The organism is Gemmobacter lanyuensis (assembly GCF_014652355.1).
GTDB classification, from domain to species: Bacteria; Pseudomonadota; Alphaproteobacteria; order Rhodobacterales; family Rhodobacteraceae; genus Gemmobacter; species Gemmobacter lanyuensis.
Genome location: NZ_BMYQ01000016.1, coordinates 1 through 55,062, shown reverse-complemented (window position 1 = coordinate 55,062; position 55,062 = coordinate 1). Strand labels below are relative to the sequence as shown.

The 55,062-nt window shown below is 64.5% G+C and carries 56 protein-coding genes and 1 pseudogene (1 of these 57 only partly in view); 31 read left to right on the top strand and 26 right to left on the bottom strand.

Going from position 1 to position 55,062, the window contains the following annotated elements; genetic code table 11:
* The 4 genes in view from IE101_RS17785 to IE101_RS17770 are tightly spaced (at most 23 nt apart) and all read left to right on the top strand, a layout consistent with a single transcriptional unit that may run on beyond the window.
* Positions 1-572 carry the 3' portion of an iron-siderophore ABC transporter substrate-binding protein gene (locus IE101_RS17785; RefSeq protein ID WP_189635198.1) on the top strand. Its footprint begins 295 nt before the window's first position, so only the last 572 of its 867 coding nucleotides appear in the window; its start codon lies off the left edge, out of view; its stop codon occupies positions 570-572.
* On the top strand, positions 572-1,477 hold the full coding sequence (locus IE101_RS17780; RefSeq protein WP_189635197.1) for an ABC transporter substrate-binding protein: 906 nt from the start codon (positions 572-574) through the stop codon (positions 1,475-1,477). The genes IE101_RS17785 and IE101_RS17780 overlap by 1 nt, the downstream gene beginning before the upstream one ends.
* A complete protein-coding gene (fhuB, locus tag IE101_RS17775) occupies positions 1,474-3,462 on the top strand; it encodes a Fe(3+)-hydroxamate ABC transporter permease FhuB (protein ID WP_189635196.1) in 1,989 nt (662 codons plus the stop codon). The genes IE101_RS17780 and fhuB overlap by 4 nt, the downstream gene beginning before the upstream one ends.
* A gap of 23 nt (positions 3,463-3,485) precedes the next feature.
* Positions 3,486-5,186: an ABC transporter ATP-binding protein gene (locus IE101_RS17770; protein ID WP_189635195.1), complete on the top strand. Its 1,701-nt coding sequence runs from the start codon at positions 3,486-3,488 to the stop codon at positions 5,184-5,186.
* Here the strand turns inward: IE101_RS17770 and IE101_RS17765 are convergent, their stop codons facing one another.
* The 5 genes from IE101_RS17765 to trpS form a co-directional block, all read right to left on the bottom strand.
* The gene (locus tag IE101_RS17765) at positions 5,187-5,876 is read right to left on the bottom strand and encodes a site-2 protease family protein (protein WP_189635194.1); all 690 of its coding nucleotides are present in this window, start codon (positions 5,874-5,876) and stop codon (positions 5,187-5,189) included.
* A gap of 2 nt (positions 5,877-5,878) precedes the next feature.
* Complete coding sequence (locus IE101_RS17760; protein ID WP_189635193.1) at positions 5,879-6,745, bottom strand: branched-chain amino acid aminotransferase; 867 nt, start codon at positions 6,743-6,745, stop codon at positions 5,879-5,881.
* 90 nt (positions 6,746-6,835) lie between these two features.
* On the bottom strand, positions 6,836-7,321 hold the full coding sequence (locus IE101_RS17755; protein ID WP_189635192.1) for a VOC family protein: 486 nt from the start codon (positions 7,319-7,321) through the stop codon (positions 6,836-6,838).
* A 223-nt stretch (positions 7,322-7,544) separates the two neighbouring features.
* A complete protein-coding gene (locus IE101_RS17750; protein WP_189635191.1) occupies positions 7,545-8,618 on the bottom strand; it encodes a hypothetical protein in 1,074 nt (357 codons plus the stop codon).
* Positions 8,619-8,678: 60 nt separating this feature from the next.
* Positions 8,679-9,722, bottom strand: coding sequence for a tryptophan--tRNA ligase (gene trpS / locus IE101_RS17745; protein WP_189635190.1), 1,044 nt, complete (start codon positions 9,720-9,722; stop codon positions 8,679-8,681).
* An 86-nt stretch (positions 9,723-9,808) separates the two neighbouring features.
* Between trpS and IE101_RS17740 the strand changes: the two genes are divergently transcribed.
* Positions 9,809-10,495 (top strand): rhomboid family intramembrane serine protease, encoded by a 687-nt coding sequence (locus IE101_RS17740; RefSeq protein WP_189635189.1) that lies wholly within the window; start codon positions 9,809-9,811, stop codon positions 10,493-10,495.
* Between the two features lie 33 nt (positions 10,496-10,528).
* Here IE101_RS17740 and murJ read toward each other — a convergent pair whose 3' ends face one another.
* The 3 genes from murJ to IE101_RS17725 are packed head-to-tail and all read right to left on the bottom strand — an operon-like array spanning position 10,529 to position 16,076.
* The gene (gene murJ, locus IE101_RS17735; RefSeq protein WP_189635188.1) at positions 10,529-12,073 is read right to left on the bottom strand and encodes a murein biosynthesis integral membrane protein MurJ; all 1,545 of its coding nucleotides are present in this window, start codon (positions 12,071-12,073) and stop codon (positions 10,529-10,531) included.
* Between the two features lie 35 nt (positions 12,074-12,108).
* Entirely contained in the window at positions 12,109-14,847 is a 2,739-nt protein-coding gene (locus IE101_RS17730) for a [protein-PII] uridylyltransferase (protein WP_189635235.1), read from the bottom strand.
* A gap of 47 nt (positions 14,848-14,894) precedes the next feature.
* Complete coding sequence (locus IE101_RS17725; protein WP_189635187.1) at positions 14,895-16,076, bottom strand: penicillin-binding protein activator; 1,182 nt, start codon at positions 16,074-16,076, stop codon at positions 14,895-14,897.
* Between the two features lie 37 nt (positions 16,077-16,113).
* On the opposite strand from IE101_RS17725, the gene rsmI reads away from it, so the two are divergent.
* From rsmI to gshB, 3 genes are read left to right on the top strand one after another with little or no spacing between them, the layout of a single operon-like run.
* Entirely contained in the window at positions 16,114-17,037 is a 924-nt protein-coding gene (rsmI, locus tag IE101_RS17720; RefSeq protein ID WP_373296136.1) for a 16S rRNA (cytidine(1402)-2'-O)-methyltransferase, read from the top strand.
* Positions 17,037-17,399: a YraN family protein gene (locus IE101_RS17715; protein ID WP_189635185.1), complete on the top strand. Its 363-nt coding sequence runs from the start codon at positions 17,037-17,039 to the stop codon at positions 17,397-17,399. Before rsmI ends, IE101_RS17715 begins: the two co-directional genes overlap by 1 nt.
* Before the next feature lie 56 nt (positions 17,400-17,455).
* Entirely contained in the window at positions 17,456-18,400 is a 945-nt protein-coding gene (gshB, locus tag IE101_RS17710; protein WP_189635184.1) for a glutathione synthase, read from the top strand.
* Here the strand turns inward: gshB and IE101_RS17705 are convergent.
* The 4 genes from IE101_RS17705 to cobU all read right to left on the bottom strand — a co-directional run bounded on the left by IE101_RS17705 (position 18,375) and on the right by cobU (position 21,944).
* Positions 18,375-19,898, bottom strand: a complete 1,524-nt coding sequence (locus IE101_RS17705) for a YifB family Mg chelatase-like AAA ATPase (RefSeq protein WP_189635183.1) — start codon at positions 19,896-19,898, stop codon at positions 18,375-18,377. The two genes, gshB and IE101_RS17705, sit on opposite strands and share 26 nt — an antisense overlap.
* A 47-nt stretch (positions 19,899-19,945) precedes the next feature.
* Positions 19,946-20,812 (bottom strand): glutathione S-transferase, encoded by an 867-nt coding sequence (locus IE101_RS17700; protein ID WP_189635182.1) that lies wholly within the window; start codon positions 20,810-20,812, stop codon positions 19,946-19,948.
* 71 nt (positions 20,813-20,883) lie between these two features.
* Positions 20,884-21,444, bottom strand: a complete 561-nt coding sequence (locus IE101_RS17695) for a histidine phosphatase family protein (protein WP_189635181.1) — start codon at positions 21,442-21,444, stop codon at positions 20,884-20,886.
* A complete protein-coding gene (gene cobU, locus IE101_RS17690; RefSeq protein ID WP_229804286.1) occupies positions 21,441-21,944 on the bottom strand; it encodes a bifunctional adenosylcobinamide kinase/adenosylcobinamide-phosphate guanylyltransferase in 504 nt (167 codons plus the stop codon). The genes IE101_RS17695 and cobU overlap by 4 nt, the downstream gene beginning before the upstream one ends.
* A gap of 103 nt (positions 21,945-22,047) precedes the next feature.
* Here cobU and IE101_RS17685 point away from each other — a divergent pair, with 103 nt between their 5' ends.
* Positions 22,048-22,923, top strand: coding sequence for an RNA polymerase factor sigma-32 (locus tag IE101_RS17685; RefSeq protein WP_189635179.1), 876 nt, complete (start codon positions 22,048-22,050; stop codon positions 22,921-22,923).
* 75 nt (positions 22,924-22,998) lie between these two features.
* On the top strand, positions 22,999-24,219 hold the full coding sequence (coaBC, locus tag IE101_RS17680; RefSeq protein WP_189635178.1) for a bifunctional phosphopantothenoylcysteine decarboxylase/phosphopantothenate--cysteine ligase CoaBC: 1,221 nt from the start codon (positions 22,999-23,001) through the stop codon (positions 24,217-24,219).
* Here coaBC and IE101_RS17675 read toward each other — a convergent pair.
* Complete coding sequence (locus tag IE101_RS17675) at positions 24,183-24,977, bottom strand: protein-disulfide reductase DsbD domain-containing protein (RefSeq protein ID WP_189635177.1); 795 nt, start codon at positions 24,975-24,977, stop codon at positions 24,183-24,185. The two genes, coaBC and IE101_RS17675, sit on opposite strands and share 37 nt — an antisense overlap.
* Positions 24,978-25,096: 119 nt before the next feature.
* On the opposite strand from IE101_RS17675, the gene IE101_RS17670 reads away from it, so the two are divergent.
* On the top strand, positions 25,097-25,651 hold the full coding sequence (locus IE101_RS17670; protein WP_189635176.1) for a YqgE/AlgH family protein: 555 nt from the start codon (positions 25,097-25,099) through the stop codon (positions 25,649-25,651).
* A 4-nt stretch (positions 25,652-25,655) separates the two neighbouring features.
* On the opposite strand, the gene IE101_RS17665 is transcribed toward IE101_RS17670, so the two are convergent.
* Positions 25,656-26,717: a quinone-dependent dihydroorotate dehydrogenase gene (locus IE101_RS17665; protein ID WP_189635175.1), complete on the bottom strand. Its 1,062-nt coding sequence runs from the start codon at positions 26,715-26,717 to the stop codon at positions 25,656-25,658.
* Positions 26,714-27,052: a DUF952 domain-containing protein gene (locus IE101_RS17660; protein ID WP_189635174.1), complete on the bottom strand. Its 339-nt coding sequence runs from the start codon at positions 27,050-27,052 to the stop codon at positions 26,714-26,716. The genes IE101_RS17665 and IE101_RS17660 overlap by 4 nt, the downstream gene beginning before the upstream one ends.
* Positions 27,053-27,227: 175 nt before the next feature.
* Between IE101_RS17660 and IE101_RS17655 the strand changes: the two genes are divergently transcribed.
* Positions 27,228-28,823 (top strand): bifunctional metallophosphatase/5'-nucleotidase, encoded by a 1,596-nt coding sequence (locus tag IE101_RS17655; protein ID WP_189635173.1) that lies wholly within the window; start codon positions 27,228-27,230, stop codon positions 28,821-28,823.
* Between the two features lie 50 nt (positions 28,824-28,873).
* On the opposite strand, the gene IE101_RS17650 is transcribed toward IE101_RS17655, so the two are convergent.
* Together IE101_RS17650 and IE101_RS17645 are read right to left on the bottom strand one after the other, a co-directional pair.
* Positions 28,874-29,041: a hypothetical protein gene (locus tag IE101_RS17650; RefSeq protein ID WP_189635172.1), complete on the bottom strand. Its 168-nt coding sequence runs from the start codon at positions 29,039-29,041 to the stop codon at positions 28,874-28,876.
* Positions 29,042-29,043: 2 nt separating this feature from the next.
* The gene (locus IE101_RS17645) at positions 29,044-29,769 is read right to left on the bottom strand and encodes a DUF3108 domain-containing protein (RefSeq protein WP_229804285.1); all 726 of its coding nucleotides are present in this window, start codon (positions 29,767-29,769) and stop codon (positions 29,044-29,046) included.
* Between the two features lie 165 nt (positions 29,770-29,934).
* On the opposite strand from IE101_RS17645, the gene meaB reads away from it, so the two are divergent.
* The 4 genes from meaB (at position 29,935) to IE101_RS17625 (ending at position 32,431) form a co-directional block, all read left to right on the top strand.
* The gene (meaB, locus tag IE101_RS17640; RefSeq protein ID WP_189635170.1) at positions 29,935-30,909 is read left to right on the top strand and encodes a methylmalonyl Co-A mutase-associated GTPase MeaB; all 975 of its coding nucleotides are present in this window, start codon (positions 29,935-29,937) and stop codon (positions 30,907-30,909) included.
* Between the two features lie 231 nt (positions 30,910-31,140).
* On the top strand, positions 31,141-31,428 hold the full coding sequence (gene rpmB, locus IE101_RS17635) for a 50S ribosomal protein L28 (RefSeq protein ID WP_189635169.1): 288 nt from the start codon (positions 31,141-31,143) through the stop codon (positions 31,426-31,428).
* A gap of 107 nt (positions 31,429-31,535) precedes the next feature.
* Positions 31,536-31,892: a hypothetical protein gene (locus IE101_RS17630; RefSeq protein WP_189635168.1), complete on the top strand. Its 357-nt coding sequence runs from the start codon at positions 31,536-31,538 to the stop codon at positions 31,890-31,892.
* A gap of 38 nt (positions 31,893-31,930) precedes the next feature.
* Positions 31,931-32,431 carry a copper chaperone PCu(A)C gene (locus IE101_RS17625; RefSeq protein WP_189635167.1) on the top strand — a complete coding sequence of 167 codons (501 nt, stop codon included), beginning with the start codon at positions 31,931-31,933 and terminating at the stop codon, positions 32,429-32,431.
* 48 nt (positions 32,432-32,479) lie between these two features.
* Here the strand turns inward: IE101_RS17625 and IE101_RS17620 are convergent, their stop codons facing one another.
* Genes IE101_RS17620 through IE101_RS17610 form a run of 3 tightly spaced genes read right to left on the bottom strand, consistent with a single transcriptional unit; the run spans position 32,480 to position 33,436 of the window.
* A complete protein-coding gene (locus tag IE101_RS17620) occupies positions 32,480-32,821 on the bottom strand; it encodes an SIR2 family protein (RefSeq protein ID WP_373296135.1) in 342 nt (113 codons plus the stop codon).
* 47 nt (positions 32,822-32,868) lie between these two features.
* Entirely contained in the window at positions 32,869-33,114 is a 246-nt protein-coding gene (locus tag IE101_RS20085) for a Sir2 family NAD-dependent protein deacetylase (protein ID WP_189635165.1), read from the bottom strand.
* A 13-nt stretch (positions 33,115-33,127) separates the two neighbouring features.
* Positions 33,128-33,436: a hypothetical protein gene (locus IE101_RS17610; RefSeq protein WP_189635164.1), complete on the bottom strand. Its 309-nt coding sequence runs from the start codon at positions 33,434-33,436 to the stop codon at positions 33,128-33,130.
* Positions 33,437-33,790: 354 nt separating this feature from the next.
* Between IE101_RS17610 and lepA the strand changes: the two genes are divergently transcribed.
* Positions 33,791-35,590: a translation elongation factor 4 gene (gene lepA, locus IE101_RS17605; protein WP_189635163.1), complete on the top strand. Its 1,800-nt coding sequence runs from the start codon at positions 33,791-33,793 to the stop codon at positions 35,588-35,590.
* Positions 35,591-36,049: 459 nt separating this feature from the next.
* Here lepA and IE101_RS17600 read toward each other — a convergent pair whose 3' ends face one another.
* The gene (locus tag IE101_RS17600) at positions 36,050-36,238 is read right to left on the bottom strand and encodes a DUF3329 domain-containing protein (protein ID WP_189635162.1); all 189 of its coding nucleotides are present in this window, start codon (positions 36,236-36,238) and stop codon (positions 36,050-36,052) included.
* Positions 36,239-36,288: 50 nt separating this feature from the next.
* Here IE101_RS17600 and IE101_RS17595 point away from each other — a divergent pair, with 50 nt between their 5' ends.
* Positions 36,289-36,606, top strand: coding sequence for an antibiotic biosynthesis monooxygenase family protein (locus IE101_RS17595; protein WP_189635161.1), 318 nt, complete (start codon positions 36,289-36,291; stop codon positions 36,604-36,606).
* A gap of 5 nt (positions 36,607-36,611) precedes the next feature.
* Here the strand turns inward: IE101_RS17595 and uvrB are convergent, their stop codons facing one another.
* Positions 36,612-38,792 carry an excinuclease ABC subunit UvrB gene (gene uvrB / locus IE101_RS17590; protein WP_189635160.1) on the bottom strand — a complete coding sequence of 727 codons (2,181 nt, stop codon included), beginning with the start codon at positions 38,790-38,792 and terminating at the stop codon, positions 36,612-36,614.
* Between the two features lie 355 nt (positions 38,793-39,147).
* Between uvrB and IE101_RS17585 the strand changes: the two genes are divergently transcribed.
* Together IE101_RS17585 and IE101_RS17580 are read left to right on the top strand one after the other, a co-directional pair.
* Positions 39,148-39,459 carry an ETC complex I subunit gene (locus IE101_RS17585; RefSeq protein ID WP_189635159.1) on the top strand — a complete coding sequence of 104 codons (312 nt, stop codon included), beginning with the start codon at positions 39,148-39,150 and terminating at the stop codon, positions 39,457-39,459.
* Positions 39,460-39,654: 195 nt separating this feature from the next.
* Positions 39,655-40,590 carry an MYG1 family protein gene (locus IE101_RS17580; protein WP_189635158.1) on the top strand — a complete coding sequence of 312 codons (936 nt, stop codon included), beginning with the start codon at positions 39,655-39,657 and terminating at the stop codon, positions 40,588-40,590.
* 379 nt (positions 40,591-40,969) lie between these two features.
* Here IE101_RS17580 and IE101_RS17575 read toward each other — a convergent pair whose 3' ends face one another.
* Genes IE101_RS17575 through IE101_RS17560 form a run of 4 tightly spaced genes read right to left on the bottom strand, consistent with a single transcriptional unit; the run spans position 40,970 to position 44,919 of the window.
* The gene (locus IE101_RS17575) at positions 40,970-41,665 is read right to left on the bottom strand and encodes a GntR family transcriptional regulator (protein ID WP_189635157.1); all 696 of its coding nucleotides are present in this window, start codon (positions 41,663-41,665) and stop codon (positions 40,970-40,972) included.
* 5 nt (positions 41,666-41,670) lie between these two features.
* Positions 41,671-42,564, bottom strand: a complete 894-nt coding sequence (locus IE101_RS17570) for a DMT family transporter (RefSeq protein ID WP_189635156.1) — start codon at positions 42,562-42,564, stop codon at positions 41,671-41,673.
* 4 nt (positions 42,565-42,568) lie between these two features.
* On the bottom strand, positions 42,569-43,729 hold the full coding sequence (gene argE, locus IE101_RS17565) for an acetylornithine deacetylase (RefSeq protein WP_373296134.1): 1,161 nt from the start codon (positions 43,727-43,729) through the stop codon (positions 42,569-42,571).
* Positions 43,730-43,734: 5 nt separating this feature from the next.
* Positions 43,735-44,919, bottom strand: a complete 1,185-nt coding sequence (locus IE101_RS17560; RefSeq protein ID WP_189635155.1) for a M24 family metallopeptidase — start codon at positions 44,917-44,919, stop codon at positions 43,735-43,737.
* Between the two features lie 185 nt (positions 44,920-45,104).
* Between IE101_RS17560 and ehuB the strand changes: the two genes are divergently transcribed.
* From ehuB to IE101_RS17505, 11 genes and pseudogenes are all read left to right on the top strand, one after another.
* Complete coding sequence (ehuB, locus tag IE101_RS17555; RefSeq protein ID WP_189635154.1) at positions 45,105-45,950, top strand: ectoine/hydroxyectoine ABC transporter substrate-binding protein EhuB; 846 nt, start codon at positions 45,105-45,107, stop codon at positions 45,948-45,950.
* 88 nt (positions 45,951-46,038) lie between these two features.
* Positions 46,039-46,686, top strand: a complete 648-nt coding sequence (ehuC, locus tag IE101_RS17550; protein WP_229804284.1) for an ectoine/hydroxyectoine ABC transporter permease subunit EhuC — start codon at positions 46,039-46,041, stop codon at positions 46,684-46,686.
* On the top strand, positions 46,683-47,351 hold the full coding sequence (ehuD, locus tag IE101_RS17545) for an ectoine/hydroxyectoine ABC transporter permease subunit EhuD (RefSeq protein ID WP_189635152.1): 669 nt from the start codon (positions 46,683-46,685) through the stop codon (positions 47,349-47,351). Before ehuC ends, ehuD begins: the two co-directional genes overlap by 4 nt.
* Positions 47,352-47,354: 3 nt before the next feature.
* On the top strand, positions 47,355-48,167 hold the full coding sequence (gene ehuA / locus IE101_RS17540; RefSeq protein WP_023665861.1) for an ectoine/hydroxyectoine ABC transporter ATP-binding protein EhuA: 813 nt from the start codon (positions 47,355-47,357) through the stop codon (positions 48,165-48,167).
* Positions 48,157-49,173, top strand: coding sequence for a hydroxyectoine utilization dehydratase EutB (gene eutB / locus IE101_RS17535; RefSeq protein WP_189635151.1), 1,017 nt, complete (start codon positions 48,157-48,159; stop codon positions 49,171-49,173). Before ehuA ends, eutB begins: the two co-directional genes overlap by 11 nt.
* Entirely contained in the window at positions 49,163-50,149 is a 987-nt protein-coding gene (locus tag IE101_RS17530) for a cyclodeaminase (protein WP_189635150.1), read from the top strand. Before eutB ends, IE101_RS17530 begins: the two co-directional genes overlap by 11 nt.
* 7 nt (positions 50,150-50,156) lie before the next feature.
* Positions 50,157-50,636, top strand: a complete 480-nt coding sequence (locus IE101_RS17525; RefSeq protein ID WP_023665864.1) for an Lrp/AsnC family transcriptional regulator — start codon at positions 50,157-50,159, stop codon at positions 50,634-50,636.
* Positions 50,637-50,750: 114 nt separating this feature from the next.
* Positions 50,751-52,226 (top strand): NAD-dependent succinate-semialdehyde dehydrogenase, encoded by a 1,476-nt coding sequence (locus IE101_RS17520; RefSeq protein ID WP_189635149.1) that lies wholly within the window; start codon positions 50,751-50,753, stop codon positions 52,224-52,226.
* 11 nt (positions 52,227-52,237) lie between these two features.
* The gene (locus IE101_RS17515; RefSeq protein ID WP_189635148.1) at positions 52,238-53,611 is read left to right on the top strand and encodes an aspartate aminotransferase family protein; all 1,374 of its coding nucleotides are present in this window, start codon (positions 52,238-52,240) and stop codon (positions 53,609-53,611) included.
* Between the two features lie 305 nt (positions 53,612-53,916).
* Positions 53,917-54,326 (top strand): annotated as a pseudogene (locus IE101_RS17510) (IS21 family transposase); the annotation flags it as partial.
* A 65-nt stretch (positions 54,327-54,391) separates the two neighbouring features.
* On the top strand, positions 54,392-55,062 hold a 671-nt coding region (locus IE101_RS17505; RefSeq protein WP_189635147.1), incomplete at its 3' end, for an IS5 family transposase.

The following is a 55,062-nucleotide window of genomic DNA, read 5'->3' as shown; positions in this document are numbered from 1 at the left end:
AACAGGCGGGGCCGGTGGTGATCTATGATTTCTTCGATGCGGGCCATGATAACCCCGCCGCCCTGCGCGCAGGCTTTCGCGATCTGGCGGCGCGTCTCGGGCGCGCCGACCGGGCCGAGGCTGTGCTGGCCGAGGTGGACGCCCGCGTGGCCGCAGCGGGCGAACGCGTGCGCGCGCATTTCGGCGGGCAGGTGCCGCCGGTGGTGGTGACGCGGCTCCTCAGCCCCACGTCGGTGCGGGTTTATGGTGCCAATTCCATGCCCCATGCCGCGCTGGAGGGGATGGGTCTGACGGATGCCACCTCCGGCCCCGCCAGCGAATGGGGCTTTGCGCTGGAACCGCCTGAAGGGCTGGCCCGCTTTGGCAGCGCCATTCTTCTGAACATCGAACCCTTTGCCGAGGGGGCGGCCCTGTTTGACAGCCCGCTTTGGCAGGCGATGCCCTTTGTGCAGGCGGGTCGCTTCGGGCAGGTGCGCCCGGTCTGGACCTATGGGGGGCCATCCTCGGTCGCCCATCTGGCCGAGGCAATTGCCGAGGCGCTGGTCGCCCTGCCGCCCGTCGGGGCGCCGTGATGCGCGCGGCCCTTGCCCTAGCCGCGCTGCTGACCCTGCTGCCGGTGGCCCTGCACGCCGATCCCGTCACGGTGACCGACCGCAATGGAAGCCATAGCTTTGCCGCCCCGCCTGCGCGGATCGTGGTGCTGGACTGGACGTTGGCCGAGGCGGTGCTGGATCTGGGGCATGTCCCCGTCGGGGCCCCGGAAATCGCGCTTTACGGGGAATGGGTGGTCAACCCGCCAGTCCCTGAAGCCGTCACCGATATCGGCCTGCGGACGGAACCCGATCTGGAAACGCTGGCCGCGCTGCAGCCCGATGTCATCCTCGCCGTCGATCTTGATCCGGCACAAGAGGCCCAGCTGGCCCAAATCGCCCCCGTGCTGGTCTGGACCCATTGGGACGCCGGGCATGACAATGTCGCGGCCACCTTGGCGGTCTTCCGGCAGGTCGCAGCCCTGCTGCGGGAAGAGGCGCGGGCAGAGGCGCTGCTGGCCGCGCAAGAGGCGCGGATCACGGCTCTGCGGGAGGAGTTCGCCGCCCGTTTTGGCCCCGCCCCGCCGCCGCTGACCCTGATCCGGCTGAACGATGCGCGTTCCGTCTGGATCTATGGCGCGAATTCCGTGCCGCAATATGTGGCCACCCGGCTGGGCTTTGCCCCCGAACTGCCGCAACCCGCCAGCCGCTGGGGCGTGGCGCAGCACCCGGTTGAGGCGCTGGGCGGGGCCACCCGGGGCCTGTTGTTGGCCATCCAGCCGCATATGACCGGGGCCGAGGTCTTGGAAAGCCCGGTCTGGCAGGCGTTGCCCGCCGTCGCGGGGCGCCGCTTTGCCGAGATGCGGGCCGTCTGGTCCTATGGCAGCGCCCTGTCGATCGGTCGCACGGCCGAGGCGATGGCCGCCGCCTTGCGGGCGTTGCCATGACGGCGCGCGGGCGTCTGTTCCGGGGGGCGCTGCCTGCCCTGCTGGCGGGGCTTGCGGTGCTGCATCTGTGGCTGGGCGCGGCGCCGGGCATGCGGGCTGATCGGCTTTGGCCGCTGCTGAGCGGGGCGATGCCGGACGGCTTTGCCGAGGTGCAGTTTCTGCAGGCCGCCCTGCCGCGTCTGGTGGTGGGGGCGCTGGTCGGGGCGGCGCTGGGGCTGGCCGGAAGTCTGATGCAGCAGGCGACGCGCAACCCGCTTGCCTCGCCCATGACGCTGGGGGCAGCCTCGGGCGCCTGGCTTGCGATGATCCTGGCCACGCTGCTGGCCCCCGGCCTTGCGGTGGCACAGGGAGAATGGGTCGCCATGGCGGGGGCGGCGGCGGCCACGGGCCTTGTGCTGGCGATTGCGGGGATGCGCGGGCTGATGGGCGTGGGGGCGGTGTTGGCAGGCATGGCGGTCACGCTGATGTGCGGGGCCTTTGCCTCGGTCCTGCTGCTGCTGAAAAGCCCTTACTTCGGGCATCTTTTCCTGTGGGGTGCGGGCGATCTGACCCAGACCGGATGGGCAAGCGCCGCGGCATTGGCCCCGCGGCTGGTGATCGGGGGGGCGCTGACGCTGGCCTTTGCACGGGTGCTGACGCTGATCCGGCTGGGCGCCGACGCGGCCGAGGGGCGGGGCTTGCGGCTTTGGCCCGCACTGGCTGGGGTGGCGACGGTGGCGCTGTGGCTGACGGGCCTGTCGGTCGCCCATGTCGGAATGATCGGCTTTGTCGGGCTGGTGGCGCCCAATCTGGCGCGGCTGCTGGGTGCGCGCCGCGCCGGGGCCGAACTGCCGGTTGCGGCGCTTTTGGGAAGCGGGATGCTGATCGGGGCGGATGCGCTCGTCCTCGCACTTCGGCCGGTGATGCGGGACATGGTGCCTACCGGGGCCGCGACCGCGCTGATCGGGGCCCCGGCGCTGATCTGGCTTCTGGCGCGGCCGCGGGCGCGCGAAGGGGCAGAGGTGCCGTTTCACCTGCCCGCCCCGGCGCATCGGCTGCGGCCCCTCGCGCTTATGGTGCTGCTGATCCTGCCGCTGCCGCTGGGGGGGCTGGCGCTGGCGCTTGGGAAGGGGCCGGGGGGATGGGCGTTGGTCTGGCCGCAGGACCTGATCCTTGCGCTGCGTTGGCCCCGTGTGGTGGCGGGCGCCGGGGCAGGCATGGCCATGGCGGTGGCGGGTGTTGTGCTGCAACGACTGGTCCGCAATCCGCTGGCGGGGCCGGATGTGCTGGGCCTGTCGTCGGGGGCGAGCTTTGCGCTGGTCATGGGGGTGATCCTGACGGGTGGGTCGATCCATCAGGGCACCTTGCCGATGGCCCTTGCGGGAAGCCTGTCGGTGCTGATCGCGCTGCATCTGCTGGGCCGCCGGATGGAGCATGACCCGGCGGTGCTGGCCTTGGTGGGGATCGCGCTGGGGGCCGGGCTGGATGCGGCGGTGAAGCTCGCCCTCGCCAGCGGCACGGCCGAGGCTTTTTCGATCATCGGCTGGTTGTCGGGGTCCACCTATCGCGTGAGGCCGGGGGCGGCGCTGGGGCTTTTGGCGCTGGGGATCGGTGGGATGGCGGTGGCCTTGTCGCTGTCGCGGCTGCTGACACTGGTCAGTGCGGGGGCGGGGCTTGCGGCGGGGCGGGGCGTTTCGCTTGCCTTTGCGCGGCCCGGTCTGATGTCGCTGGGGGGTGGGCTTGCGGCGGGGGTGACGGCGTTGATGGGGCCTGTCACCTTCGTCGGGCTGGTCGCGCCGCATCTGGCGGCGCTCTTGGGCGCACAGCGGGCGGGCGCACAGGTTGCGGTGGCGGGTGCATTGGGCGCTTCGCTGATGATCTTGTCCGATTGGGCGGGCCGGGTGCCGATGCAACCCTTCCAGCTGCCCGCCGGGGCCATCGCCGCCGCGTTGGGCGGCATCTACTTCATTGCCATGATCCGCCGCGGCAGCCGCCGCGCCGGATGATCCACTTGCAAAAGGACAGCAGGATGCTGCGTGATTTCTTTGCCTATTACCGGCCCTGGCGCTGGCTGTTCTGGGTGGATTTCGGCTGCGCCGTGGCCTCGGGCCTGCTGGAGCTTGCCTTTCCGCTGGCGGTGACGGGGTTCATTGACCACCTGCTGCCGCAGGGGGACTGGGGTCTGACCTTGCTGGCGGCGGCGGGTCTGCTGCTGATCTATGCACTGAACACCGGCCTCATGGCGGTCGTGATCTATTGGGGCCACCGGCTGGGCATCAATATCGAGACCGAGATGCGCCGCTGCGCCTTTGCACATCTGACGCGGCTGTCCTGGCGTTGGTATGACCGCGAACGGACCGGCAAGTTGGCGGCCCGCGTCATCCGCGACCTTGAGGAAATCGGCGAGGTCGCCCACCACGGCCCCGAAGACCTGTTCATCGCGGTGATGACCTTTGTCGGCGCCTTTGCGCTGATGGCGGCGATCCATCCGGGGCTTGCGCTGCTGACCGGCTTGATCGTGCCACTGACGGGGGTGCTGGTCATGGTCTATGGCGGTCGCATGACCCGCACCTGGCAAGAGATCTATGCCCGCGTGGGCGATTTCAACGTGCGGCTGGAAGAGGCGCTGGGTGGCATCCGCGTGGTGCAGGCCTTTGCCAATGAACGCCACGAACACCGGCTGTTTGACCGCGACAATCAGGCCTATCGCAGCACCAAGTTGCAGGCCTATCGCGTGATGGCGGCCTCGCATGCGATCCAGTATCTCGGCATGCGCTTCGTGCAGGTCGTCGTGATGGTGGCGGGGGCGGGGCTGGTGCTGCGGGGCGATCTGTCGGCGGGGGGATTTGTGGGTTTTCTGCTGCTGGTGGGGGTGTTCTTCCGCCCGCTCGACAAGATTGCCGCGGTGATTGAAACCTATCCGCGCGGCATTGCCGGTTTTCGCCGCTATCAGGCGCTGCTGGCGACCGAGCCTGACATTGCCGACGCGCCCGGCGCCGTGGCAGCCCCGGCGCTCCGGGGGGAGATCCGCTTTGAGGGGATCGATTTCGCCTATGATCCGACCCACCCGGTGCTGCGCGGCATCACCCTGACTGTCCGGCCCGGCGAGACGGTTGCCATCGTCGGCGCCTCGGGCGCGGGGAAGTCGAGCCTTCTGTCGCTGGTGCCGCGCTTTTATGCGCCCACCGCAGGCGTGATCCGCATCGACGGCCACCGGATCGACCGGCTGACGCTGGACAGCCTGCGCCGCCAGATCGGGCTGGTCAGTCAGGATGTGTTCCTGTTTGGCGGCACGCTGCGCGAAAACATCGCCTATGGGCGGCTGGGCGCGACCGAGGACGAAATCCGCGCCGCCGCCGACCGGGCGCAGCTGGGGGCGCTGATCGATGCGCTGCCGCTAGGGCTGGAGACCGTCGTGGGCGAACGCGGGGTGATGCTGTCGGGCGGGCAGAAGCAGCGCGTGGCCATCGCGCGGGTCTTTCTGCGCAACCCGCCGATCCTCTTGCTGGATGAGGCGACCTCGGCGCTGGATCGGGAAACCGAGCGCGAAATCCAGACCGCGCTGGAGGCGCTGTCGCAGGGCCGAACGACCCTCGTCATTGCCCACAGGCTGGGCACCATCCGCAATGCCGACCGGATCGTGGTGATGGAGGGCGGGCGCATCGTCGAGATCGGCACCCACCAAGACCTGATCGCGCGTGCGGGGGCCTATGCGCGGCTGGCCGCGTGATCAGCGCCGCCGTTCACCCCGCGCCATTGCCAGATGCAGCGCAAAGGAAGGCAGAAACAGCATCAGAAGCCCCGACTGGTAGAACACCCAGACCATCGCCGGAAACCACAGCACGCAGAACACGATACCGATGCCACCCGCCACCCGTGCAGCCTTGGGTGCGGGCATCCAGTGCCGCAGACCCAACAGCAAAAGCCGCCCCCCATCCAGCGGCTGGACCGGCACCATGTTGAAGGCAAAGAGAAAAAGGTTGATCAGGCTTGCAAAGCCGAGCCAGGGCACCAGCACCATCCCCAGCGGCACCCAGGCCGGGTCTGCCAGCGCCAGCTGATAGACGCCCCGCATCATCAACCCCAGCACCGCCCAAAGGCCAAGGCTGACCAGCGGCCCCATCAGGGTGATGAACTCTTTCTTCGAGGCACTGGTATTGGCGATCTTGGTTTGCCCCCCGGCCCCCGTCAGGATGATCCGCGTGACCTTGACGCCCTGCACATGCGCGGCCCAGGCATGGCCCAGCTCATGCAGGAAGATCGACACGAGCAGCACCCCGATCAGCCCGATCACCGTCAGCGGCCCCGCCCCCTGGAACAGCGCCAACACGAAGATGATCAGCGCGAGGAAGGCAAAGTTGTTACGGACCTCGACCGCGATGCCGAAGGGGCCGGGCAGTTCGAGGACGTTTCCCTGCATCGTCAGACCGCCGCGCCGCGCGCCCAGTCCATATAGAGGCTGCGGATATGATCGGTCATGCGGCGGCTGCGGTAGGTGACATCGTCGAACCGGGCGACCGAGGTAACCTTGGCAAAGTTACCCGACAGGAACACTTCATCCGCGGCTTCGACATCGGCGAAGGTCAACACGCATTCGCGCACCTCGATCCCGTCGGCGCGCATATTGGCGATATGGCGGGCGCGGGTGATGCCCGACAGGAAGGTGCCATTGGCGATGGGGGTCATCACCACGCCATCCTTGACGATGAAGACATTGGCGGTCGCGCTTTCCGCGACATTGCCCATCGCATCGGCCACCAGCGCATTGCCAAAGCCCTTGCGCTTGGCCTCGACCAGCATCCGGGCGTTGTTGGGGTAGAGGCACCCCGCCTTGGCGTTGCAGACCGCATCCTCCATCACCGGGCGGCGGAAACGGGTGCGGGTCAGCGTGGTCTGCCCGGCGGCGGGGGGCATCGGCACTTCCTCAAGGCAGAGGGCGAAGGCAGTCGAATTTTCGGCGGGGGCAATCCCCAGGTCCGAGCCGTCAATCGCCCAATACATCGGGCGGATATAGACAGACTTGCCCGGACCATAGGCGCGCAGTCCTTCGCGTGCGATCTCCAGCATCTCGTCCGCGGTCACGGTCGGGGTGATCATCATCGCCTCGGCGGAACGGTTCACACGCGCCAGATGCAGATCAAGGTCAGGCGCCACGCCTTCAAACAGCCGCGCCCCGTCAAAGACCGAGGAGCCCTGCCAGATCCCGTGATCGGCGGCGCGCATGACTGCCACGTCGCCCTCGTGCCATTTTCCTTCAAAGAAGGTGCGGATATTCTTGCCAAATGCCATGCTCGCCTCCGTCGCCGGGGCCGAGTAAACACCCGCGCGGGGGCAAGGTCCAGCCTTGCCCGGCGGGTGTGACAGCGTGGCGGGGCGGGGTCAGCCTGCCTCGGCCAGCAGGGCATGCAAGTCCAGCTGCGCGCTGATCATCGCAAGATTGCCCGCGGCATCGCGCGGCCATTCCGCCTCGGGGCGGTCACGGTAAAGCTCGACCCCGTTGTCGTCGGGGTCGCGCAGATAGATCGCCTCGCTCACCCCATGGTCAGAGGCACCCTCCAGCGGCCATCCGGCCTCGACGATGCGCTTCAGCGCGGCGCCAAGGCTTGCCCGGTCGGGGAAAAGGATCGCGGTATGGTAAAGCCCGGTCGTGCCCGGCGCCGGGGGGCGGCCCCTGCGCGATTCCCAGGTGTTCAGCCCGATGTGGTGGTGATAGCCGCCCGCCGACAGGAACACCGCCTGCGTGCCATAGCGCTGCGTGATCTCGAACCCGAGGATGCCCTGATAGAAGGCAAGCGCGCGGTCAATGTCGGCCACCTTGAGGTGGACATGCCCGATGCGGGTTTCGGGGGGCAGGATCTGGGTCATGGGGGGCTCCGTATCTGGCGGCTTGGGCAAATCTAGCCCAAAACGGGCCGCCCGATAAGGCAAAGCCCCGCACAGCCCCTGCGCGCAAAAAGAGAGGCCCGGCACACGGCCGGGCCGAAAGGGGCCGGCGTCAGAGATCCTGGGGGAAGAACGACCCCGGCCAGAGGTGGGCCCGACCTCCGCGCGTGACATTGCCCGCGCAATGCGACGCCCGCGTGACAGGTCAGCCCCGCCCGCGCAGCAGTGCCCGCGCGAGCCGCAGCCCCAGCGATTGTGCGAAACCCAGCAGCGCCGCGCCAAGGCCCGCCAGCCCCACCAGCAGATCGCGCGCGGTATCCGACAGGCGCAGCCCCAGCCGGAACAGCCGCGCTTTGCCCAGAACCTCGACCCGGCCCAGCGTGCCACGGCCAAAGACGGCGGCGGCATCGGCCATGCGGGTGGCATCGCGCGCGTCATCCAGATGTGGAAGCAGGCGCAGGGCGGTGCGGGTATCGGTCGCCTCTTGCAGGCGCGCCAGGCCCGTGGCGAGCTGCCCGATTTCGTCCAGCGCGCCGGGGCGGAGGAGGGTCGGCACATCCTCCAGCCGGGTGATGCGGCGCAGGGCGGTGGTGTCGATCGCCTCTTCGGCGACGCGAACCAGCCGTGCTGTCAGCCGCGCGTTCAACAGTCCCATCCCCCGCGCCAGCCGCAGCCCCGAGGCCCCGGCCTTGACCGTTGCGCTGCCGCCGCCGCTGACCACAACCGCCGCCGTCGCCCCGAGGCCCAGCGTGGACAGCGCCAGGTCAAGCCGGTCCACCTCGGCGCCCGTGGCCCAGTTCACGCCCTGCCGCCCCATGCCGATCACATCCCCCACGGGCGAAAGCGTCACCGGCGCATTGCAGATCAGTGCCTGAGACAGCCCGCAGGAGGCCATATCCACCGCACAGCGCCCGCAGGCGGTGGCAGTGGCCCAAAGGCCGGTATCTTCGGCCAAGGCCGTTTCGATGCGGGTGATGAGCGTCGGATGCAGCGCAAGGCCGCGTTCGGCGGCCACGTCCAGCACGGCCTCGGTCGCAACCCAGTCGCGCGGCGATTGCGCCATATAGCCCGACAGAAGCCCCGCCACCCGCCCCTCGGTCGCGGCTTCAGCAAGGGCGGCATTCACCGCGGCGCGGTATTCGGCGGCCGTGCGCTGGATCAGCGGCTGCACCCCCGGCGTGGCCCGCAGGTCCGATAGCCCCTGGAGCGTCAGCAGCAGTGAGGCCGCCACCACCCCCCACAACAGGATGCGCCGCAGCGCCGAAGCCTTGCCTGCCATCCGCTGCCCCCTTGCCACAAACGAAAAGGGGCGAAGGTTTCCCCCCGCCCCCTGACGATCTTACACCTGACGCGACCGGATCATCCCCACGATGTCATAGACATCGTTCAGGATCGGGCGGGCAATCGCCTCGGCCTGTTCGGCGCCGCGGCCCAGAATACGGTCGATCTCGGCCGGGTCGCGCATCAGGCGGTTCATCTCGGTGGTGATGGGCGAGAGTTTCGCCACGGCAAGCTCGGCCAAGCGCGGCTTGAAGGTGCCGAACTGCGCCCCGGCGAATTCCGCCACCACCGATTCCGCGCTTTGGCCGGAGAGGGCGGCATAGATGTTCACCAGATTGCGCGCCTCGGGGCGGTCCTTCAGACCGTCAAGCGTTTCGGGCAGCGGTTCAGGATCAGTCTTGGCCTTGCGGATCTTGGCCGAGATCGCATCGGCATCATCCGTCAGGTTGATGCGGCTTTGATCCGAGGGGTCGGATTTCGACATCTTCTTGCTGCCATCGCGCAGCGACATGACACGGGTCGCGGCCCCTTCGATCACCGGTTCGGTGACGGGGAAGAAGTTGACCTTGTAGTCATTGTTGAACTTGATCGCGATGTCGCGGGTCAGCTCCAGATGCTGTTTCTGGTCTTCGCCCACCGGAACATGCGTGGCCTTGTAGGCGAGAATGTCGGCCGCCATCAGCGCCGGATAGGCGAACAGCCCGAGCGAGACGTTTTCGCTGTTCTTGCCGGCCTTGTCCTTGAACTGGGTCATGCGGCTCATCCAGCCCATCCGCGCGACACAGTTGAAGATCCAGCCCAGCTCGGCATGGGCGGTCACTTGCGACTGGTTGAACAAGATCGACCGCGCGGGATCGATCCCGGCGGCGATGAAGGCGGCGGCGCCTTCGCGCGTCTGCTGGCGCAGCTTTTCCGGGTCTTGCCAGACGGTGATCGCGTGCATGTCCACGAGGCAATAGATCGTCTCGATCCCCTCATCCTGCTTTTCCACAAAGCGCTTCAGCGCCCCGAGGTAATTGCCGAGGGTCAGCCCGCCCGAGGGTTGAATCCCCGAGAAGATGCGCGGTGTGAAGGTCTGAGGCGTTTGGACCGGCTCGGACATGTGTTTGCTCCGTCTGGAAATGGCTGGGCCTTCCGCTTACCCTTGGGGGCGAGGGGCGTCAATGAAAGCCGCCCGCAGGAGAACCGATGCGCCAAGACCTGAATGCCCCGCCGCTGAACCCCTTGCCCCCCGTGGTCTGGATTCTGGCGCTGCCGATCATTGCGATGGAGGTGGTGCTGGCCGTGGGCGAGGGGGGGCTGGCCGGTGGCCCGGCCTCCGTGGGCTGGCGGCTGGATGCGCTGCAACGCTTTGCCGTGTCGCCCGAACTTGCGCGCTGGATGGTGGAAAATGCCGTCTGGCCGCCCGAGGCGCTGCTGCGTTTTCTGGCCTATCCCTTCGTGCAGGGCAGCACGACGCAGGCGATTTTCGTGGTGGTGATCCTGCTCGCGCTGGGAAAGATGGTGGGCGAGATCTTCCGCTGGTGGGCGGTGATGTTGGTCTTCTTCGCCTCCAGCATCGCGGGCGCGGTGGTCTATTGTGCGGTGCCCGCGATCGAGGCGCCGCTGTTTGGCGGCTATCCCGGCAATTACGGGCTGATCGGTGCCTTCACCTTCCTGCTTTGGGTGCGGCTGGCGGGCAGCGGTGCGACGCAATACCGCGCCTTCAGCATGATCGGCTTTCTGATGGGGGTGCAGCTGCTCTTCAGCCTGCTGTTCGGCACCGGGCCGCAGTGGTTCGCGGAACTGGTGGCCTTTTTCGTGGGCTTTGGCCTGAGCTTCGTGGTCAGCCCCGGCGGTTTCGCGCGGGTGCGCGCACGGCTGCGGGAACGTTGAAAAGGGGGGCTGCGCTGGTCAGCCCCCGCCGGTTCAGGCCTTCTTGCGGCGCAGGGCGGATTTGAACTCGGATATCCTGAAGGCGCCGACCAGTGTGCCCGCGGCAAAATAGCTGACGATGCCGCCCCCGACCAAGGCCCCCAGCGCGATCCAGCGCCATTTTGCTGCATCGAGCGCGGGGCCCAGCACCACCGCCAGCCCCCAAAGCACCACGCCCATGATGGCGCTGGCCAGCAGGATGCGGGGCAGGCGGCTTTTGAACCGGGCATCAAAGCGCGCGGCATCATCCATCCGGCGCGAACCGTGCCAAAGCTGCCAGACCATCGTCCAGCCCGAGACTGTGGTCGCCAGTGCCGCCGCGAGATAACCCATCACCGGCATCAACCCCACGGCAAAGCCCGCGTTGACCACCATCGACCAGATCGCAAAGCGGAAGGGGCTGCGCGTGTCTTCGCGCGCATAGTAAAGCGGCTGCAGCACCTTGTGCAGCACGAAGGCGGGCAGGCCAAGGCCATAGGCCGCCAGAACCATCGCCGTATTGGCCGTGTCATCCGGCCCGAAGGCGCCCCGCTGGAACAGCACCTGCACCAGCGGCATGGCGATCACCACCAGCGCGACCGCCGCAGGCAATGTCAGCGCCAGCGCGAATTCCGCCCCACGGTTGAACGAGGCCCGCCCGCCTTCCAAGTCGCCCGCCCGCAGGCGGCGGCTCAGATCCGGCAGCAGCGCGGTGCCGATGGCAATGCCCACCACCCCCAGCGGCAGCTGATAGAGCCGGTCAGCATAGGACATCCAGGCGACCGCCCCTTCGGTATGCGAGGCAACTTGCCGCCCGACCAGCAGGTTGATCTGCACCACCCCGCCGGCGAGGATTGCCGGCCCCGCGATCAGCGTCAGCCGCTTCAGCTCGGGCGTCCAGCGCGGCAGGCCCAGCGTGAAGGTATGTCCCGCCGCCCGGGCCGAAAACCAGGTGAAGCCGAATTGCAGCGCCCCGGTCACCGGCAGCGTCCAGGCCAGTGTCATCCCCATGTCCCAGCCGCGCCAATCGGCCATCCACATGGACCCGATAAAGGCGAGGTTCATCAGAATCGGCACAAAGCCCGCTTCGGTGAACCGGCCATTGGTGACCAGAACCCCCGACAGCAGCGCGACGAGGCTGATGAAAAGGATATAGGAAAAGCCGATCTCGCCATAGGTGACGGCCAGATCGAAGCGCCCATCCCCCACAAAGCCCGAGGCCATCGCCCAGACCAGCAGCGGCATGGCCAGCGTCCCCACCACGGTAAAGACCACCAGCAGCGCCGCCATGCCGTTGAAGGCATCCTGCGCAAAGGCCTGTGCATCCTCGCCCGCCTCGACCTTCTTGGCAAACATGGGCACAAAAGCCTGGTTGAAGGCGCCTTCGGCAAAGAAGCGGCGGAACATATTGGGCAGCGATTGCGCCACGAAGAACGCATCCGACACCGCGCCCGCGCCCAGATAATTCGCCATCATCACGTCACGGGCAAAGCCCGCCCCGCGCGACAAGAGCGTCCAGCCCCCCAGCGTGACGACGTTGCGGATCAGTCCCTTGCTCATCTTGCTTCCCTATCGCGGCCCGATGCCGGACGCGGTCAGGCCTGCGCCCGTTCCGCGCCCTCGGCAATTGCCTGGCGCAGCTTCTTTTCGAGCGCTTCCTGCCGATGTTTCTGGTGCAGCTTCAAGCCGAACATGTCCTTCACATAGAAGGCATCCACCACCTGTGCCCCGAAGGTCGCGATCACGGCCGAGGCGATGTAGATATTGTTCGCCGCCAGCGTGCGCGTCAGATCGTAGAGCAACCCCGGCCGGTCGCGCGTATCGACCTCGATGATCGTGTAGATCTCGGACCCTTCGTTGTCGAAGGTGATATGGGTGGGGAAGCGGAATTCGCGTTCGCGCTTTTTCACCTTGTCGCGGTCGGCCAGTGCCTGACGCGGGCGCACCTCGCCCTTGAGCGTCTTGTCGATCATCTGCGACAGGCGGGGCAGGCGGGCGACCTCATAGGGGTGGCCGTCGCTGTCCTGAATCCAGAAGACCGCGGTCGCATAGCCGTCTTTCGACGTATAGGTCCGCGCGTCCACCACATTGGCCCCGACCAGCGCCAGCGCCCCCGCCAGACGCGAGAAGATGCCCGGATGGTCGGCCAGCGCGAAACAGGCGCGCGTGGCATCGCGGGCGGGATCGGGGTGCAGGTCGATGCGGATCTCGTTTTCCGGCAGGCCACGCAACATGCGCGCGAAGGTCGCCTGCGTTTCGGTCATCAGACCCTGCCAATAGGGCGGGTAATGGCGGCCCAGTTCGACCCGCAGGTCCTTGGCCTCCCAATCCGACAGGGCCTCGCGCAGGTGGCGCTTGGCCTCATTCTCGCGCCGTTCGCGGTTGACGTTCTCCAGCCCGCCTTCCAGCGCCTCGGCGGTGTGCTGATAGAGCTGACGGATCAGCACGGCCTTCCAGTTGTTCCAGGTGTTCGGCCCGACGCCGCGGATGTCGCAGACCGTCAGCACCGTCAGCAGATCCAGCCGCTTGCGCGTCCGCACCGCCTTGGCAAAGTCGCGCACCGTGCGCGGATCGCCGATGTCGCGCTTTTGCGCCATGTCGGACATCAGCAGGTGATAGCGCACCAGCCATTCGACCGTCTCACATTCTTCATCATTCAGGCCAAGACGGGGGGCCACGCGGCGTGCGATCTGGGCGCCAAGGATCGAATGATCTTCGGGGCGGCCCTTGCCGATGTCATGCAGCAGCAACGCCACATAAAGCACCCGTCGGTTGACATGCCCGTCCTTCAGGATCGAGGAACAGAGCGGCAGCTCCTCGACCAGCTCGCCCCGTTCGATCTGCGCCAGCGTCGAGATGCATTGGATGATGTGTTCGTCCACCGTGTAGTGGTGGTAGACGTTGAACTGCATCATCGCCACGATGGGTTCGAATTCCGGGATGAAGGCGCCCAGCACCCCCAGCTCGTTCATGCGGCGCAGCGCCCGTTCGGGGTTGCCGTGTTTCAGCAGCAGATCAAGGAAGATCCGCAGCGCCTCGGGGTTTTCGCGCAGCTCGTCGTCGATCAGGTGCAGGTTGGCCGCGATGATCCGCATCACATTGGGATGGATCAGATAGCCGGTCCGCAGCGCCTCTTCAAAGACGCGCAGCATGTTCAGCTTGTCATTGAGAAATTTCTTCGGGTCGGCCGCATCGATCCGCCCCTGCACCGCCTTGAGCCCGGGATGCACCTTCTTGCGGCGGCGGAACATGCCGATCAGATTGGCCTCGGGCTTGGCATGGCGTGCCTCGAGCTGGGTCAGGAAGACGCGCGTCAGCTCGCCCACCCGGGTGGCATGGCGGAAGTAATCCTGCATGAAGACCTCGACCGCGCGGCGCCCGCCGCTGTCGTGATATCCCATGCGGGCTGCAACCTCGACCTGCAGGTCGAAGGTCAGCTGATCCATCGCGCGTTTGCAGATGTAATGCAGGTGGCAGCGCACCGCCCAGAGGAAGTTTTCCGCCCGGTTGAAGGTGGCGAATTCCTCTTGCGTGAAAAGCCCCGCAGACACCAGCCCGGCCGGATCGGATACCCGGTTGAGGTATTTGCCGATCCAGTAGAGCGTCTGTAGGTCGCGCAGGCCCCCCTTGCCCTCTTTCACATTGGGTTCCAGCACATAGCGCTGGCCGCCCTGCCGTTTGTGCCGCTCGGCCCGTTCCTTCAGCTTGGCATCGATGAATTCGGGGCCCGAGTTGCGGAACAGCTCGGCCCAGAGGGTGTCATCCAGCTCGCGCACCAGAAAATGGTCCCCCGCGATCATGCGCGATTCCAGCAGGGCGGTGCGGATGGTGATGTCCTCGCGCCCCAGCCGAACGCAATCGCGCACCGTGCGGGAACTGTGGCCGACCTTCAGCTTCAGATCCCACAGGATGTAAAGCATCGTCTCGATCACGCTTTCCGCCCAGGGGGTGATTTTCCAAGGCGTCAGGAACAGCAGATCGACATCGGAAAAGGGCGCCATCTCGGCGCGGCCATAGCCCCCCACGGCCAGCACGGCCAGACGCTCGGCCTCGGTCGGGGTGGGCAGCGGATGAAAGATCTGCCGCGCCAGATCGAAGGTCACGGTGACCAGCCCGTCGGTCAGATAGCTTTGCGCCCGGGTCAGGGCGCGCGCCTCAAGCGGCCGCAAGGAAAAGGCAGCGGCAAGGGCGGCATTGGCGGCCGTCTTGGCCTGCGCCAGATGCCGCACGGCCAGGGCGCGGCCATTTCGGGCATCGGGTTCGGCCGCGATCTCGGCCGAGATGGTGGCGAAAAGCGCGCGGGGGTCGATGATCTCGACCCCCGGCAGGAGCATGTCCTGATTGGAAATGGCAGCGCGGTGCAAGATGCGTGGATCCTGCCTCAGAACCCAGGGCCGGCAAAGCTGCGCGGCGCGGGGTCAAGGATCGTGACCTGATTGTTCTGAACGGCCGCCACCGCAAGCCCGCGTTCATTGGTCCCATCGGGGCGCAGGCGGAAAATGCCGTTCACGCCCACAAAGCCCGACCCCTGGGTCAGCGCCGTGGTGGACAGGGCACCATTGCCGCCCCGCTGCATCAGCGCGCCGATCGCGGCAATGCCGTCATAGGCCAGCCCCGAAATCGGCAGCGGCGGTTCGCCGTAAGCCGCCTGATAGCGGTTCTGGAACTGGTTGAACAAAGCCGGGTCCGGCATCGCGAACCACCCGCCCTGCACGCCCGGAATCGACAGTGTCGCCGCCGGGATGTCCCAGCGCGTCAGGCCGATGAAGGCCGTGCTGGGCGGCACGATCCCCTGATCACGGAGCATCTGCGTGATCAGCGGCAGCGCCCCGGCGGTATCGGCAGTCAGGAACACCGCCTGTGCATTGGCCGTGCGCGCCGTATTGGCGATGGCCGGCGCGGCCTGCACGATGCCGTTTTGCGAAAATTCGTAGGATTCGACGCCCACAACCTGCCCACCCGCGCTGGCCACGCCGCGCTGGATGGCAACCTTGCCGGCCTCACCTGCGATATTGCGGTCGGCGACAACAAGGATGCGACCCTTGCCTGACCGGACGGCATAGCGGCTCAGACGCTCGGCCGTGTTCTGAAAGGTCGGACCCAGCACAAAGACATTGCCACCCGCGATGTCGGTATTGTTCGAGAAAGACAGCACGCTGACCCCCCGACCCGCGACCGCCACGCCTGCGGCATTGGCCTCTTGCGCATAAACCGGGCCGAGAATGATCTTCGCCCCTTCATCGACCGCCTTCACGGCCTGCGCCTGTGCCTGTGCAGGCTGACCGGCCGTCGGATAGACCCGCAGGTCAATGCGCGCGCCGCCCAGATCGGAAATCGCCAGCCGCGCCGCATTCTGCAGGCTACGCGCGAGCAGCTCGTCACTGGCCTGCCCGGACCCCGACGGTACCAGAAGCGCCACCTGCACCGGGGCGTTGGGATCGATCTTGGGTCCGCCTCCGCCCGTCGGTCCCCCGGCAGGCACACAGGCGGCCAGCGTCGCGGCGGACAGGGCAACGGCAGCGCGGGCCAGCGACTTGCGGGCCTTTGCGAAAACAGAGAACATGCGGACTTCCTCACTCTCGGCGGCTGGTCAGACGATCTTGACGATAGCCGCCGCCGGGGGGGAAGTAAACTTTGGAGGAAGGACCCCTCGCGCGATGAGCGAAACGAAGCCAACCCTGACGCGACTCGCCCCGGGGCTCTATTTCGTTGCCACCCCGATCGGGGCCGCGCGCGATATCACCTTGCGCGCACTGGACATTCTCGCCAGCGCCGATGTGCTGGCCGCGGAAGACACCCGTACCCTGCGGCATTTGATGGAAATCCACGGAATCCCCGTCGGGGGGCGACCGCTGGTCCCCTATCACGACCATAACGGCGAAAGCGCGGGCGTGCGGCTCCTCGCCATGATGGCCGAGGGGAAGTCAGTCGCCTATGCCTCCGAGGCCGGAACGCCGCTGGTGTCAGACCCCGGCTATCAACTTGGCCGGGACGCGATTGCCGCGGGCCAGACCGTGCTCGCCGCGCCGGGGCCATCGGCCGTGCTGGCGGCGCTGACCGTTTCGGGCCTGCCCAGCGACCGATTCCTTTTTGCGGGCTTCCCCCCCGCTTCGGGCGGGTCACGGCAGAGCTTTCTGGAAACTGCCGCCGCCAGTGATGCGACCGTGATCCTGTATGAAAGCCCCAAACGTCTTCAGAAATTGTTAGGGGAATTGGGCCAATATCTGGAGGAAGACAGGCCGGTCGTGGTCTGCCGCGAACTGACCAAGCGATTCGAGGAAAGCGTGCGCGGGACTTTGGCCGAAGTCCGCGCCGCCTTTGAGGATCGCGACGTGAAGGGGGAAATCGTGGTGCTTTTCGGGCGGGCGCCGACGCGCGTCGCATCCGAAGGGGATGTCGATACGGCTCTGCGGCAGGCCCTGACCCAGCACCGGGTCAAGGATGCTGCGGCGCTGGTTTCCGAGGCTTTGGGGCTGCCACGGCGGGATGTCTATCAGAGGGCGTTGAAACTTTCGGGGGAATGATGCGGCAAGATCAGGGGCGGACGGCGTTTCACGCCGGGGTAGCTGCGGAAGGGTCGGTGGAACGGCTTTACGAGCGGGCGGGGCGACCGATCCTGGCCCGCCGCTGGCGCGGACAGTCCGGCGAGATTGATCTTGTGGCGCGCGATGGTGACGCCGTCGTGTTCATTGAGGTCAAGAAAAGCAGCACCCATGCCCGGGCAGCAGAACACCTGTGCCCCCGGCAGATGGCGCGGATTTATGCTGCCGCCTCGGAATATCTGGCCCGCGAACCCAAGGGCCAGCTGACCCCGGCCCGCTTCGATGTGGCGCTGGTCGATCAGGTCGGGCGGATCGAGATTCTTGAAAACGCCTTTGCCGCCTGATTGCATCCCGGTCTGGGCTGAGGCACACAAAAAGGCGAAAGCAGAAGGGAAATCCGATGCGCCTCAAAGTTGCCTTCCAGATGGACCCGATCGGGTCGGTCAATATCAACGCCGACAGCACGTTCCGCATTGCGCTTGAAGCGCAGGCGCGGGGGCATGAGCTGTTTTACTACACACCCGACAAGCTGGCCTTCGTCGAAGGCCGCGTCATCGCACGGGGCTTCCCGATCGAGCTGCGCCGCGAAGTCGGCAATCATGTCACCTATGGGCCGGAAGCCGAGGTTGATCTGGGCGAATTCGATGTGGTTTGGCTGCGCCAGGACCCGCCCTTCGACATGGGCTATATCACTACGACCCATCTGCTTGAGATGATCCACCCTGGAACTCTGGTGGTGAATGATCCGTTCTGGGTGCGAAACAGTCCCGAAAAGCTCTTGGTGCTGAATTTCCCGCAGTTGACTCCGCCGACCGCCATTGCCCGCGATCTTCAGACGATCCGCGATTTCAAAGCGCGGCACGGCGACATCATCCTCAAGCCGCTCTATGGCAACGGCGGGGCCGGTGTGTTCCGGTTGGATCCGAACGACCGCAACCTCGCCTCTCTGCATGAGCTTTTCACGTCGATGAGCCGTGAGCCGATGATCGTGCAGAAATTCCTGCCGGCCGTCGCGCAGGGGGACAAGCGGGTGATCCTGGTGGATGGAGAGCCTGTCGGGGCAATCAACCGGGTGCCGCAGGCTGGTGAGACACGGTCGAACATGCATGTCGGCGGTCGCCCCGAGCAGGTGGGTCTGACCCCCCGGGATCTTGAGATCTGCAGCATCATTGGCCCCGTTCTGCGCGAAAAGGGCCAGGTTTTCGTTGGGATCGACGTGATCGGCGATTGGCTGACCGAGATCAACGTGACCTCGCCCACCGGCATTCAAGAGCTGGAGCGGTTCGACGGCATCAACACCGCCGCCCGCATTTGGGAGGTCATCGAGGCAAAACGCGCTCGTTGATCGCAAGCCGGTAGCTGACGGCCTCGGCGATATGGGGCGTCCGCACGTCGGGCGACCCCGCCAGATCGGCAATCGTACGGGCCACGCGCAGGATTCGGTGATAGGCCCGTGCGGACAGGCCAAAACGTTCTGCCACGCGGGTCAGCAGGGCGCGCCCTTCGGCATCTGGGGCGGCGATCTCCTCCAGCACGTGGCCATCGGCATCGGCGTTCACGCGCACCCCCGGCGTCTTGGCAAAGCGTTGGTCCTGAAGCGCCCGCGCCGCAGCGACCCGCGCGGCCACAGTGGCCGAGCTTTCGCCGCCAGATGGCAGGTCGAGGTCGTGGAAGGCCACAGGCGGCACATCAACCCTGAGGTCGAAGCGATCCATCAGCGGCCCCGAAATTCGCCCGAGGTAGTCCGACCCGCAGCCCGGTGCGCGGCTGCAAGCCCGTCCGGGATCGCTGAGATAGCCGCAGCGGCAGGGGTTCGCGGCTGCCACGAGCAAGAATCGGCAGGGATAGCGCACATGGGCATTGGCCCGTGCAACCATCACATCGCCGGTTTCAATGGGCTGGCGCAGCGTTTCAAGAACGGTCCGTGCGAACTCGGGCAGTTCATCCAGAAACAGAACCCCGTTATGGGCCAACGAGATTTCCCCCGGCTTTGCCCCGCGCCCGCCCCCCACAATCGCGGCCATCGAGGCCGTGTGATGCGGCGCCCGAAAAGGACGTTCCCGTGAAACCCCACCTTCTGAGAGAAGGCCCGCAATCGATTGAACCATTGAGGTTTCCAGCGCCTCGCTGGGCGAAAGCGGAGGCAAAAGGCCGGGCAGGCGGGCGGCCAGCATGGATTTTCCCGATCCCGGTGTGCCGACAAGCAACAGATGGTGGCGCCCGGCGGCGGCAATCTCAAGCGCCCGCTTGGCGCGTTCTTGTCCCTTCACCTCGGCGAGGTCGGGCAGATGGCGCCGGGCTGCGACCTCACCGGCTTCGGCGGGGTGGATCGGGGATTGGCCGGTGAAATGGCGCACCACCTGATCGAGCGATCCGGCCGCGAGAACCTGTGTCGCACCGACCCAGGCGGCCTCGGCCCCGCAAGCCTGGGGGCAGAGCAAGGCGCGGTCGGCCTCGGCGGCGGCCATGGCTGCAGGCAGCGCCCCCGTCACAGGCAGGATGCGCCCGTCGAGCGATAGTTCCCCCAGTGAGACCAGCCCCTCGACTTCATCCCTCGGGAGGATGTCCAGCGCGGCCAGCAGCGCCATGGCGATGGGCAGGTCGAAATGCGACCCCTCTTTCGGCAGATCAGCGGGGGCGAGGTTAACCGTGATCCGTTTCGACGGCAGCGCGATCGACATGGCGCCAAGGGCGGCGCGTACACGCTCTTTCGCCTCGGACACTGCTTTGTCTGGCAGGCCCACCACGGAAAAACCGGGCAGGCCGGGGGCGAGGGCGCATTGCACCTCGACCAGCCGGGCCTCGATCCCTTCGAATGCGACCGTAAAACTGCGCGCGACCATGATCCGCCACCCCGTTAACCCTTATGAACGGGGTAGCGGGGAAAGCTTTACGATTGGTAAATGGCCATGAAGGCGGGCCAGGCTTCCGGGTCGGCAACCGTTTTGTCGCGGCAGAAGGCGTTGCAGAACCCAAAGCGCCGCCCGTCCAGTTCAAGGACATGCGTCACGGGTTTGCCGGAATAGGGGCAGGCGGCATTTTCCGCCTCGGTCCCTTCAACGGCACGGGCGGGCAGAGGGCGGGAGCCGGGCCAGTCGCGGCGGGCGTAATCACGCCAGTAGAACGGCTGATCCGCGCCATCGACCAGGCCCATGGCGCGCCAGCGGCGGAAGGAAGGATGCGCCAGATGCTGATCGACATAGGCCTGCGCGGCGGGGCCGACGGGCAGGTTGTAGGTGGCAATCCGCGTGGCGACAGGGGCGAAGAACACATCCGCAACCGAATAGGACCCGGCCAGCCAGGTGCCGCCCACTTCTGCCCGTGCCCAGGCCCAGAGCGTTTCAAGCCGGGCGAGATCGGCCAGAACCTCGGGCGGGGGCGCGCAATCCTGATAGCTGACGCGCAGGTTCATAGGGCAATGGCTCCGCAGGGCGACAAAGCCCGCGTGCATCTCGGAGGCCAGCATCCGCGCCACGGCCCGCGCCTTGGGATCGGTCGGCCAAAGTCCGGCGTCCGGGTGGCGCGAGGCGAGCTCTTCGGCGATGGCAAGGCTTTCCCCGATGGCCAGCCCCTCGGGCAGGCGCAGGGCCGGGGCGGTACGCGCGGGGAAGAAGTCCTTGAGCATATTGGGTAATTCATCAGTATAAAGCCGCGCCTGATGCAGATTTACCGGAATCCCGAAGGCATCGAAAAGCAGCCAGCCGCGCAGCGACCAGCTGGAATAGGCGCGATCTCCGATCACAAGATCATAGGTCATGGCAATCTCCTTTTCCGGCACGCTAATGCAGGTCGGACGGGCTGCCAAATGGTGATCTGTTGGGCGATCCATCACGAAATGTGATTGACCCGCCCGATCTGCCAGCTGCCGTCGAATTGCACTTCGCTGAGCGAAAGCGGATCAATTTTCTGGCCGAAGATCACCTGCACCGAACAGCCGCGGGCCCGTTGCAGGGCGGCAAGGATCGGCCCGAAATGACAGACGACAATCGCCTGATCGGGCAGGGCATCCAGCCCCGCATGAACGCGGGCGGCCATGGCGTTCCAGCTTTCGCCCTCGGGGGCGGCCACATCGCCTGCATCTTCCCAAAAGGCGCGCAGCAGGGCTGCGTCGCGGGCATCGGCCTCGGCGTGGGTCAGGCCATCCCAGGCGCCGAAATGGATTTCGCGCAGACGCGGGTCATGGGGCAGGCGCGGGCGGGTGCCTTGCAGCGCGTCAGCCGTGGCGACCGCGCGGATCAGGTCGGAGGAGATGACCGGCACATTGTGCGGCAGCAGCGCCCCCAGCCGCGACAGGGCGCCAAGGTCCGACAGATCGGCCGCGCGGTCCGTCCAGCCGATCATCTCGCGCGCGTGGGTCGGCCCGTGGCGCACCAGCCAGAGGCGCTTCATGGCCGCTCTCCCTTCAGCGTCACGGGCAGGCCCGCGATCACCGCCACCGCCAGACCTGACGCTGCCGCCAGCGCCTGATTGAGCCGCCCCTGCGCGTCGCGGAACCGCCGTGCCAGCGCGTTTTCCGGCACGATGGACCAGCCGAGTTCATTGGTCACCACCACCACCGGGGCGGGGCAGGCCTCAAGCGTGGCGATCAGCGTGGCGGTTTCCGCAGCCAGATCCGCCTCGGCCAGCATCCGGTTGGTGAGCCACAGCGTCGCACAATCGACCAGAACCACCGCCCCCGCCGGAACCTGCGCCAGCGCACCGGCAAGATCATGCGGGGCCTCAATGGTCTGCCAATCGGGGCCGCGATCTTCGCGATGGGTGGCAATGCGTTGGCGCATCTCGTCATCCCAGGCCTCGGCCGTGGCGATATAGACGCGCGGGCGGCCCGTCGCGGTCACCATCTGCTCGGCAAAACGTGACTTCCCGGATCGCGCCCCGCCGATCACCATGGAAACCTTCGGCAGAAATACTTGTTTATCCGGTGATCCGACCACGTTTCTGCCCCGTATCCAGTTCAAACTTCCGCAAGATACACCGAACACGGGGGATCTCATGGCTCTCGACGGATATAGCGACCATCGCATGTCGCGCCAAGCGATGAAGGCCGAACTGCTGGACCCGGAGACCGAGGCCCGCCTCGCCCGCGCCTGGCGTGACCAGCGGGATGAGGCGGCCCTTCACCGCCTGATCCATGCCTATATGCGGCTGGCAATTTCAATGGCCGCCAAGTTCCGCCGCTATGGCGCGCCGATGAATGATTTGATCCAAGAGGCAAGCCTGGGCCTGATGAAGGCCGCCGACAAGTTTGACCCGGACCGCGGCGTGCGTTTTTCGACCTATGCGGTCTGGTGGATCAAGGCGAGTATCCAAGACTATGTGATGCGGAACTGGTCGCTGGTGCGGACGGGATCGACTTCCAGCCAGAAATCGCTGTTTTTCAACATGCGCCGGGTACAGGCCCAGCTGGAACGGGCCGCTGCCGATGCGGGCGAGGTGCTGGATACCCATCAGCTGCACGCGCGCATCGCCTCGGACCTTGGAGTGCCGCTTGCGGATGTGCAGATGATGGAGGGGCGGCTCAGCGGGTCGGACTTGTCGCTGAACGCCGCGCAGGGCAGCGATGAAGAGGGGCGCGAGTGGATCGAGCTTCTGGAAGATGACGGCCCGCAGGCGGATGAACAGATCGCCGCCAGCCATGACGGCGCCGCCCTGCGCGGCTGGCTGGCAGAGGCACTGGGAAGCCTGAGTGCGCGCGAACGCTATATCGTGGCCGAGCGCAAGCTGAAGGCCGAGGGGCGGACGCTGGAGAGCCTCGGTGCCGAATTGGGCCTGTCGAAGGAGCGCGTGCGGCAGCTTGAAGCCGCGGCTTTTGCCAAGCTGCGGCGCAAGCTCGAGACCGGCGCCCCCGAGATCGTCAATTTCCTGTAAATCCCGCCGCCTGAGCGGGTGGTTGAGTTTCCGTCCCGCGCCCCCTACACCAAGACAAAAGCGGGAGGGCGGGCGATGCTGGCAGGAAAGCGGCTTCTTGTGATGATCGGGGGTGGCATTGCCGCCTACAAGACGCTTGAGCTGATCCGGCGCCTGCGGGAACGCGGCGCCGCAATCACGCCGGTGATGACTCGCGCCGCCACTGAATTCGTAACCCCCCTGTCGGTTTCGGCCCTTGCGGGTGAGACGGTGCATTCCGACCTTTTCGACCTGACGGCCGAGGCTGAAATGGGCCATATCCAGCTGTCGCGCGTGGCCGATCTGATCGTGGTGGCCCCCGCAACTGCCGATCTGATGGCGAAGATGGCGCAGGGGCGGGCGGATGATCTGGCCTCGACGCTGCTGCTGGCCACCGATACGCCCGTGCTGATCGCGCCTGCCATGAATGTACGGATGTGGCAGCACCCCGCAACCCAACGGAACCTGCGTCAGCTCCTTGCCGATGGGGTGCGCTGTGTCGGCCCCAACGAAGGGGATATGGCCTGCGGGGAATACGGCCCCGGCCGCATGGCCGAACCGATGGAGATCGTCGCCGCCATCGAGGCCGCTTTGACGGCAGGTCCTCTGCAGGGGCGGCATGTCCTGGTGACCTCGGGCCCGACGCATGAACCCATTGACCCGGTTCGCTATATCGCCAACCGCAGCTCCGGCGCGCAGGGCACGGCGATTGCCGCCGCGCTGCGGGATCTGGGCGCGCGGGTGACCTTTGTCACCGGGCCGGCCACCGTTCCCCCGCCCGCGGGCGTCGACCTGCGTCGGGTCGAAACCGCGCGCGAGATGCTGGCTGCGGTTGAGGCCGCCTTGCCCGCCGATGCCGCCGTGTTTGCCGCCGCGGTGGCGGATTGGCGGGTGGCCAATGCGGCGGGGCAGAAGATGAAGAAGGATGGCAGCGGGCAGGCCCCCGCGCTGGAATTTGCGGAAAACCCCGATATTCTGGCGACAGTTTCGCGCATGGGTCCGGGGCGGCCCGGTCTTGTTGTGGGCTTTGCCGCCGAGACCGAAAAGGTCGTGGATCATGCCACCGCCAAACGCGCCCGCAAGGGCTGTGACTGGATCGTTGCGAATGATGTCAGCCCCGAAACCGGCATCATGGGCGGTAGCGAAAATGCCGTGGTGCTGATTTCCGAGCGCGGTGCCGAACATTGGCCGCGTATGGCGAAGGAGGCGGTCGCCCAAAGGCTCGCCCGGCGGATTGCCGATCAGTTGATCGGGCAGCCCGTGACTTCCAGCGCCTGACCCGGCGACAGGATCGTCAGCCGCAGCCGCGCCGGATCAAAGGTGAAGGCTTGGCCCGGTTGCGGCACGAAATCGGCCATGGCGATCAGGTCAGACCCTTCACGCGAAACGGCCGAATCCGACACCCAGACCGGGCCATCCGTTTCCATCACCACGGTTTCATGGCCCGGCGCGGGCGGAATCGCCAGCCGGGCAGTCACGCGCAACCCATCCTGAATGTCTTCGACCCGGCACCCCACCTGCGTCAGGCCGGCCCGCGCCGCATCTGCAGGCACGGCCGCCATGGCATCTGAAATCATCCCGTCCGGCGCCCCGGTCATGGGCAAGAGCCCGGCCAGAGACAGCGCTGCGGGCATGCAGATGTCGTTGCACACCCCCAGTTCAACCCCCGCCTGCAAGCGCACCGGGCGCTGCGGATCCTTCGGCGTGATTTCAACCGGCAAGACCACGTCGCCACGATAACCGATGGTCTGCATCCCCTGAAAATCAAAGACCTCTGGCCGGGGCCAATGGATCTGCACCGCGCCGACATTTTCCGACCCCGACCAATCGAAGATCGGCGCCACCCCGGCATCGCCGGGCGCGCGCCAATAGGTCTTCCAATGGGGGGCGAGTTGCAGATGCAGCGCGGCGAATTGCTGACCGCTTTCGCTGCGCCAGCCGGGGCGAAGTTCGGCGCGCAGGACATCGTCCTGCGTGACCGGCTGGGCGGCAAGCGGCGAGGACAGGCAGATCAGGGACAGGACATAACGCATCATGACGCGAACATAGGCAGCATGGCGCGAATCCGAAATCACAATCCAGCGAAGCCATGCGGAGGTAAGCCTTGAGGTGGCCGCCCTGCCACGCCATATCTGAAGGAGAAGGGAGGCCGCCTATGGACCTTAGTGGCTCGATCCTGATCTCCATGCCTGGCATGGGCGATCCACGGTTTGAAAGAACTGTCATCCTGATCTGCGCCCATAGCCCGGAAGGGGCGATGGGCCTGATCATCAACAAACCTGCGCCCGATCTCGACTTTTCGGCCCTGCTCGACCATCTCGATATTCCGCGCGGTCTGGCCGGGCGGGATATTCGCGTGCATCTGGGGGGGCCCGTCGAACGGGGCCGCGGCTTCGTGCTGCATTCGCCGGATTATGCAAGCAATGGCGGCACCCTGGATGTGGCTGGCATTTATGGCATGACCGCGACGCTGGATATCCTGCAGGACCTGGCACAGGGGCGCGGGCCATGCGAAGCGTTGTTGGCGCTGGGATACGCTGGTTGGGGGCCGGGCCAGCTTGAGGATGAAATCGCCCGGAATGACTGGTTGACCGCGCAGCCCCCTGCGGGTCTGGTTTTTGCCCCCGATGATGGGGGCAAATGGGGCGCTGCGCTGCGGTCGATGGGAATTGACCCGCTGGTCCTGTCTTCGGCCGCGGGTCACGCCTGAGCGGTCAGAGCCAGTCGGCGCGACCGGTGCCGGTGGCGTCTGTGACGCGGGCAAAACCTTCGCGTTGCGCGATCGCCTCAAGGCCCCGCGCGACGCGGGCGGCAAGCGAGATGCCCTCATAAACCATCGCGGTATAGATCTGCACCGCAGTCGCCCCGGCGCGGATCTTTTGCCAGGCCTGTTCGGGCGTGGATATGCCGCCCACCCCGATCAGGGGCAGTCGCCCTTCGGTCAGTGCCGAAAGCTGCGCCAGAACGCGCGTGGATTTTTCGAACAATGGTGCGCCAGAAAGCCCGCCCATTTCGCCTTTATGTGCAGATTTCAAACCTTCGCGCGAAAGCGTGGTGTTCGTGGCGATAATCCCCGAGATGCCGGAATCCAGCGCCACCTGCGCGACATCCTCAAGGTCCGCCGCCGACAGATCTGGCGCGATCTTGAGGAAGACCGGCACCGGACGGGCCAGTTCTGCCCGCACATCCATCACCCGCGCCAAAAGCGCGGCCAGCGCGGCCCGCCCCTGCAGATCGCGCAGCTTTTCGGTATTGGGCGAGCTGACATTGACGGTGGCAAAATCAATATGCGGCCCGCAGGTCGCCAGAACCTCGCCGAAATCGGCGGAACGGTCGGCGGAATCCTTGTTGGCGCCAAGGTTCAGACCCACCGGCACCGGCCCCTTGGGCCGCAGGGCAAGGCGTGCCGAAATCGCGCAGGCGCCATCATTGTTGAACCCGAAACGGTTGATCGCGGCGCGATCCTCGGTCAGGCGGAAGAGGCGCGGCTTGGCATTGCCGGGCTGCGGGCGCGGCGTCGCTGCGCCCACCTCAAGGAACCCGAAACCCGAGCGCATCAGCGGCGTCAGCGCGACGGCGTTCTTGTCATAGCCTGCAGCCAGCCCCACCGGATTGGGCAGGACCATCCCGGCCAGATCGGTTTCCAGCCGGGCCGAGGTCACAACCCCCGGCAGCGGGACAAGGCCCGCGCGCAGCGCGAGCAGCGAAAGCGAATGCGCCCGTTCCGGATCGCAGCGGTGCAGGGCCGCAAGGCCAAGGGATTCGGTCAGGCTCAAATCACGCCCTCGGGGAAAATGTGTCCGGAAACGCCCAGCGGTAGCGACTTGTCCCAGACAACATCGCCAAGACGCAGGCGGCGGTAGAGATGGGGGAACAAGGCCCCCCCGCGCGAGGGTTCCCATTTCAAGTCCGCGCCCAGCGGTTCCACCCGCACGGCAACCAGCACAAGGTCGCTTTCCGTGCTGAACCATTTGGCGGCGGTTTCCGCCACCTGGGCCGAGGTCGAGAAATGGATGAACCCATCCGCCAGATCGACGGGCGCCCCGGCGGTTTCACCCGCGGCGCGGAAGGCATCCCATTCGGGGCGGCGGAAGATCTTGTAGATCAGCATGGCGCTTCCATGCACCGGGACGGCCGTCCGGTCAATGGCTGCTGGGCCTTGGCGGAAAATTGCGCAGGGTCATGGTGCCGTTACGGAAGGCGGCAAGGCTGTGTCGCATCCGGCTTTGACTTGCGCGGGAATGGCGCCCAGGCTGCCATCATCAACTTTAAGGGGAGTTTTCGGAATGCGTGCCACGCTTCTTCTGACGGCGGTTCCGCTGGCCCTGTGGGCCGGGGCCGCGCAGGCGGATTACACCTTGCATGTCCTTCATACCAATGACTTTCACAGCCGGATTGAACCGATCAACAAGTTCGATAGCACCTGTACCCCGGAAGAGGCTGCCGAAAACGCCTGTTTCGGCGGTGTCGCCCGCCTTGCCGCCAAGATTGCCACGCTGCGCGGGCAGATCCGTGACGCCGGGGGCAATGTCGTGGTGCTGGACGCGGGCGACCAATCCCAGGGCAGCCTGATGTTCACCACCTACAAAGGTTTGGCCGAGGCGGAATTCATGGCCGCCATCGGCTATGATGCCATGGCGATCGGCAACCACGAATTCGACAATGGCCCCGAAGGTGTGGCGACCTTTCTTGGCGCCGTGGGCTTTCCCATCCTGTCGGGCAATATTGATGTCAGCCAGAACCCGCTTCTGAAAGGGCGTGTGCAGCGTCATGCCATCCTTGAGGCGGGCGGCGAAAAGATTGGCATCGTTTCGGCGCTGGCAACCGATACCCCCGAAACCGCGAGCCCCGGCCCAACCATCATTTTCAAGGATGACATCGACAGTCTGAAGGCCGATGTGGCCGAACTTGAGGCGGCCGGCGTCACCAAGATCATTGCCCTGACCCACGTCGGCTACAAGCGCGACCAAGAGATCGCGGCGGCAGTCCCGGGGATCGATGCGGTCGTGGGCGGGCATAGCCACACCTATCTTTCCGCCACCGACCCCGAGGCCGATGGTCCCTATCCCACCTGGGTCGAGGGGCAGGGCGCGCGCGTCCCGGTGGTGCAGGCCTATGCGTATTCGAAATACCTTGGCCATCTGGAGCTGACCTTCGATGATGCGGGGCAGTTGATCGAGGCCAAGGGCGATACCCTCCTGCTGGACCACACGGTTGCCCCGGACCCGGCGCTTGAGGCCAAGGTCGCGACGCTCGCCGGGCCGATTGCGGCGCTGAAGGCCAAAGTGGTTGCCGAAACCTCGGCCGTCATCGACGGCACGCGCGAAAGCTGCCGGGCGATGGAATGCCAGATGGGCAATCTGGTGGCCGAGGCGATGCTGGACCGTGTCAAGGAACAGGGTGTGACCATCGCGCTCACCAACGGCGGGGGGCTGCGCGCCTCGATCGATGCAGGCCCGGTCAGCATGGGCGAGGTGCTGACGGTGCTGCCATTCCAGAACACTCTGGCCACCTTTACCGTCCCGGGATCGGCGCTTGTCGCCGCGTTGGAAAACGGGGTCAGCCAGATCGAGGAAGGCGCGGGTCGTTTTGCGCAGGTTGCCGGTCTGAAATATAGTTTCGATCCTGCCGCACCTGCGGGCGCCCGCGTGTCGGATGTCGAGGTGCGGGTTGGCGAAGGCTGGGCCCCGATTGACCCGCAGAAGGATTATCTGGTGGTCTCCAACAATTATGTCCGGGGCGGCGGCGACGGGTTCAAGATGTTCGTCGATGCGAAGGATGCCTATGACTTCGGCCCCGATCTGGCAGATGTTCTGGCCGAATATCTCGCCAAGAACAGCCCCTATACCCCGGGCACCGATGGGCGCATCACCCGTAAATGATCATCCGCGCGTGAGAAGGCAAAGCCCGGGCGCAGGCCCGGGCTTTTCGTTCAGTCCTGCTTCTTGGCCTCGGCTGCCGCCTTCATGCGCGCCAGCAGGGCCGCTTTGTCATCCTTCGATCCGAAGGGGTTTTTGGCGCCGCCCTTCTGATTGAGTTCCTGATGGCGCTTGGGCGCCTTCTTGGCCCCGGCGACGGAACCCGATTTGCTGTAATCCATGGTCATTCCCTTACCAGACGCGCCTTGCCGTAAAGCGTATCCATCGCGACCTCAACCACCCTCATCTTGCCATCAGCCCCCGGGGCATAGGTCAATGTGAAGGGGAAGCTGGTCTTTTCGGCCATGTCGTCGGGCGAAAAACCAGCCACGCGGCGGTATTCCCCGGCGCAAACCACCTGGCTGCCCTCTGCCTTTGGCGCCCCGAGCAAAAGCTTTGACGACCTCCGCCCGTCGAACATGGCAAGGTCGCGGTTGCATTCCTTGCCCGGCGCCACGTCCCGCAGCACGGCATACATGGCCGTCAGCGGATCGACAGTGCCCTTCTGGCTGGTGGGGTCCACATCCCAGGGCTTGGCCTTGCGTTCGGGCTTGTAGCTTTCGATGCGTGGCACGCCCTGTTCCCAGATCATGACCGACTGCGACTGGCGCTTGCCGGTGTCGGCATCCTCGGCATAGCGCGTGGCGCTATAGGTGCCATCTGCCGCGATGCGCCCCTTGGCGGTGGCGTCGTAACGCACCTTCTTGAGCAGCGCCGCAAAGCCCGAGGTCTTGAGCACCCCGCGCACCGCATAGTCGCCGCCGGGGTCTCCCGCGCCGCTCCAGCTGAGGCTCCCGGCAGTGATGCCGCGCAGCACCAGATCGAACTGCGCCTCTTCTGCACGGACCATCCCGGCCAGCGCGGCCGAGATGCCCGCTGCCAGTCCTACGCGTTTCAGCCAGTTTGCCACTGCCTCACTCCGTCTGTTTGTCTGCACCGATGGCGCGACATGGCGCCCCGCTGCTTTCACTGGAATATACAGACGCAAACAGGCATTACAGCCCGAAGGTTCCCGCATCGGCCCCTTCGCGCCGATGACGTCGGGGCCGCGCAAGCAGAGGGCCGGAGACCAGCCATGGATGTTTCAACTCTTGCACAATCCGTGATTGCGGGGGATCGCCGCGCGCTTGCACGCGCAATCACGCTTGTGGAAAGCGCGCGCGAAGATCATCGCACCCAGGCCCGCGCGCTGGTGGCCGCGGTGGCCAAGGGCGGGCGGCAGGCGCTCCGGATCGGCCTTTCGGGTACGCCGGGGGTGGGGAAATCCACCTTCATCGAAAGCTTCGGCTGTTTCCTGACCGCGCAGGGGCTGCGGGTGGCGGTGCTGGCGGTCGATCCGTCCTCGGCCCGCTCGGGGGGGTCGATTCTGGGCGACAAGACCCGGATGGAGCGGCTGTCCCGCGACCCGCTGGCCTTCATCCGCCCGTCACCCAGCCAGACCCATCTGGGCGGCGTGGCCCGCCGCACGCGCGAGGCCGTCACCCTGTGTGAGGCTGCGGGCTATGACGTGGTGCTGATCGAAACCGTCGGCGTCGGGCAATCGGAAACCATGGTGGCCGAGATGTGCGACCTGTTCCTGCTGCTGCTTGCACCCGCGGGCGGGGATGAACTGCAAGGGGTCAAGCGCGGCATCATGGAGATGGCCGACCTGATTCTGGTGAACAAGGCCGATGGTGATCTGAAACCCGCCGCACTGCGGACCCAGGCCGATTACGCGGGCGCCCTGCGCCTGCTGCGTCACCGCCCGCAAGACCCCGAGGGCTTCCCCAAGGCGATGACCGTCTCTGCGCTGGAGGAAGCCGGCCTGGCGCAGGTCTGGTCCGAGATCACGACGCTTGCCGAATGGCGCCGCGCCGAGGGGCATTGGGATAGCCGCCGCGCGGCCCAGGCCCGCCACTGGTTTGAGGAAGAGGTGCGGCAGGGGCTGCTGGCCTCGTTGGCGCGCGATCCGCTGCGCGGGCTGATGGGCCAGTTGGGCGAGGCCGTGGGGCAGGGACGTCGCACCCCCGACGAGGCCGCGGCCGAGCTTTTGGCCCTGCTGGGGCGCTGATCGGGGGATGCGCCCGCAGCCGGCCCATGCTAGAGATGGTCGAGCCGGAAATTCCTTTGCTGGGGTTGGAAAAAACCAGGGCAGGGCAGGGTGAATCGCTTGACCTAAGGCCCGTTTGCCCCTACACGGCTGCGATGGAATTCGGTGCCTGCTCTCTTTGCGGGCTCCATGGGTGTTACTCCGGGCCGCCGCCATCTGCTGGCAAAGGTCCGAAAGACAAGGAACTCGAAGATGTCGCGCGTCTGCGAACTGAGCGGTAAAGGCCCGATGGTTGGCAACAACATCAGCCACGCAAACAACAAGACCAAACGGCGCTTCCTGCCGAACCTGAACGACGTCACCCTGATGTCGGACGTTCTGGGCCAATCGTTCAAACTGCGCGTTTCGGCGGCTGCTCTGCGCACCGTTGATCACCGCGGCGGTCTGGATGCCTTCCTTGCCAAGTCGAAAGACGATGAGCTGTCGGCCAAGGCCCTGAAGATCAAGAAAGACATCGCCAAGGCGCAGGCTGTCGCCTGATTTCTGCCGGTGATGCACCAGCTTGGCCCCGCCTTTGGCGGGGCTTTTGCTTTTCTGGACAGGATGCCGCACTGGCGCCGGTGGCGCATTCCGCCTAAGCTTTTCGAATGCGTGTCCCAACTTCCATTCTGCATCCCGTCATGGGGGTTCTGCTGGCCCTGACCCTTGTGGTGGGCAGCGTCGGCATGGCGGTCGCGCGGGGGCAGGCCCGACCAGTGCAGACGCTTGTGATCTGTACCGGACATGATCTGGCCACCATCACGCTGAACGCCGATGGCGAGCCGGTGGGGCCCCGGCACCTTTGCCCCGACTGCGTGCCTGCAGGTCTTGCGGTGCTGACAGTGGCGCCGGTGCCCACCCGCCCCATGACGCTGACTTATGCCGAATTTGGCGCCCCGTTGCCTCTCTCGGCCTTCCTTCCCCGTCCGCCCGCCTTGGCGCGGGGGCCGCCCCTGCTGTCCTGATCCGAGCTGAATTTCCAATCTGATCAAGGACAAGACTGATGTTTCTGAAATCTGCCCTCACCGCAACTCTGCTCTGTGCGGCGCTTCCTGCCTTTGCTGAAGGCATCAAAATCTCTGACGCTTATGCCCGCGTCTCTGGGCCATCTGCCAAATCTGGCGCGGCCTTCATGATCATTGAAAACGCTGCTGATGCGGATGACCGCCTCATTGCCGCCACGTCAGAGGTGGCGGCCAAGGTCGAGCTGCATACCCACACGGAAGACGCAGCCGGGGTAATGCAGATGGTGCATGTGCCCGAAGGGTTTGTCATTCCGGCGCAGGGCCAGCATGCGCTGGCGCGCGGCGGCGATCATGTGATGCTGATGGGGCTGACTGGGCCGCTGGCGCAGGGTGACAGTTTCAAACTGACCCTGACGTTCCAAAATGCAGGGTCCATCACCCTTGATGTCCCGGTCGATCTGACCCGCGACGAAGGTGGCATGATGCAGCAGGGCGCCAAGATGGGCCACGGCCACGCTGCGCACGGCGCCTCAAACTGACCCGTTCGGGGCCGCGGCTAACCTTTCGTTGACCCAAGCGGGCACGATCTAGCTAGCCGGGCCAAGGCGAATCCCGTGAAAGCCCGAGGCCACTGCGCTGGCCTCGGCGTTCCGCTCGAAGCAGGCTACGCCAAAGCGCGCGGCTTTCTGCGTGAAGGCCGCTACCGGGAAAACCGTTTCAGATGCCCCAGTGGGCACAATCAGAACCGCGGCCCGAAGCGCCACCCAGATTTCTTGCAGATGGTAATAGGATTCGTCGAACCAGACGATATCTGGGCGCACCGGTCCAGCGCAGCAACCGGGGCATCTGTCGTCGGGCGCCGTCACCGCGGGCCTTTGCCAACGCGCCCTGCACGCGGCATAGTGCGCGGATGCGAGGGCAGCATGCATGTCAAGCGCAGCCCGTTCATGCAGGTCATCCACATTCTGTCTGGCGATCAGCAGGTTGCCCTGCCATTTCCGTCCCATCTACGCAGTGCAAAATGGGCTGAATCCGGAACGCTGCTGCGACGGTTGCTGCGCCCTTCGTTGTAAAACTCAAGCACCTTGGCCGAGGTCGCGAACCTTTGCGGGGCGCCCTCGGCCAAGTCATAACGCGTCCAAAGGCCAAACTCGTCGCGAAACGTCTCTAGGCCGCTTTCGGCGCTGACGCCTGGCCCGGTCAGAATCAAGAGGCGTTGCATCGCCTGTGGCCGGTCAGCCCCCGCAATAGGCGCCAGCCTGGTCGCCAAAGACCTTGTAACGTTCCCAGAATTCATCGTCCGACTCGCGCTTGGACACCCAGACGTCATGGGCCAGATCTGGGTCTTTCATCAGCTTTGCCGCACGACGTTGGTCTGCGCCCCGCAGCGTCATGTCGGCAACTTGCTGGATGCAGGCGCAGACCGCACCATTGCCACCGTCGGCCTGTCGACAGGCACGTTCAATGGGGCCGGCGGAAGCCGAAGTCACCAAAAGGGGAAGCGCCAACGCCGCGAGCGCGACGATGAGAGTGGGTTTCTGCATTGCTCTGCCTCTTGCCAGTTGGCGGGGTCTTCCTCCGCCACGGGTCATTTTCTGGCAAATAGTATGACGATTCGGGTCAAAATTCGCAATGCCGCACCGCAGCTGCACGCGATTTGACGGTGAATCTTTTACTGGACCCAAGAAAAGCTGAGTCGGGCTCAGCAGGCACAAGACTTGGGGCCCGCAGGTCTGGGTATCATGGCTTTGACCGGGTGCTGCCTCAATAAAATCCGGGCGCAGCCGCTGGGTTTCCAGTCCGCCTGCATGCCTCAGGGCGACTCGGTGGCATGCCGAGATGCGGGGAGGCCGCTGATCCCCCTTTCCGGGCCAGTGCTGACAGGCTATATCGCGCGAATGACCCAGCTTGACCGTATCCGCAACTTCTCCATCGTGGCCCATATCGACCACGGCAAATCCACCCTCGCCGACCGTCTGATCCAGATGACGGGCACGGTGGCTGCGCGCGATATGAAGGCGCAGATGCTGGACTCGATGGATATCGAGCGGGAGCGGGGCATCACCATCAAGGCCAACACGGTACGGATTGAATATCCGGCCAAGGATGGCCAGACGTATATCCTCAACCTGATCGATACGCCCGGCCACGTCGACTTCGCCTACGAGGTTTCGCGGTCGATGCGTGCGGTTGAAGGGTCGCTGCTTGTGGTGGACGCCTCGCAAGGGGTTGAGGCCCAGACGCTGGCCAACGTCTATCAGGCCATTGACGCCGGCCATGACATTGTGCCGGTTCTCAACAAGATCGACCTGCCCGCCGCTGACCCGGACCGGGTCAAGGAAAACATCGAAGATGTGATCGGGATCGATGCCTCGGATGCGATTCCGATATCGGCGAAAACCGGCCTTGGCATCCCGGATGTGCTTGAGGCAATCGTTCAGCGTCTGCCCGCCCCCAAGGGCGATCGCAACGCGCCGTTGAAGGCGATGCTGGTCGACAGCTGGTACGACAGCTATCTGGGCGTCGTGGTTATGATCCGCGTGATCGACGGTGTGATCCGCAAAGGGGATCGCGTCAAGATGATGCAGACCGGCGCGGTCTATGGCATTGACAAGCTTGCGGTTCTCAAGCCGCAAATGCAGGATATTGCAGAGCTGGGGCCGGGCGAGATCGGCGTTCTGACAGCCTCGATCAAACAGGTGCGTGATACCCGCGTCGGTGACACGATCACCCATGAGCGCAAACCTTGCGATGCGCCGCTGCCTGGCTTCAAGCCTGCCCAGCCGGTGGTGTTCTGCGGCCTGTTCCCGGTGGACGCCAATGATTTTGAGGCGCTGCGGGATGCGATCGAAAAGCTTGCGCTCAACGATGCGTCCTTCAGCTATGAGATGGAAACCTCGGCCGCGCTCGGCTTCGGGTTCCGCATGGGCTTCCTCGGTCTGCTGCACCTTGAGGTGGTACGCGACCGTCTGGAGCGGGAATATGACCTTGATCTGATCACCACGGCGCCTTCGGTGGTCTTCAAGCTGCATATGAAGGATGGGGAGGTGCGCGACCTGCACAACCCCGCCGACATGCCCGACCTGACCTATATCGACCATATCGAAGAGCCGCGCATCAAGGCGACGATCATGGTGCCTGACGAATATCTGGGCGATATCCTCAAGCTTTGCCAGGATCGCCGCGGGATCCAGCAGAACCTGACCTATGCGGGCAGCCGTGCGATGGTGGAATATGACCTGCCGCTGGCGGAGGTCGTGTTCGACTTTTATGACCGGCTCAAATCGGTGACCAAAGGTTATGCGAGCTTTGACTACCAGCTGAGCGAGTATCGCGAAGATAACCTCGTGAAAATGTCGATCCTGGTGAATGATGAGCCTGTCGATGCGCTGGCGATCATGGTGCACCGTGACCGCGCCGAAAGCCGCGGGCGGGTCATGGTGGAGAAGCTGAAAGAGCTGATCCCGCGCCATATGTTCAAGATCCCGATCCAGGCTGCCATCGGTGGGCGCGTGATTGCGCGCGAAACGATTTCGGCCATGCGGAAGGACGTGACCGCCAAATGCTATGGTGGTGATGCGACGCGGAAGAAAAAGCTTCTGGAGAAGCAGAAGGAAGGCAAGAAGAAGATGCGCCAGTTCGGGAAGGTTGAAATCCCGCAGAGCGCCTTCATCAATGCGCTCAAAATGGATAGCTGAACGCCCAGACAGGTTTCCCGCGGCCCGCAGTTTTTGCGGGCCGCTTTCATTTCTGCGCGGCAAAGCCGTGGGGTGGGGAAGGGAATCACGCATACCCACAGTCTGCGCTATGGGCGGTTAAAGAAGTCTGACCTTCAGATTTAACCGCTTCTTAGCGATCTGCGGGTCAGCATGAGGGCATGCATTGGTTCGTGATTCTCTTTTTTCTCTGTGCCGCCTGTGGCACCCAGCCCGCGCCTATGATGTTCGGTGGCGCGCGGCATGAAACAATCGTCGATGGTCGGACCTTTGTGGTCTATCGCAAGGGAAACCGGGTCGAAGTCATCCGCGATGGCCCCGCCGGACCCGGTGAACATGACAAGATCAGGGCGACGATGATTGAAATCGTCCCATGGCTGACCGGGTGTCAGGTCGTGCGACGCTCAGTCGAAGGTGATAGCGGCGCGCTCCGCGCACGTGTCACTTGTCCGAGGGGCCGACGATGAGGAGCTTGTAAGCCGCCACTGCACCAACTGCGCCGAACAGGATGCCCCAGCCCGGCTCTCCCATCGAGAATTCGAGCGTTGCCCAACCCAAAGTGAAGAGCGTGATCGCCCAGCGCACCCAAGCGCGGCGATAGAAGGGATGGTCAGGGTCGATGAACCGCATGAATTTCCTGCAAAAACCTGTTACCCTGCACTTCAGGGAGGAGAGAAACCATGCCAGAGATCACCACGACCTTTCAAGGGCAGACCGTCATTACCACCTTCGAAGTCAGCCCAGGCACCGCGCATGACCTGATCGAGGCGCTGCAAGAGGCGTATCAGGACTTCATCCGCCACCAGCCAGGATTTCTGGGCGCGGGACTGCATATGAACGACGCCCAGACGCGGATCTGCAACTATTCTCAATGGGTGCGGCGCGAGGACTATCAAGCGATGCTGCGCACCGAAGAGATGCGGCAAAGAAACCGCCGAATCGCAGAGCTTTCGCGCAGCTTTGAGCCGGTGATGTATGAGGTTCAGGCGGTCTTCTGACCGCCTTACCGCTTGCGCCGTTTATTGCCGCCGCGTTGCCCGGCGCGGCCGGCGGTAGAGCGGCCACTGGCCTTTGTGGCCTCCTCGACAGCTTCTTCCACGACGCTTTGGCGCGCCATCGGGTCGTCCGACACAGCGAGTTCTACAGCCTCAAGACGCTTCACCTCATCGCGGAGACGGGCGGCTTCTTCGAACTCAAGGTTCTCGGCGGCCTTGCGCATCTGCGCGCGCAGCGCATCAAGATGCGCCGCCAGGTTCGAGCCGACCAGCGGCTTGTCAACCTTGGCCGTGACGCGCGACATGTCGGTGTCGCCCTGCCACAGGCCGGCCAGCACATCCTCGACGTTCTTCTTGACTGTCTGCGGCGTGATCCCGTGCAGGGCGTTATAGGCCATTTGCTTTTCGCGCCGACGGTTGGTTTCAGCCAGCGCCCGTTCCATGCTGCCGGTGATCCGGTCGGCATACATGATCACTCGGCCCTCGGCGTTCCGGGCGGCACGGCCGATGGTCTGGATCAGCGAGGTTTCAGACCGCAGAAAGCCTTCCTTGTCTGCATCCAAAATTGCAACCAAACCGCATTCAGGGATATCCAGCCCTTCACGCAGAAGGTTGATTCCCACCAGAACATCAAAGGCCCCCAGGCGCAAATCCCGCAAGATTTCAATGCGTTCGATCGTATCGATGTCGCTGTGCATATAGCGGATACGGATGCCCTGTTCGTGGAAATATTCGGTCAGATCCTCGGCCATGCGCTTGGTCAGGGTCGTCACCAGCACGCGCAGCCCCTGCGCTGCAACCCGTCGGATCTCATCCAGAAGATCGTCCACCTGCATGTCCACCGGGCGGATTTCGACAACCGGGTCCAGAAGGCCGGTCGGTCGGATCACCTGTTCGGCAAAGACGCCGCCCGCCTGCTCCATCTCCCAGGCGGCAGGGGTTGCCGAAACGAAAATCGACTGCGGCCGCATGGCATCCCATTCCTCGAATTTGAGAGGGCGGTTGTCCATACACGACGGCAGGCGGAAGCCGTGTTCTGCGAGCGTGAACTTGCGGCGATAGTCGCCGCGATACATGCCGCCGATCTGGGGCACGCTGACGTGGGATTCGTCTGCAAAAACAATCGCGTTGTCCGGAATGAACTCGAACAGCGTCGGTGGCGGCTCGCCGGGTGCGCGACCTGTCAGATAGCGCGAATAGTTTTCGATGCCGTTGCAGACGCCGGTCGCCTCGAGCATTTCGAGGTCGAAATTGGTGCGCTGTTCCAACCGCTGCGCCTCAAGCAGCTTTCCCTCGGCCACAAGCTGTTCCAAGCGCTGCTTCAGCTCCAGTTTGATGCCCTTGATCGCTTGTTGCATGGTGGGGCGCGGGGTGACGTAGTGGCTATTGGCGTAAATCCGGATCTGTTTGAACACATCGGTCCGCGCGCCTGTCAGGGGGTCGAACTCGACGATGCTTTCCAGCTCCGGCCCAAAGAAGGAAAAGCGCCAGGCGCGGTCTTCAAGGTGGGCAGGCCAAACCTCAAGGCTGTCGCCGCGCACCCGAAACGCCCCGCGCGAAAAGGCGGCGTCATTTCGGCGATACTGTTGGGCAACCAGTTCGGCGATCACCTGCCGCTGTTCGTACATCTGCCCCACGACAAGATCCTGCGTCATGGCCGAATAGGTCTCGACCGAGCCGATGCCGTAGATGCAGCTGACCGAAGCCACGATGATCACATCATCGCGTTCCAGGAGCGCCCGGGTGGCCGAGTGGCGCATCCGGTCGATCTGTTCGTTGATCTGGCTTTCCTTCTCGATATAGGTGTCCGAACGCGGAACATAGGCCTCGGGCTGATAGTAGTCATAATAGCTTACGAAATACTCAACGGCATTCTCGGGAAAGAAGCCCTTGAACTCGCCATACAATTGCGCGGCTAGCGTCTTGTTCGGGGCAAGGATGATCGCCGGGCGCTGCGTTTCCTCGATGATCTTGGCCATGGTGAAGGTCTTGCCAGTGCCTGTCGCCCCCAGCAGCACCTGATCATGTTCGCCACTGCGAATCCCCTCGGCCAATTCGGCGATGGCGGTTGGTTGATCGCCTGCTGGCTGGAAGGGCGAATGCATCACGAACCGCTTGCCGCCCTCCAGTTTCGGGCGGGTCAGCACGTCGGGGCGTTCGGTCGGGGCATTGGTATTGTTGTGGGGCATCACGACTCTCTTGCAGCACCGCAAAGATGATCTGTTTTTGTTCCCGTTCAAGGCCAGAATTGCCTCTGGGGCAGGGGATCTGCGCCCCCCTTGCGAAAGTCTAAACAAAGAAGGGGCAATTTTAGCGATCATTTTCCGAAATTAATCATCTTATGATTGAATTTTGGCGCTTGCTTTGCCATCGTGGTAGGGCAAGCAACGCACTGTCGGTCGGCCGCACCACACCCACCCCACACCCAGGCCGGCCGACAGAACCTTGCGCCTTTCCCTTGGATCTGATGCAGAAACCGGGTGCCGGGCCTTGCCTCGGATCAGGATTTCGCCAATAAGAAGGCAGTTCTTCAAGGAGCCTCCCATGCGCGCACGCATCTATCAGCCCGCCCGCAACGCGATGCAATCCGGCACGGCCAAGACCAAGGGCTGGGTTCTGGAATTTGCCCCGGCCTCGGCGCGCGAAGTGGACCCGCTCATGGGGTGGACCTCGACCACGGACACCACCACGCAGGTGAAGCTGCGCTTTGACAGCCGCGAGGCTGCCGAGGATTATGCCAAGGCCCATGGCATTGACGCCGAGGTGCTGGAGCCGAACAAGCGCAAGCCTAACATCCGTCCGCTGGGTTATGGCGAAAACTTTGCCACCAGCCGTCGCGGCGCCTGGACGCACTGAGGCTGTAAATCGGGGCAAAGTTGTCGCGGAATCGGAGCCAAGATTTCGCGGATCCCCAGATTTAGATATTGGCGAGCGCGACGATCAACATCTTGACGCTCGTCGCGTTGCCGCCGAAATCACCCCGAACACGACTTCCGCAGGGCGACCCAACCGGTCGCCCATTGTATTTCCTGACCTGCCAGAGTGCCTATTATGACCATTACCCACCTCGTCACCCACAATGGCGGCTTTCATGCAGACGAACTGCTGTCCTCGGTCATTCTGGCCCGCCTCTATCCGCAGGCCGAGGTGGTGCGCACCCGTGACACCGCATGGATCACCCCCGGTGAGGGCAAGATCATCTACGACGTGGGCCGCGATTATGACGCCGAGGCGGGCATCTTTGACCACCACCAGCGCCCCAATCCCGTGCGTGAGGACGAACAGCCCTACAGTTCCTTCGGTCTGATCTGGAAGCATTACGGCCTTGACTACCTGCGCGCCTTGGCGATCCCCGAGGTCGATTTGGAAGATATCCACGCCAGCTTTGAGCAGAGCTTTGTCTTGCCCATCGATTTGATGGACAATGGCGCGATGAACCCTTCGGTCGCGGGTCCGCTGACGCCTTTGACCCTCTCGATCCTCTTGGAAAGCCTGAAGCCCGTCTTCGACAACCGCAGTTCTGACGCGGACGATAAAGCTTTCTCAGCGGCTCTGCCGATTGCGCGGGCGTTCGTCGAGGCGTCGATCACCAAGAAAGCCGCCAAGCGCCGCGCCGGGGCCATGGTGACCAAGGCGATCAATGACGCTGGCACCTCGCACATTCTGGAATTACCCATGGGTATGCCCTTCCGCTCGGCAATCGAGGCCACGGGCGCGGACCACCTGCTCTTCGTTGTCAATCCCCGGGACACGGACTGGTCCATCGGTGGTATCCGCATCAGCGGCGACAGCTTTGAGCAACGCGCTGATCTGCCAGCCGCATGGGCGGGGCTGAGCGATGCGGCGCTGGAAGAGGCCTGCGGTGTCAAAGGCGCAAAGTTCTGCCATAACGGCCGCTTCATCGCGGTCGCCAGCAGCCGCGAGGCGGCCATCAAAATGGCCGAACTGGCCGTCGAAGAGGCCGAGCGCACAGGCCCCGCCGACTGATCCCGCAGGAGGGCGGCATGGCGTTTCTGTTGTACGGAGACGAAAAGGGGCGGCCACGATCCCTGGCCCACGGCTCTGGCGCGAGGATGGAAAATCCTTGGATGGACACGGTCGCGGAGAAGTTTGCAGACTTGGGCTTCCAACGTCGGGGAATTCCTGCCGAAACACACCGAGGCTCGATGCCAGCGGATCGTTGCGCCCGGCCCAAAGCCGACGCGCACATGGGCTTGGCTCGACGCGTCAACAGTGACGGCAGATGCTGTTGAGTTGAGCAGCGCCATTTCAAGTATTAGGGCGAAGAACTGGCGCTGTGCACGACGCAATGGGATTTCCACGTGGTACGCTTCTCGGTAAACCGACATTTCGTCATGCGATACGCTCATGTCGTTCTTGCTGCCAATCTCATGCGGATGAAGCTCATCGAAATATGGGTGCGGTGCAAAAGCGCTGCCGAACGTACATCGCCTATTTCCAGCGCGCGAAGGATATCGTCTATCTCGTCGGCGAAAATGGCGGCTTCGGTGGCCACGTCGATCCGTTCGGCACCCATTGACTTCATCCAGATGCGCGATGTCTGGACGAAAAGCCGGTCGCATATCTCGCGCAGGGGCTCGTTCGCGGTGATCCGGTAGAACTCGTCGAAGAATTCGAGGTTCAGTTGCCCGAAGCGGCGGGCATCGGGGTTGTCGGCCAACTGGCGGATTTCTGTCGACAGGCTGGCGAGGCGGTTCCAAAGCACCGGATTTGGCGGGTTCGGTGATAGAACGCCAAGAAGTTCGGCCAATTCCATCCGCAGTTGGTAAGTCTGCCCGAGCGTTTCGATATCCGCATCGGTGACGAAGGTTCCGACGCCGTGAACCGATTGCAACAGCCCTTCGCCCTCGAGCCGGACAAGAACGCGACGCAGCGGCGTGCGGCTGGTGCCGAATTCCGCGGCCAGTGCTTCTTCGGAAAGGCGGGTCCCCGGCGGATAATCCAAAAGGCATATCCGGCTTTTCAGGATGTCGTACAAACGGTCGAAACGATCGCGCGCACTCGGGGTTTCGGTTGGGTCGAAATCCATCAATCCTACCATCAATCCTACCTCGTCTGGTATGAAACGACGTACACGCCGAACGCCGACAAAGCGAGTCCCGCAAGCGCGAGCGGATGAAGCCGCTCACCCAGAAGCGCCCATGCGAGGATCATGGCCAGCGGCGGAACGAGGTACATGTAGGAAGAAATCTGCGTCGCATCGCCGCGCTGGACCATCGCCAGATAAAGCCCGATGGACACAAGCGAATTGGCCAGCACGAGATAGGCCAGCGCCATGACCAGTTCGGGCTGCCAGTCGATCGCCATGCGTTCGGTCAGCGCCGCCAAGGGGGCCAGCAGGACGAAACCCACGACGTATTGCACAAGGCCGCTTGCGACCGGATCGGTCCGGAAGCCGTGCCATTTCTCGAACAGGGTGGCGGTGCCGATTCCCGCCAAGGCCCCCAGCGCCAGAAGTGATGCCCCCCACGGGCTTGGCCCGAGGCTGCCTTCGGACCAGATGGCCAGGACGACGCCCGCCATTCCCACCGCCAGACCGAGCCAGAGCAGCGGACCGCTCCGTCGCCCGCCCAGCAGCGGCGTCAGCGCCGCGACCAAGGCCGGTTGCAGCGACATGATGATGGCGGTCGTTCCGGCATTCATGCCCCGCTTCATGGCCAGATAGGCAAGCCCGAAATAGACGCCCTGGATGAGAATTCCCGTCAGGACGAGCGCCGCCCAATGCCCCGCAGCGACGGGCCATAGCGGGCGCCGGATCATGGCCAGCGGAACCAGAACCGCGACCGCCAGCCCGTAGCGCAGCGCCAGCATCGTCATTGGTTCGCTATATGCCAGACCCAGCTTGCCGAAGACGAAGCCGCCAGACCACAGCAGGACAAAGACGAAAGGCGCTGCTCGCCAGAGGGCGGACGGGGCATGAACGGTCGCGGGCTGTTGCATCTGTCTATTCCGTCAGTCTTGTGCCCAGCCGGTTCAGCATCGTTAGGCATTGCGATAGCTGGTCCAGCGACAGGTATTCGTCGGGCTTGTGCGCCTGTTCGATCGACCCCGGACCGCAGATCACCGCCGACATTCCAAGCGCCTGGAAAATGCCTGCCTCGGTGCCGAAGGGGACCAGACCCGCACCGTTCACGCCGGTCAGTTCCATGACGATGTCACGGGCTTCGTTGATCTCAGCGGGAACCAGGCCGTCGACCTCTCCGATCACCTCGGTGACGATATCTGCCGCAGGGTGGACGCTTCGCATGGCCGGAATCAGGTGGTGCTGGCAGTAGTGGTGCAGGTCCTGCTTGACCAGATCGGCATCCCCGGGCTGGACGGGCCGCATCTCCCAATCGATCCGGGCCTTGCCTGCGATGACGTTGTGCGCCACGCCACCAACCAGCGCGCCGGTGTTGATCGTCGTCCATGGGGGCTCGAAGCGGCTGCCGGCAGGGGCGCGGGTCTTCAGCACCTCAGCCATTTCCAGCAGGCGCGCGACGTAGCGCACCGCATATTCGACGGCATTCACGCCCCGGTCCGGTGCCGAGCCATGGCCCTCGAGCCCGGTGAAATGGACGCTGTATTCGTAGCACCCCTTATGGCCTTCGATCACCCGCATCATCGTCGGTTCGCCGATGATCGCCACGCCGGGCCGGACCTCGCGGTCACGCAGCAGGGGGGCCAGAGCCTGCGCACCGAGACAGCCGATCTCTTCGTCGTGTGTGAAGGCGAAATGGATGGGGCGCTTGCGGGCCATCTTTGCGTAATGCGGGGCCATCGCGACGGCTGCCGCGATGAACCCCTTCATGTCGCAGGTGCCGCGTCCGTAAAGGCGACCGTCCCGTTCGGTCATCGCAAATGGGTCGGTCGTCCAGTTCTGGTCGGCGACGGGCACCACATCGGAATGTCCGGATAGCAGGATACCCCCGCCGACCTCTGGCCCGATGGTGGCGAAGAGGTTCGCCTTGGTTCCCGTGGCGTCCTTGAAAACCTCGACCCGCGCCCCTGCATCTGAGAGCCGGTCGGCCAGAAAATCGATCAGCGCCAGATTGCTTTCGGACGAAACCGTCGGAAAGGCGATCATCTCGGCAAGCAGGTCGCGGGTGCGGGTCAAGGTATCCAAGGTGGTCAGTCCTTAATGAAGAGTTTGCGTTCGACGTTGCAGAGCGCCTGCGCCGGACCGCTTTCTCCGATCAGGATGGTTTCGGTCGTTTCCAGACCCCAGCTTTCCATCCAGAGGGCGGGCATGAAGTGGAAGACCATGCCCGGTTGCAGGACCGTCTCGTCCTCGGTCCGGATCGAGGCGGTGCGTTCGCCCCAGTCCGGCGGATAGGACAGGCCGACCGGATAGCCCATCCGGCCTTCGCGGTGGATGCCGTGCTTCTTCAGCACCGCCATGAAGGCGTTGGCGATGTCGCAGGTGCGGTTGCCCGCCTTTGCTGCGGCCAGACCGGCCTCGATCCCTTCGATCTGCGCCGCTTCGGCACGCCGCATCTCGTCGGGCGGGGTGCCCAGATAGACGGTGCGGCAGAGCGGGGCGTGATAGCGGCGATAGCAGCCCGAAAGCTCGAAGAAGGTCGCCTCGCCCGATTTCATCGGCGCGCCGTTCCATGTCAGGTGCGCGGCCGTGGCGTCGACGCCCGAAGGTGTCAGCGGGACGATGGCGGGATAATCGCCCCAGTCATCGCCAACGCCCGTCAGGGCGGCGTGGTAGATTTCGGCCACCAGTTCGTTCTTGCGAAGGCCGGGCCGCGACTCCTCGATCGCGGTACGGATGACTTTTTCCGAGATCGACGCCGCCTTGCGGATGAAGGTGATCTCTTCGTCCGACTTGATCAGGCGCTGCCAGTTCACCAATGCGGTTGAATCGACGAATGTCGCACCGGGCAGCTCTTCCAGCAGCGTGGCGTGGGCCTTGGCCGAGTAGTAGTAGTTCTCCATCTCGACGCCGATGCGGGCCTTTTCCAGCCCCAGATCGCGCAGGATGCGGGCAAGGTCCTGCATCGGGTGGCGGACCGTCGACTGCACATAGCTGTCTGCGTAGCCGTGGATCGACCCGGGCGCGATCCAGCAGGTCCGCAGCGCGCCGAGGCTGTCCATGTAGCGGCCCCACCAGCGCGGCTCGCCGTCCATCGTCAGGATGACGCCCTGATGAACGTAGAAGGACCAGCCGTCATAGCCCGTCAACCACGCCTGATTCGACGGGTCCGTGACGAAAACGGCGTCCACTCCGGCACGGGCCATCGCCGCGCGCGTTAAGGCAATGCGCCGAGCATATTCGGCAGGACTGAAGGGGGCGTTCTGCGGTGCCATGATGTCTCCCTGACGGCCTAGTTGTGTACATGTATACGGAGAGAATTTCTTTCTTGGCAAGATGTAAGCCAAAAATAACGGATATTTCCGAGATACCGCCTTGACAGAATTGTGTTCATTGCTGTGTTGTGTACAACAAGCGGGAAGCGCGACGAACTAGCCCGCCACGCAACAGGAGGAATGAAATGAACGCTTCCACGATGAAGACGACGGCCATCGCCACGCTTTGGCTGGGCATCTCGGCTTGTGCCGCGCTGGCTGGCCCCTTGTCGGACCGCATCGCCGCGGGCGAGCCGATCCGCATTGGCTTTGCCAATGAAATCCCCTTCGCGTATCCGGGCGAAGACGGCAGCCCCAAGGGCTTCGTGAATGCCGAGGTGATCGGCGTTCTGGCGAAGATGGGCTATACCGACATCGAAACCGTCCAGACCGAATGGGGCGGGCTGATCCCCGGTCTGAACGCGGGCCAGTTCGACATCATCACCGGCGGGATGAACATCCTGAAGGCGCGCTGCGAGAACATCGCCTTTTCCGAACCGATGGCCAAGATCGGTGACGGGTTCATCGTCGCGCCCGGCAATCCCAAAGGTCTGAAGACTTATGACGACATCAAGGCGCAGGGTGCCATTCTGGTGACCGGTGCCGGCTATTCGAACATCGACGCGGCCAAGTCGGCGGGCATCGACGAAGCCAGCATCATGGTCGTCCCCGGCCCGACCGAAATCCTCGCCGCCGTGAAGGCGGGCCGCGCCGATGCCGGAACGGGCACCTATCCGACCATGAAGCAGCTTGCCGACAGCTCGGGCGGGGCGGTCGAGATCACCGATCCCTCGGCCATGCCGGAAGAGTCGTTCAACTGGGCGGGCGTCGGTTTCCGCAAGGAAGATCAGGACTTCCTCGACCAGTTCAACGCGGCGCAGAAGGAATACCTCGGCAGCGCCGACATGATGGCCGCCGTGGCCGAGTACGGCTATTCCGAAGCGATGCTCCCCGGTGACAAGACCACCGAATGGGTCTGCGCGAACCGCTGACGCAGTCCGGATCTTCACCATTGGAAAAGGGCTGGTTCGATCCGGCCCTTTTACCCGCAAAAGGGGGCGGGCTGCTATGTGGGATTTCTTGCAGACATACGGGGGCCGCCTTGCCGAAGGGACATTGGTCACCGCCGCGCAATTCGCGCTGGCCACCGCAGTGGCCCTTGTGGCGGCCCTGGCGGCCGGTCTGGGCCGGTTGTCCGCCCATTGGCCGGTGCGCGCCGCTGCGACGACCTATGTGGAAATCTTCCGCGGCACCTCGCTTCTCGTGCAACTCTACTGGATCTTCTATGTCCTGCCGCTGTTCGGCATCAGCCTTCCGAAACTCACTGCAGGGTTCCTATCCGTCGGTCTGAACGTCGGTGCCTATGGCGCGGAAATCGTGCGCGGCTCGATCCTTTCCGTCCAGCGCGGCCAATGGGAGGCCGCCTATGCGCTGTCCATGTCGCCATGGAAACGAATGCGCCGCATCATCCTGCCGCAGGCCATCGTGCTGATGCTGCCGCCATGGGGAAACCTTCTGATCGAACTGCTGAAGGGGACCGCTCTGGTCGCCCTGATCGGGGTGGCGGACCTGATGTTCGTGGCCAAGCAGATCAACGGGTCCACCTTCCTGTCGGCCGAAGCCTTCGGGACCGCGCTGGTCATCTACTATCTGCTCGCCCGCGTCCTGATCACGCCCGCGATGCGCCGGCTCGAGCGGTCCATGGCACGGAGGCTCGGTCGCGCATGACGTTCGACTGGAAATGGGATTTCGTCTGGGAAATCGCGCCGCGGCTGGCCGCTGCCACGCTGAACACCCTGCTGGCGGCCGGAAGCGGCTATGCCATCGCCCTTGTGCTGGGCCTTGCCCTGGCCTTGGGGCAAAGGACGCGCTGGCCCGCGCTGACCTTCATCCTGCGCGAGACGCTGGAGTTCATCCGGTCGACGCCGCTTGTCCTGCAAATATTCTTCATCTTCTACGTCGGGCCGCAGGTGGGGATCACCCTGTCGCCGTGGGTGGCAGGGATGATGGCCATCGGGCTGCACTATTCGGCCTATCTGTCCGAAGTCTACCGCGCCGGAATCGAGGCCGTGCCCAAGGGCCAATGGGAAGCCTGCCGCGCCCTGAACATGACGACCCGCGATACCTATGCCCGCATCGTGCTGCCGCAGGCGGTGCCGCAGGCGATACCCGGGATGGGCAACTATCTGGTCGGTATCTTCAAGGACACGCCGATGCTGTCCGTGATCGGCGTCACCGAACTGATGCAGACGGCCAACGCCATCGGGTCGGAAACCTACCGCTTTCTTGAGCCCTACACGCTGGTCGGGGTGATCTTCCTCGCCCTGTCGCTGCCCACGGCCGGACTCGTCAGGCTGCTGGAGCGCGTGCTGCGCCGCAAACTGGGAATGTGAACCATGGAACTCTCTGCCTATCCGCTGGAATTGCCCCCTGACGACCGCCCCATGGTGCGGTTCATGAACGTGACCAAGTCCTACGGCTCGCTCGTGGTGCTGGACGACCTGAACCTCGATATCCAGCGGGGCGAGATGGTTTCGGTGATCGGGCCGTCCGGTTCGGGCAAGACGACCGTGCTGCGGATGCTGATGACGCTGGAATCGATCAATGGCGGCGTCATCTACATCGACGGCAAGCCCCTGACCCACATGGAACGCAAGGGAGTGCTGGTGCCCGCAGACGAAGCCCATCTGCGGCGGATGCGGGCGTCCATCGGGATGTGCTTCCAGCATTTCAACCTGTTTCCCCACATGACCGCGCTTCAGAACTGCATGGAAGGGCCGGTTCAGGTCCTGGGTCTCAGCAAGGCCGAGGCGCGCGACCGCTCCGAGGAACTGCTGAAGATGGTCGGCATGATCGACAAGAAGGACCAGCACCCGTCGCGCCTGTCGGGTGGTCAGCAGCAGCGCGTGGCCATCGCGCGTGCCTTGGCGATGCGCCCGCGCATCATGCTGTTCGACGAGGTGACATCCGCGCTGGACCCCGAGGTGATCGGAGAGGTGACCGAAGTCATCCGCAGATTGGTGGCCGAACATGACCTGACTATGCTGATGGTGACGCACCAGATGGGCTTTGCGCGCGACATCTCGGACCGCATCTGCTTTTTCTACAAGGGAAAGATCGAAGAGCAGGCCGCGCCCGAACAGTTCTTTACCAACCCCCAGCGGGAACGGACCCAACAATTCCTGCGGGCGGTCAAGGATGCCGACTGATCCCTCAATCGCGCTGGCCGATATCCTGTCTGCCGCATCCGTCATTCGTGGACAGGCAAGCGACATGCCTTTGGTGCCGTCGCCATCACTGACGGCGCTGACGGGGCAGACGGTCCTGCTCAAGCTGGAAAACATGCAGCCGATGGGGGCATTCAAACTGCGTGGCGCCCTCAACGCATTGGCCAACCTGTCCGAAGACTCCGGCGGCGTCGTATGCTGTTCGACGGGCAATCACGGGCGTGCCATTGCTTTTGCCGCACGCCAGCGCGGTCTGCGAGCGGTCGTCTGCATGTCGGAACTGGTGCCCAAGGCCAAGGTGGACGGCATCCGCGCACTGGGGGCCGAGGTGCGGATCATCGGGCGGTCGCAGGATGACGCCGCCGTCGAAAGCCTGCGCCTTGGGAAAGAGGAAGGTTTGACGGAAATCCCGCCCTTTGACGATGCGCGCGTGGTTGCGGGGCAGGGGACCATCGGCCTCGAACTGCTGGCGGCGCGGCCGGATCTGGATACGCTACTTGTTCCTCTGTCGGGGGGCGGGCTGGCGGCGGGGGTGGCCTTTGCCGCCAAGACGATCAAGCCGTCGATTCGCGTGATCGGTGTCTCCATGGTTCGCGGGGCCGCGATGCAGGCCGCGCTCGTCGCGGGCAAGCCCGTGCAGGTGACCGAATACCCCTCGCTGGCCGACAGTCTGGGTGGCGGGATCGGGATGGACAACCGCATCACCTTTGCGCTCTGCCGCGACCTGCTGGACGAGGTGGTGCTGGTCGGGGAAGACGCGATCCGCGACGCGATGCAAGCGCTGTTCTTCGATGACCGGATCGTCGCCGAAGGGGCCGCAGTCGTCGGCATCGCGGCGATCCGCACGGGTGCGGTTCGCCTGACCGGACCGACCGCAACCATCATCACAGGACGAAACACCGACATGCCCAGCTTTGCCGCCATGATGGCGGGCCAGAGCGTGACCGTCGGTGACCTGACCATCAAAGGCAAAACCTATGGCGCATGACATCCAGATCGTAACCGAGGCAGAGCTGCGCCGTCTGGTATCGCTTGACCTGTCCACGGTCGATGTCATCGAACGCGCCTTTCTGGCCTTGGCGCAGGGCAGGGTGGCCATGCCACCGATCCTGTCGATGGTGATGGCAGAAGCCCATGGCGAGGTTGACGTCAAGACCGCCTATGTGTCGGGGATGGAGGGGTTTGCCATCAAGGTCAGCCCCGGCTTCTTCGGCAATCCGGCACTGGGTCTGCCCAGCCTGAACGGTTTGATGATCCTGTTCTCGGCCAAGACGGGATTGGTGCAGTCGCTCTATCTCGACAATGGCTATCTGACCGATATCCGGACCGCTGCCGCAGGTGCCGTCGCGGCGCGCTATCTCGCTCCGGCCAAGGTCGAAACGGCGGGCGTTATCGGAACGGGCGTTCAGGCGCGACTGCAGATGCAGGCGGCGCATCTCGTCCGTCCGTTCCAGCGCGTTCTGGTCCACGGGCGCGATCACGAAAAGGCGCAGCGGTGTGCCGACGATCTGGCGAGCCTGCTCGGCATCGTGGCCGAGGCGGTGGTCGACCCTGCCGCCCTCGTGCGCGACGCGCAGCTTGTGGTGACGACGACACCTGCCCGCGCACCGGTTCTGCGGGCCGAATGGCTGCATCCCGGTTTGCACATCACCGCCATGGGTTCGGACCAGTCCGGCAAGACCGAAATCGACCCGCGCGCCCTACTGGCCGCCGATGCCTATGTCTGCGACCGCGTTTCCCAATGCGAAGTGTCAGGCGAGCTTGAGGCCGCCTTGGCTGCCGGCATATGGGACCGGGGAACCCCGCCCGAACTGGGCGAGGTCATCGCAGGGCATAAGCAGGGCCGACGGTCCGAAGCAGATATCACCATCTGCGACCTGACCGGCACGGGTGTGCAGGATACCGCCATTGCCACCCACGTTCATGCCATGCACCCGACAGCGGGAACGGTCCTGCGCGCCTGACCCGACCATGAAACTTGACCCCCGCGACATTGCCATCCTGCGCGTCCTTTCGGCAGAAGGCCGGATCTCGAAGGCAGCCCTTGCCGAACGCGTCGGCCTGTCGCCATCGCCCTGCTGGGAGCGGCTGCAGAAGCTTGAAAAGGCGGGGCTGATCGAAGGCTATCGTGCCGAGGTTTCCCTTCGCAAACTGGGCCCGCATGTGACGGTCTTTGTCGCGGCGGAACTGGCAGACCACACCGCCGCCCGTTTCCGCGCCTTCGAAGCGGCAGTTGCCCAGCACGACGAAATCACCGCCTGCTGGGCATTGGGCGGCGGCTTCGATTACCTGTTGCAGATCGTGACCCGCGACATCGACGCGTATCAAAGGCTGATCGATGCGCTGCTCGATGCCCGTATCGGACTTGCGCGCTATTTCACCTACATCGTGACCAAGCCTGTCAAATCCTCTGGCACCATCCCGTTCGAGGCTTTGTTGGGCGATGGATGAACCGGCACGCAAACCCCCCATTCGGCAGATGAATCTTCTGCACCGGTCAGCAAGTTCGGGCGTTTCCTCTGCCTTTCGCGGCCCAGACTGTGGCCAGTCGAACAAGAGGTTTCCATGCTAGACACAGCCATCTCAGCCCGCCCCGATGTCACGGACAAGGCCTTGGTCCGCAGCTTTTCCTATGTCGATGGCCGCTGGGTCGGCGGCGAAGGCGGCGAAAGCTTTGCCGTGAACGATCCGGCCACCGGCTGCGAACTAGGCCGCGTCGCGCGCCTGACCGCGGCCCAGTCGGTTCAGGCCGTGGACGCGGCGCAAGCGGCCTTCGGCCCTTGGTCGCACCGTTTGCCGCAGGACCGCGCGGCCATTCTGCGCCGCTGGTTCGAACTGATCCTGACCCATGCCGACGATCTTGCCCGGATTATGGTTCTGGAACAGGGCAAGCCCCTGTCCGAGGCCAAGGGCGAAATCTCCTACGGCGCGGCCTTCGTCGAATTCTACGCCGAAGAGGCGAAGCGCCCGAACATCGAAGGCGTGACGAGCCACCTGACCGATGCCGAAGTCGAACTCTGGCGCGAACCGGTCGGCGTGGCGGCGTTAATCACGCCGTGGAACTTTCCGTCGGCCATGCTGACGCGCAAAGCGGCGGCGGCACTGGCGGCAGGCTGCACCGTGGTTTGCCATCCTTCGGCCGAGACGCCGTTTTCCGCGCTGGCTCTGGCCGAGCTTGCCGAACGGGCAGGGGTTCCGGCGGGTGTGTTTAACGTCGTGACCGGTGCCGCGCCCGAGATCGTTAAGCCGTGGACCGAAGATCCGCGAGTCCGCGTGCTGTCCTTCACGGGTTCGACCGAAATCGGGCGGCTTCTCTACCGCCAGTCCGCCGATACGGTGAAGCGGCTTGTGCTTGAACTTGGTGGCCACGCGCCGGTTCTGGTCTTTGCCGATGCCGACATGGACAAGGCGGTTGCCGAGGTGATGAAGGCGAAATGGGCGACCAGCGGGCAGGATTGCCTTGGTGCGAACCGCATCTTCGTCGAACGTCCCGTCTATGACGAATTCTGCCGCCGCTTCACCGAGGCGACGCGACGTCTGACGGTGGGGCCGGGCATGGATGATTGCGACATCGGCCCCCTGCTGAACGACCGCGCCGTGGCCAAGCAACGGGAACAGGTGGCCGACGCGCTAGCCAAGGGCGCGCGTCTGGCCTGTGGCGGGGGATGCCTGCCCTTGGGCCCGCTGTACTTCGAACCCACCGTTCTGGTCGACGTGCCCGACACGGCGCGCATCCTGCACGAGGAAACCTTCGGTCCCGTCGCGGCCATCCTGCCCTTCGACACCGAGGACGAGGTGACGGCCCGCGCCAATGCGACGGAATACGGGCTGGTCGCCTATATCCACACGCAAGACCCGCGCCGCATCTACCGTCTCAGCCGTGCGCTGCAATTCGGCATGGTGGCGGTGAACCGGACCAAGGTCACCGGCGCGCCGATCCCGTTCGGAGGGATGAAACAATCCGGCCTGGGGCGCGAGGGATCGCGGCTCGGCATGGAAGAATTCACTGAAATCAAATACGTCTGCCGCGATTGGGCCTAAGGAGAACACGAATGCTGACGAATGACCAACTGGCCCAATGGGACCGGGATAACTTCTTCCATCCATCCACGCATTTGGCCCAGCACGCGCGGGGTGATACACCCAGTCGCGTGATCCGGACCGCCAGCGGTTCCCATATCGAAGACCGCGATGGCAACCGTTTCCTTGACGCCTTCGCGGGGCTTTACTGTGTGAACGTGGGCTACGGCCGACAGGAAATCGCGGAAGCGATCGCTGCGCAGGCCCGCGAACTGGCCTATTACCACGCCTATGTCGGTCATGGCACCGAAGCGTCGATCACACTGGCCAAGATGATCCTGGACCGCGCGCCCGCCAACATGTCGAAGGTCTATTTCGGTCTGGGCGGTTCGGACGCGAACGAAACGAACCTTAAACTCGTCTGGTATTACAACAACATCCGTGGCCTGCCGCAGAAGAAGCGGATCATCTCGCGCTGGCGTGGCTATCATGGATCGGGTCTTCTGACAGGGTCGCTGACGGGGCTCGAGGCCTTCCACAAGAAGTTCGACCTCCCGCTGTCACAAGTGATTCACACTGAAGCACCCTATTACTTCCGCCGTGCAAACCTTGAGCAGTCCGAGGCGGAATTTGTCGCCCATTGCGCCAATGCGTTGGAAGCGCTGATCGAGCGCGAAGGTGCCGATTCCATCGCGGCCTTCATCGGCGAGCCAGTGCTTGGGACCGGCGGCATCGTTCCACCTCCGGCTGGGTACTGGAAGGCCATTCAGTCGGTCCTGAAGAAGCATGATATTCTGCTGATCGCGGACGAGGTGGTAACGGGCTTTGGCCGCCTTGGCACCATGTTCGGCAGCACGCATTACGGCATCGAGCCAGACCTGATCACCATCGCAAAGGGCCTGACCTCGGCCTATGCACCGCTTTCGGGGTCCATCGTTTCTGATCGTGTCTGGAAGGTTCTGGAACAGGGCACCGACGAGAACGGTCCCATCGGCCATGGGTGGACATACTCTGCTCACCCGATCGGGGCAGCGGCGGGTATCGCCAATCTCCAGTTGATTGACAGGTTGGGTTTGATCCGCAACGCCTCGGATGTCGGAACATATCTGACCAGGACGATGGCCGAGGCTTTGGCTGATCATCCCAATGTTGGCGAAGTGCGGGGCGAGGGGATGCTTTGTGCGGTCGAACTTGTGGAAGATCGCAATGGTCGGCGCTTCTTCGATCCGGGCCGCAAGATTGGCCCGCAGGTCGTCGCATCGATGCTGGCGAAGGATCGGGTCATCGCGCGCGCAATGCCGCAGGGAGACATCATCGGCTTCGCACCACCTTTCTGCCTGACACGGACAGAGGCCGATCAGGTCGTCATGGCGACAGTTGCCGCCATTCGCGCCGTGATTGGCTGACGCGGCCCTAGGCATCTCTGCGCATGGTTCGACGGGTTTAAGCGTGACAGCCACCGAAGCCCAAAGCGCGGCAAGACTGCGCTTTGGGCGCTTCACTGTGTGGATGCCGTCCAGCAGAAGGGTTAGGGGCCTCTCCAAGGGGCCCCGCGCTCGACTATTGTGAGTGCTGGACGTAATCTCCCCAAAAGCGCTGGATGAAAATTCCCCAGTTTGGCGCTGAAGGCGATGGTCAGGGGGGGGCATGCCCCCCCTGACCATCGGCGGCGCAGAATTCCTCCTGCTGATGCCAAGGGAAGGGCGCGCAGGTGGTAGGACTGAGGGAGATCGTGATGATCTTGGAATTGAAGCGTCAGGGCCTTGGTGTCAGCGCGATAGCGCGGCAGACGGGGCTGGATCGCAAGACGGTGCGGAAATATCTTGAGCGGGGGCTGGAGGCCCCGGTCTATGGGCCGCGGGAACCGGGGGAACGACTGGCCACCCGGTTCGGTTCGTATCTGACCGAACGGCTGGCGGCGTTCCCCGGGCTTTCGGCGCGCAGACTGCATCGCGAGATCAAGGCGATGGGTTACGAGGGGGCCTATTCGACGTTGACGGAATACCTGCGCTGATCCGACCGGCGGTTCCGCGAGAGTTCGAGCGGCGCTTCGAGACCGGGCCGGGTCAGCAGGCGCAGGTGGACTTTGCCGAGTTCCAGGTCGCGTTCACCTCGGAACCGGCGTTGTTGCAGAACTCTGGCTGCGGCGGATTCACAGCGTGAATCCATGCGGTTAGACAGGCCGCATGAGCAAGCCATCACCTGCCCGCTACCGCACGACGAACTGGTCCAGCTACACCGCCTCGCTTCGCAGGCGCGGGTCTTTGCTGATTTGGCTGGACAAGGAGATGGCTTGGGTCGCGCCGCCTGAGGGCAAACCCGGTCGGCCTGCGGTATTCTCGGATGCGGCAATCCAGTTTTGCCTGACAATCAAGGTCCTGTTCAAGCTGCCGCTCAGGCAAACGACCGGGATGGTGGCCAGCCTCTTGAAGATGGCGAACCTGGACTGGGATGTGCCGGACTATACGACGCTTTGCCGACGGCAGAAGACATTGGCAGTTCATATCCCGTATCGGCGCGCCGATGGGGCTCTGAACCTGCTGGTGGACAGCACCGGGATCAAGTTCCTCTGTGATGGTGAGTGGCAAGCGCGCAAGCATGGTGTGCAAGGCCGACGTCAATGGCGCAAGGTCCATCTGGCCATGGACACCGCCACTTCGGACATTCGAGCGGTGGAATTCACCCCCAGCAGCGATGGTGACAGCCCCGTGCTGCCAGAGTTACTGGACCAGATCCCCGGAGGCGAAGAGATAGGCACGGTGACTGCGGATGGTGCCTATGACACGCGCCGCTGCCACACAGCCATCATAGACCGGCAGGCCACCGCGATCATCCCTATCCGAAAGAATGGGCGGCC

Excerpts from the sequence above, each read along its gene's own strand:
- IE101_RS17610 (WP_189635164.1), bottom strand. The coding sequence starts at position 33,436 with ATGCAGAAACCCACTCTCATCGTCGCGCTCGCGGCGTTGGCGCTTCCC.
- IE101_RS17725 (WP_189635187.1), bottom strand. The coding sequence starts at position 16,076 with ATGTTCTCTGTTTTCGCAAAGGCCCGCAAGTCGCTGGCCCGCGCTGCC.
- IE101_RS17740 (WP_189635189.1), top strand. The coding sequence starts at position 9,809 with ATGCGCCAAGACCTGAATGCCCCGCCGCTGAACCCCTTGCCCCCCGTG.
- IE101_RS17755 (WP_189635192.1), bottom strand. The coding sequence starts at position 7,321 with ATGACCCAGATCCTGCCCCCCGAAACCCGCATCGGGCATGTCCACCTC.
- IE101_RS17770 (WP_189635195.1), top strand. The coding sequence starts at position 3,486 with ATGCTGCGTGATTTCTTTGCCTATTACCGGCCCTGGCGCTGGCTGTTC.
- IE101_RS17730 (WP_189635235.1), bottom strand. The coding sequence starts at position 14,847 with ATGCTCCTGCCGGGGGTCGAGATCATCGACCCCCGCGCGCTTTTCGCC.
- IE101_RS17765 (WP_189635194.1), bottom strand. The coding sequence starts at position 5,876 with ATGCAGGGAAACGTCCTCGAACTGCCCGGCCCCTTCGGCATCGCGGTC.
- IE101_RS17620 (WP_373296135.1), bottom strand. The coding sequence starts at position 32,821 with ATGCATGCTGCCCTCGCATCCGCGCACTATGCCGCGTGCAGGGCGCGT.
- IE101_RS17580 (WP_189635158.1), top strand. The coding sequence starts at position 39,655 with ATGACCATTACCCACCTCGTCACCCACAATGGCGGCTTTCATGCAGAC.
- IE101_RS17560 (WP_189635155.1), bottom strand. The coding sequence starts at position 44,919 with ATGGCACCGCAGAACGCCCCCTTCAGTCCTGCCGAATATGCTCGGCGC.
- rpmB (WP_189635169.1), top strand. The coding sequence starts at position 31,141 with ATGTCGCGCGTCTGCGAACTGAGCGGTAAAGGCCCGATGGTTGGCAAC.
- lepA (WP_189635163.1), top strand. The coding sequence starts at position 33,791 with ATGACCCAGCTTGACCGTATCCGCAACTTCTCCATCGTGGCCCATATC.
- IE101_RS17515 (WP_189635148.1), top strand. The coding sequence starts at position 52,238 with ATGCTGACGAATGACCAACTGGCCCAATGGGACCGGGATAACTTCTTC.
- IE101_RS17675 (WP_189635177.1), bottom strand. The coding sequence starts at position 24,977 with ATGATGCGTTATGTCCTGTCCCTGATCTGCCTGTCCTCGCCGCTTGCC.
- IE101_RS17705 (WP_189635183.1), bottom strand. The coding sequence starts at position 19,898 with ATGGTCGCGCGCAGTTTTACGGTCGCATTCGAAGGGATCGAGGCCCGG.
- IE101_RS17600 (WP_189635162.1), bottom strand. The coding sequence starts at position 36,238 with ATGCGGTTCATCGACCCTGACCATCCCTTCTATCGCCGCGCTTGGGTG.
- IE101_RS17525 (WP_023665864.1), top strand. The coding sequence starts at position 50,157 with ATGAAACTTGACCCCCGCGACATTGCCATCCTGCGCGTCCTTTCGGCA.
- IE101_RS17780 (WP_189635197.1), top strand. The coding sequence starts at position 572 with ATGCGCGCGGCCCTTGCCCTAGCCGCGCTGCTGACCCTGCTGCCGGTG.
- meaB (WP_189635170.1), top strand. The coding sequence starts at position 29,935 with ATGGATGTTTCAACTCTTGCACAATCCGTGATTGCGGGGGATCGCCGC.
- IE101_RS17585 (WP_189635159.1), top strand. The coding sequence starts at position 39,148 with ATGCGCGCACGCATCTATCAGCCCGCCCGCAACGCGATGCAATCCGGC.
- IE101_RS17715 (WP_189635185.1), top strand. The coding sequence starts at position 17,037 with ATGCGGCAAGATCAGGGGCGGACGGCGTTTCACGCCGGGGTAGCTGCG.
- IE101_RS17700 (WP_189635182.1), bottom strand. The coding sequence starts at position 20,812 with ATGACCTATGATCTTGTGATCGGAGATCGCGCCTATTCCAGCTGGTCG.
- IE101_RS17530 (WP_189635150.1), top strand. The coding sequence starts at position 49,163 with ATGGCGCATGACATCCAGATCGTAACCGAGGCAGAGCTGCGCCGTCTG.
- IE101_RS17655 (WP_189635173.1), top strand. The coding sequence starts at position 27,228 with ATGCGTGCCACGCTTCTTCTGACGGCGGTTCCGCTGGCCCTGTGGGCC.
- IE101_RS20085 (WP_189635165.1), bottom strand. The coding sequence starts at position 33,114 with ATGCAACGCCTCTTGATTCTGACCGGGCCAGGCGTCAGCGCCGAAAGC.
- coaBC (WP_189635178.1), top strand. The coding sequence starts at position 22,999 with ATGCTGGCAGGAAAGCGGCTTCTTGTGATGATCGGGGGTGGCATTGCC.
- IE101_RS17625 (WP_189635167.1), top strand. The coding sequence starts at position 31,931 with ATGTTTCTGAAATCTGCCCTCACCGCAACTCTGCTCTGTGCGGCGCTT.
- IE101_RS17750 (WP_189635191.1), bottom strand. The coding sequence starts at position 8,618 with ATGGCAGGCAAGGCTTCGGCGCTGCGGCGCATCCTGTTGTGGGGGGTG.
- IE101_RS17630 (WP_189635168.1), top strand. The coding sequence starts at position 31,536 with ATGCGTGTCCCAACTTCCATTCTGCATCCCGTCATGGGGGTTCTGCTG.
- IE101_RS17760 (WP_189635193.1), bottom strand. The coding sequence starts at position 6,745 with ATGGCATTTGGCAAGAATATCCGCACCTTCTTTGAAGGAAAATGGCAC.
- IE101_RS17570 (WP_189635156.1), bottom strand. The coding sequence starts at position 42,564 with ATGCAACAGCCCGCGACCGTTCATGCCCCGTCCGCCCTCTGGCGAGCA.
- ehuD (WP_189635152.1), top strand. The coding sequence starts at position 46,683 with ATGACGTTCGACTGGAAATGGGATTTCGTCTGGGAAATCGCGCCGCGG.
- trpS (WP_189635190.1), bottom strand. The coding sequence starts at position 9,722 with ATGTCCGAGCCGGTCCAAACGCCTCAGACCTTCACACCGCGCATCTTC.
- IE101_RS17575 (WP_189635157.1), bottom strand. The coding sequence starts at position 41,665 with ATGGTAGGATTGATGGATTTCGACCCAACCGAAACCCCGAGTGCGCGC.
- IE101_RS17685 (WP_189635179.1), top strand. The coding sequence starts at position 22,048 with ATGGCTCTCGACGGATATAGCGACCATCGCATGTCGCGCCAAGCGATG.
- IE101_RS17670 (WP_189635176.1), top strand. The coding sequence starts at position 25,097 with ATGGACCTTAGTGGCTCGATCCTGATCTCCATGCCTGGCATGGGCGAT.
- ehuA (WP_023665861.1), top strand. The coding sequence starts at position 47,355 with ATGGAACTCTCTGCCTATCCGCTGGAATTGCCCCCTGACGACCGCCCC.
- gshB (WP_189635184.1), top strand. The coding sequence starts at position 17,456 with ATGCGCCTCAAAGTTGCCTTCCAGATGGACCCGATCGGGTCGGTCAAT.
- cobU (WP_229804286.1), bottom strand. The coding sequence starts at position 21,944 with ATGGTGATCGGCGGGGCGCGATCCGGGAAGTCACGTTTTGCCGAGCAG.
- uvrB (WP_189635160.1), bottom strand. The coding sequence starts at position 38,792 with ATGCCCCACAACAATACCAATGCCCCGACCGAACGCCCCGACGTGCTG.
- IE101_RS17595 (WP_189635161.1), top strand. The coding sequence starts at position 36,289 with ATGCCAGAGATCACCACGACCTTTCAAGGGCAGACCGTCATTACCACC.
- IE101_RS17660 (WP_189635174.1), bottom strand. The coding sequence starts at position 27,052 with ATGCTGATCTACAAGATCTTCCGCCGCCCCGAATGGGATGCCTTCCGC.
- eutB (WP_189635151.1), top strand. The coding sequence starts at position 48,157 with ATGCCGACTGATCCCTCAATCGCGCTGGCCGATATCCTGTCTGCCGCA.
- IE101_RS17695 (WP_189635181.1), bottom strand. The coding sequence starts at position 21,444 with ATGAAGCGCCTCTGGCTGGTGCGCCACGGGCCGACCCACGCGCGCGAG.
- fhuB (WP_189635196.1), top strand. The coding sequence starts at position 1,474 with ATGACGGCGCGCGGGCGTCTGTTCCGGGGGGCGCTGCCTGCCCTGCTG.
- murJ (WP_189635188.1), bottom strand. The coding sequence starts at position 12,073 with ATGAGCAAGGGACTGATCCGCAACGTCGTCACGCTGGGGGGCTGGACG.
- ehuB (WP_189635154.1), top strand. The coding sequence starts at position 45,105 with ATGAACGCTTCCACGATGAAGACGACGGCCATCGCCACGCTTTGGCTG.
- IE101_RS17650 (WP_189635172.1), bottom strand. The coding sequence starts at position 29,041 with ATGGATTACAGCAAATCGGGTTCCGTCGCCGGGGCCAAGAAGGCGCCC.
- IE101_RS17520 (WP_189635149.1), top strand. The coding sequence starts at position 50,751 with ATGCTAGACACAGCCATCTCAGCCCGCCCCGATGTCACGGACAAGGCC.